60 protein-coding genes (2 of these 60 only partly in view) are annotated in these 57,450 nt (G+C 33.6%); 28 read left to right on the forward strand and 32 right to left on the reverse strand.

What is annotated here, in order from left to right; all coding sequences use genetic code 11:
• The 4 genes from HQN85_RS08805 to HQN85_RS08820 form a co-directional block, all read left to right on the forward strand.
• Positions 1–685: the final stretch of a trypsin-like peptidase domain-containing protein gene (locus HQN85_RS08805; RefSeq protein ID WP_173271321.1), read on the forward strand. Its footprint begins 860 nt before the window's first position; only the last 685 of its 1,545 coding nucleotides appear in the window; its start codon lies off the left edge, out of view; the stop codon is at positions 683–685.
• Positions 686–909: 224 nt separating this feature from the next.
• On the forward strand, positions 910–1,584 hold the full coding sequence (locus tag HQN85_RS08810) for a succinate dehydrogenase cytochrome b subunit (RefSeq protein ID WP_173271323.1): 675 nt from the start codon (positions 910–912) through the stop codon (positions 1,582–1,584).
• Between the two features lie 30 nt (positions 1,585–1,614).
• Positions 1,615–3,594: a fumarate reductase/succinate dehydrogenase flavoprotein subunit gene (locus tag HQN85_RS08815; RefSeq protein WP_173271325.1), complete on the forward strand. Its 1,980-nt coding sequence runs from the start codon at positions 1,615–1,617 to the stop codon at positions 3,592–3,594.
• Between the two features lie 38 nt (positions 3,595–3,632).
• The gene (locus HQN85_RS08820; RefSeq protein WP_173271327.1) at positions 3,633–4,403 is read left to right on the forward strand and encodes a succinate dehydrogenase/fumarate reductase iron-sulfur subunit; all 771 of its coding nucleotides are present in this window, start codon (positions 3,633–3,635) and stop codon (positions 4,401–4,403) included.
• Between the two features lie 182 nt (positions 4,404–4,585).
• On the opposite strand, the gene HQN85_RS08825 is transcribed toward HQN85_RS08820, so the two are convergent.
• The 5 genes from HQN85_RS08825 to HQN85_RS08845 are packed head-to-tail and all read right to left on the reverse strand — an operon-like array spanning position 4,586 to position 8,352.
• Complete coding sequence (locus tag HQN85_RS08825; protein ID WP_173271329.1) at positions 4,586–5,380, reverse strand: energy transducer TonB; 795 nt, start codon at positions 5,378–5,380, stop codon at positions 4,586–4,588.
• A gap of 24 nt (positions 5,381–5,404) precedes the next feature.
• Entirely contained in the window at positions 5,405–5,551 is a 147-nt protein-coding gene (locus HQN85_RS08830; protein ID WP_173271331.1) for a hypothetical protein, read from the reverse strand.
• 22 nt (positions 5,552–5,573) lie between these two features.
• On the reverse strand, positions 5,574–6,002 hold the full coding sequence (locus tag HQN85_RS08835; RefSeq protein ID WP_173271333.1) for a TonB-dependent receptor plug domain-containing protein: 429 nt from the start codon (positions 6,000–6,002) through the stop codon (positions 5,574–5,576).
• Between the two features lie 23 nt (positions 6,003–6,025).
• Positions 6,026–7,978 (reverse strand): M56 family metallopeptidase, encoded by a 1,953-nt coding sequence (locus HQN85_RS08840; RefSeq protein ID WP_173271335.1) that lies wholly within the window; start codon positions 7,976–7,978, stop codon positions 6,026–6,028.
• Positions 7,975–8,352, reverse strand: a complete 378-nt coding sequence (locus HQN85_RS08845) for a BlaI/MecI/CopY family transcriptional regulator (RefSeq protein ID WP_173271337.1) — start codon at positions 8,350–8,352, stop codon at positions 7,975–7,977. The genes HQN85_RS08840 and HQN85_RS08845 overlap by 4 nt, the downstream gene beginning before the upstream one ends.
• 159 nt (positions 8,353–8,511) lie before the next feature.
• On the opposite strand from HQN85_RS08845, the gene HQN85_RS08850 reads away from it, so the two are divergent.
• Positions 8,512–9,915 (forward strand): MBL fold metallo-hydrolase RNA specificity domain-containing protein, encoded by a 1,404-nt coding sequence (locus tag HQN85_RS08850; RefSeq protein WP_173271339.1) that lies wholly within the window; start codon positions 8,512–8,514, stop codon positions 9,913–9,915.
• A 7-nt stretch (positions 9,916–9,922) separates the two neighbouring features.
• Here HQN85_RS08850 and HQN85_RS08855 read toward each other — a convergent pair whose 3' ends face one another.
• From HQN85_RS08855 to HQN85_RS08870, 4 genes are read right to left on the reverse strand one after another with little or no spacing between them, the layout of a single operon-like run.
• Positions 9,923–10,561 carry a response regulator transcription factor gene (locus tag HQN85_RS08855; RefSeq protein ID WP_216847255.1) on the reverse strand — a complete coding sequence of 213 codons (639 nt, stop codon included), beginning with the start codon at positions 10,559–10,561 and terminating at the stop codon, positions 9,923–9,925.
• Between the two features lie 5 nt (positions 10,562–10,566).
• Positions 10,567–11,256, reverse strand: coding sequence for a sensor histidine kinase (locus HQN85_RS08860; protein ID WP_173271341.1), 690 nt, complete (start codon positions 11,254–11,256; stop codon positions 10,567–10,569).
• A gap of 59 nt (positions 11,257–11,315) precedes the next feature.
• Entirely contained in the window at positions 11,316–11,975 is a 660-nt protein-coding gene (locus tag HQN85_RS08865; RefSeq protein ID WP_173271343.1) for a hypothetical protein, read from the reverse strand.
• Entirely contained in the window at positions 11,972–12,424 is a 453-nt protein-coding gene (locus HQN85_RS08870) for a hypothetical protein (protein WP_173271345.1), read from the reverse strand. Before HQN85_RS08870 ends, HQN85_RS08865 begins: the two co-directional genes overlap by 4 nt.
• 212 nt (positions 12,425–12,636) lie before the next feature.
• Between HQN85_RS08870 and HQN85_RS08875 the strand changes: the two genes are divergently transcribed.
• From HQN85_RS08875 to HQN85_RS08885, 3 genes are all read left to right on the forward strand, one after another.
• Positions 12,637–12,933 carry a hypothetical protein gene (locus HQN85_RS08875; protein ID WP_173271347.1) on the forward strand — a complete coding sequence of 99 codons (297 nt, stop codon included), beginning with the start codon at positions 12,637–12,639 and terminating at the stop codon, positions 12,931–12,933.
• Positions 12,934–12,955: 22 nt separating this feature from the next.
• The gene (locus HQN85_RS08880; protein WP_173271349.1) at positions 12,956–13,180 is read left to right on the forward strand and encodes a response regulator transcription factor; all 225 of its coding nucleotides are present in this window, start codon (positions 12,956–12,958) and stop codon (positions 13,178–13,180) included.
• A 93-nt stretch (positions 13,181–13,273) separates the two neighbouring features.
• Complete coding sequence (locus HQN85_RS08885) at positions 13,274–13,717, forward strand: hypothetical protein (RefSeq protein ID WP_173271351.1); 444 nt, start codon at positions 13,274–13,276, stop codon at positions 13,715–13,717.
• 50 nt (positions 13,718–13,767) lie between these two features.
• Here HQN85_RS08885 and HQN85_RS08890 read toward each other — a convergent pair whose 3' ends face one another.
• Entirely contained in the window at positions 13,768–15,363 is a 1,596-nt protein-coding gene (locus HQN85_RS08890) for a M28 family metallopeptidase (RefSeq protein WP_246249707.1), read from the reverse strand.
• 94 nt (positions 15,364–15,457) lie between these two features.
• Between HQN85_RS08890 and HQN85_RS08895 the strand changes: the two genes are divergently transcribed.
• Positions 15,458–16,816 carry a M20/M25/M40 family metallo-hydrolase gene (locus HQN85_RS08895; protein WP_173271353.1) on the forward strand — a complete coding sequence of 453 codons (1,359 nt, stop codon included), beginning with the start codon at positions 15,458–15,460 and terminating at the stop codon, positions 16,814–16,816.
• Positions 16,817–16,821: 5 nt separating this feature from the next.
• On the opposite strand, the gene HQN85_RS08900 is transcribed toward HQN85_RS08895, so the two are convergent.
• Positions 16,822–19,200, reverse strand: a complete 2,379-nt coding sequence (locus tag HQN85_RS08900; RefSeq protein ID WP_173271355.1) for a TonB-dependent receptor domain-containing protein — start codon at positions 19,198–19,200, stop codon at positions 16,822–16,824.
• A gap of 109 nt (positions 19,201–19,309) precedes the next feature.
• Here HQN85_RS08900 and HQN85_RS08905 point away from each other — a divergent pair, with 109 nt between their 5' ends.
• Complete coding sequence (locus HQN85_RS08905) at positions 19,310–20,974, forward strand: histidine kinase (protein ID WP_173271357.1); 1,665 nt, start codon at positions 19,310–19,312, stop codon at positions 20,972–20,974.
• Positions 20,971–21,666 (forward strand): LytR/AlgR family response regulator transcription factor, encoded by a 696-nt coding sequence (locus tag HQN85_RS08910; protein ID WP_173271359.1) that lies wholly within the window; start codon positions 20,971–20,973, stop codon positions 21,664–21,666. The genes HQN85_RS08905 and HQN85_RS08910 overlap by 4 nt, the downstream gene beginning before the upstream one ends.
• A 59-nt stretch (positions 21,667–21,725) precedes the next feature.
• Here HQN85_RS08910 and HQN85_RS08915 read toward each other — a convergent pair whose 3' ends face one another.
• From HQN85_RS08915 to HQN85_RS08925, 3 genes are read right to left on the reverse strand one after another with little or no spacing between them, the layout of a single operon-like run.
• Positions 21,726–22,520, reverse strand: coding sequence for an ABC transporter permease (locus HQN85_RS08915; RefSeq protein WP_173271361.1), 795 nt, complete (start codon positions 22,518–22,520; stop codon positions 21,726–21,728).
• 50 nt (positions 22,521–22,570) lie between these two features.
• Complete coding sequence (locus HQN85_RS08920) at positions 22,571–23,479, reverse strand: ABC transporter ATP-binding protein (protein WP_173271363.1); 909 nt, start codon at positions 23,477–23,479, stop codon at positions 22,571–22,573.
• Between the two features lie 3 nt (positions 23,480–23,482).
• Complete coding sequence (locus HQN85_RS08925; protein ID WP_173271365.1) at positions 23,483–23,656, reverse strand: hypothetical protein; 174 nt, start codon at positions 23,654–23,656, stop codon at positions 23,483–23,485.
• A 251-nt stretch (positions 23,657–23,907) separates the two neighbouring features.
• Between HQN85_RS08925 and HQN85_RS08930 the strand changes: the two genes are divergently transcribed.
• Both HQN85_RS08930 and HQN85_RS08935 read left to right on the forward strand, forming a co-directional pair.
• Entirely contained in the window at positions 23,908–24,939 is a 1,032-nt protein-coding gene (locus HQN85_RS08930) for a sensor histidine kinase (RefSeq protein ID WP_173271367.1), read from the forward strand.
• Positions 24,936–25,688: a LytR/AlgR family response regulator transcription factor gene (locus HQN85_RS08935; protein WP_173271369.1), complete on the forward strand. Its 753-nt coding sequence runs from the start codon at positions 24,936–24,938 to the stop codon at positions 25,686–25,688. The genes HQN85_RS08930 and HQN85_RS08935 overlap by 4 nt, the downstream gene beginning before the upstream one ends.
• A 65-nt stretch (positions 25,689–25,753) precedes the next feature.
• Here HQN85_RS08935 and HQN85_RS08940 read toward each other — a convergent pair whose 3' ends face one another.
• The 5 genes from HQN85_RS08940 to HQN85_RS08960 all read right to left on the reverse strand — a co-directional run bounded on the left by HQN85_RS08940 (position 25,754) and on the right by HQN85_RS08960 (position 31,305).
• Entirely contained in the window at positions 25,754–26,632 is an 879-nt protein-coding gene (locus tag HQN85_RS08940) for a TraB/GumN family protein (RefSeq protein ID WP_173271371.1), read from the reverse strand.
• Positions 26,629–27,375, reverse strand: coding sequence for a lysophospholipid acyltransferase family protein (locus HQN85_RS08945; protein WP_173271373.1), 747 nt, complete (start codon positions 27,373–27,375; stop codon positions 26,629–26,631). Before HQN85_RS08945 ends, HQN85_RS08940 begins: the two co-directional genes overlap by 4 nt.
• 2 nt (positions 27,376–27,377) lie before the next feature.
• On the reverse strand, positions 27,378–28,013 hold the full coding sequence (locus HQN85_RS08950; RefSeq protein ID WP_173271375.1) for a glycoside hydrolase family 16 protein: 636 nt from the start codon (positions 28,011–28,013) through the stop codon (positions 27,378–27,380).
• A gap of 68 nt (positions 28,014–28,081) precedes the next feature.
• Positions 28,082–28,636, reverse strand: a complete 555-nt coding sequence (locus HQN85_RS08955) for an NUDIX domain-containing protein (protein WP_173271377.1) — start codon at positions 28,634–28,636, stop codon at positions 28,082–28,084.
• A gap of 254 nt (positions 28,637–28,890) precedes the next feature.
• Complete coding sequence (locus HQN85_RS08960) at positions 28,891–31,305, reverse strand: outer membrane beta-barrel protein (protein WP_173271379.1); 2,415 nt, start codon at positions 31,303–31,305, stop codon at positions 28,891–28,893.
• A gap of 207 nt (positions 31,306–31,512) precedes the next feature.
• Between HQN85_RS08960 and HQN85_RS08965 the strand changes: the two genes are divergently transcribed.
• Positions 31,513–32,112 carry a thioredoxin family protein gene (locus tag HQN85_RS08965; protein WP_173271381.1) on the forward strand — a complete coding sequence of 200 codons (600 nt, stop codon included), beginning with the start codon at positions 31,513–31,515 and terminating at the stop codon, positions 32,110–32,112.
• Between the two features lie 17 nt (positions 32,113–32,129).
• Here HQN85_RS08965 and HQN85_RS08970 read toward each other — a convergent pair whose 3' ends face one another.
• Positions 32,130–32,411, reverse strand: coding sequence for an ATP-dependent Clp protease adaptor ClpS (locus HQN85_RS08970; RefSeq protein ID WP_173271383.1), 282 nt, complete (start codon positions 32,409–32,411; stop codon positions 32,130–32,132).
• Positions 32,412–32,537: 126 nt separating this feature from the next.
• Here HQN85_RS08970 and HQN85_RS08975 point away from each other — a divergent pair, with 126 nt between their 5' ends.
• Together HQN85_RS08975 and HQN85_RS08980 are read left to right on the forward strand one after the other, a co-directional pair.
• Positions 32,538–33,584, forward strand: coding sequence for a 3-oxoacyl-ACP synthase III family protein (locus HQN85_RS08975; protein WP_173271385.1), 1,047 nt, complete (start codon positions 32,538–32,540; stop codon positions 33,582–33,584).
• 62 nt (positions 33,585–33,646) lie between these two features.
• Positions 33,647–34,591 (forward strand): Smr/MutS family protein, encoded by a 945-nt coding sequence (locus tag HQN85_RS08980; protein WP_173271387.1) that lies wholly within the window; start codon positions 33,647–33,649, stop codon positions 34,589–34,591.
• Here HQN85_RS08980 and HQN85_RS08985 read toward each other — a convergent pair.
• The 5 genes from HQN85_RS08985 to dcd all read right to left on the reverse strand — a co-directional run bounded on the left by HQN85_RS08985 (position 34,588) and on the right by dcd (position 40,078).
• The gene (locus HQN85_RS08985) at positions 34,588–35,031 is read right to left on the reverse strand and encodes a DUF1569 domain-containing protein (RefSeq protein ID WP_173271389.1); all 444 of its coding nucleotides are present in this window, start codon (positions 35,029–35,031) and stop codon (positions 34,588–34,590) included. The genes HQN85_RS08980 and HQN85_RS08985 overlap by 4 nt on opposite strands.
• 24 nt (positions 35,032–35,055) lie before the next feature.
• Positions 35,056–35,931: an SDR family oxidoreductase gene (locus HQN85_RS08990; RefSeq protein WP_173271391.1), complete on the reverse strand. Its 876-nt coding sequence runs from the start codon at positions 35,929–35,931 to the stop codon at positions 35,056–35,058.
• Between the two features lie 64 nt (positions 35,932–35,995).
• Positions 35,996–36,760, reverse strand: a complete 765-nt coding sequence (locus HQN85_RS08995; RefSeq protein WP_173271393.1) for an enoyl-CoA hydratase/isomerase family protein — start codon at positions 36,758–36,760, stop codon at positions 35,996–35,998.
• 9 nt (positions 36,761–36,769) lie between these two features.
• The gene (locus HQN85_RS09000; protein ID WP_173271395.1) at positions 36,770–39,463 is read right to left on the reverse strand and encodes a TonB-dependent receptor plug domain-containing protein; all 2,694 of its coding nucleotides are present in this window, start codon (positions 39,461–39,463) and stop codon (positions 36,770–36,772) included.
• Between the two features lie 78 nt (positions 39,464–39,541).
• Positions 39,542–40,078, reverse strand: a complete 537-nt coding sequence (gene dcd, locus HQN85_RS09005) for a dCTP deaminase (protein WP_173271397.1) — start codon at positions 40,076–40,078, stop codon at positions 39,542–39,544.
• Positions 40,079–40,147: 69 nt separating this feature from the next.
• Between dcd and HQN85_RS09010 the strand changes: the two genes are divergently transcribed.
• From HQN85_RS09010 to HQN85_RS09020, 3 genes are read left to right on the forward strand one after another with little or no spacing between them, the layout of a single operon-like run.
• The gene (locus HQN85_RS09010) at positions 40,148–40,789 is read left to right on the forward strand and encodes a 4'-phosphopantetheinyl transferase family protein (protein ID WP_173271399.1); all 642 of its coding nucleotides are present in this window, start codon (positions 40,148–40,150) and stop codon (positions 40,787–40,789) included.
• Between the two features lie 9 nt (positions 40,790–40,798).
• Positions 40,799–41,494, forward strand: coding sequence for a lipoyl(octanoyl) transferase LipB (gene lipB, locus HQN85_RS09015; RefSeq protein ID WP_173271401.1), 696 nt, complete (start codon positions 40,799–40,801; stop codon positions 41,492–41,494).
• 42 nt (positions 41,495–41,536) lie between these two features.
• Complete coding sequence (locus tag HQN85_RS09020) at positions 41,537–42,244, forward strand: SGNH/GDSL hydrolase family protein (protein ID WP_173271403.1); 708 nt, start codon at positions 41,537–41,539, stop codon at positions 42,242–42,244.
• Here HQN85_RS09020 and HQN85_RS09025 read toward each other — a convergent pair whose 3' ends face one another.
• Positions 42,245–42,976 carry an RDD family protein gene (locus tag HQN85_RS09025; protein ID WP_173271405.1) on the reverse strand — a complete coding sequence of 244 codons (732 nt, stop codon included), beginning with the start codon at positions 42,974–42,976 and terminating at the stop codon, positions 42,245–42,247.
• A gap of 91 nt (positions 42,977–43,067) precedes the next feature.
• On the opposite strand from HQN85_RS09025, the gene HQN85_RS09030 reads away from it, so the two are divergent.
• Genes HQN85_RS09030 through HQN85_RS09055 form a run of 6 tightly spaced genes read left to right on the forward strand, consistent with a single transcriptional unit; the run spans position 43,068 to position 49,167 of the window.
• Positions 43,068–44,030, forward strand: coding sequence for a stage II sporulation protein M (locus tag HQN85_RS09030; RefSeq protein WP_173271407.1), 963 nt, complete (start codon positions 43,068–43,070; stop codon positions 44,028–44,030).
• The gene (locus HQN85_RS09035) at positions 44,020–44,895 is read left to right on the forward strand and encodes a hypothetical protein (RefSeq protein ID WP_173271409.1); all 876 of its coding nucleotides are present in this window, start codon (positions 44,020–44,022) and stop codon (positions 44,893–44,895) included. Before HQN85_RS09030 ends, HQN85_RS09035 begins: the two co-directional genes overlap by 11 nt.
• Complete coding sequence (locus HQN85_RS09040) at positions 44,896–45,633, forward strand: hypothetical protein (RefSeq protein WP_173271411.1); 738 nt, start codon at positions 44,896–44,898, stop codon at positions 45,631–45,633.
• Positions 45,630–46,814, forward strand: a complete 1,185-nt coding sequence (locus tag HQN85_RS09045) for a DUF4350 domain-containing protein (protein WP_173271413.1) — start codon at positions 45,630–45,632, stop codon at positions 46,812–46,814. Before HQN85_RS09040 ends, HQN85_RS09045 begins: the two co-directional genes overlap by 4 nt.
• A gap of 2 nt (positions 46,815–46,816) precedes the next feature.
• Positions 46,817–47,794 (forward strand): AAA family ATPase, encoded by a 978-nt coding sequence (locus HQN85_RS09050; protein WP_173271415.1) that lies wholly within the window; start codon positions 46,817–46,819, stop codon positions 47,792–47,794.
• 26 nt (positions 47,795–47,820) lie between these two features.
• Positions 47,821–49,167, forward strand: coding sequence for a DUF58 domain-containing protein (locus HQN85_RS09055; protein ID WP_173271417.1), 1,347 nt, complete (start codon positions 47,821–47,823; stop codon positions 49,165–49,167).
• A 60-nt stretch (positions 49,168–49,227) separates the two neighbouring features.
• On the opposite strand, the gene HQN85_RS09060 is transcribed toward HQN85_RS09055, so the two are convergent.
• Together HQN85_RS09060 and HQN85_RS09065 are read right to left on the reverse strand one after the other, a co-directional pair.
• Positions 49,228–50,391: an exo-beta-N-acetylmuramidase NamZ family protein gene (locus tag HQN85_RS09060; protein WP_173271419.1), complete on the reverse strand. Its 1,164-nt coding sequence runs from the start codon at positions 50,389–50,391 to the stop codon at positions 49,228–49,230.
• Positions 50,392–50,400: 9 nt separating this feature from the next.
• On the reverse strand, positions 50,401–51,828 hold the full coding sequence (locus HQN85_RS09065) for an L-serine ammonia-lyase (protein WP_173271421.1): 1,428 nt from the start codon (positions 51,826–51,828) through the stop codon (positions 50,401–50,403).
• Positions 51,829–51,895: 67 nt separating this feature from the next.
• Here HQN85_RS09065 and HQN85_RS09070 point away from each other — a divergent pair, with 67 nt between their 5' ends.
• On the forward strand, positions 51,896–53,296 hold the full coding sequence (locus HQN85_RS09070) for an alpha-L-fucosidase (protein WP_173271423.1): 1,401 nt from the start codon (positions 51,896–51,898) through the stop codon (positions 53,294–53,296).
• Positions 53,297–53,348: 52 nt separating this feature from the next.
• On the forward strand, positions 53,349–53,840 hold the full coding sequence (locus HQN85_RS09075) for an RDD family protein (RefSeq protein ID WP_173271425.1): 492 nt from the start codon (positions 53,349–53,351) through the stop codon (positions 53,838–53,840).
• A gap of 29 nt (positions 53,841–53,869) precedes the next feature.
• Here the strand turns inward: HQN85_RS09075 and HQN85_RS09080 are convergent, their stop codons facing one another.
• Entirely contained in the window at positions 53,870–54,277 is a 408-nt protein-coding gene (locus tag HQN85_RS09080) for a helix-turn-helix domain-containing protein (protein WP_173271427.1), read from the reverse strand.
• Between the two features lie 121 nt (positions 54,278–54,398).
• Here HQN85_RS09080 and HQN85_RS09085 point away from each other — a divergent pair, with 121 nt between their 5' ends.
• The gene (locus HQN85_RS09085; protein WP_173271429.1) at positions 54,399–54,650 is read left to right on the forward strand and encodes a hypothetical protein; all 252 of its coding nucleotides are present in this window, start codon (positions 54,399–54,401) and stop codon (positions 54,648–54,650) included.
• Here the strand turns inward: HQN85_RS09085 and HQN85_RS09090 are convergent.
• The 3 genes in view from HQN85_RS09090 to HQN85_RS09100 are tightly spaced (at most 57 nt apart) and all read right to left on the reverse strand, a layout consistent with a single transcriptional unit that may run on beyond the window.
• Positions 54,647–55,303, reverse strand: coding sequence for an MgtC/SapB family protein (locus tag HQN85_RS09090; protein ID WP_173271431.1), 657 nt, complete (start codon positions 55,301–55,303; stop codon positions 54,647–54,649). The genes HQN85_RS09085 and HQN85_RS09090 overlap by 4 nt on opposite strands.
• 57 nt (positions 55,304–55,360) lie before the next feature.
• Positions 55,361–56,386 (reverse strand): PorP/SprF family type IX secretion system membrane protein, encoded by a 1,026-nt coding sequence (locus HQN85_RS09095; RefSeq protein ID WP_173271433.1) that lies wholly within the window; start codon positions 56,384–56,386, stop codon positions 55,361–55,363.
• Positions 56,383–57,450, reverse strand: the final stretch of a protein-coding gene (locus tag HQN85_RS09100) for a PKD domain-containing protein (RefSeq protein ID WP_173271435.1). 4,914 nt of this gene lie beyond the right edge of the window; the window shows 1,068 of its 5,982 coding nt (coding positions 4,915–5,982); its start codon lies off the right edge, out of view; the stop codon is at positions 56,383–56,385. Before HQN85_RS09100 ends, HQN85_RS09095 begins: the two co-directional genes overlap by 4 nt.

Here is a 57,450-nt window from a genome sequence, read left to right on the forward strand (position 1 = left end):
ATTTGCAATTCCTGTGAATTTGGCAAAAAAAATATTAGAAGATTTTAAAGAATATGGCACCGTAAAACGTGGTTATATTGGTGTTACTTTCCAAGCTTTAGATGCTGATGCTGCTGAAAAACTAAACGTTAAAGATATCAATGGTTTATATGTAAGTAGCGTATTGCCAGGTGGTGGTGCAGCCTCTGCAGGAATAAAAGAGGGCGATATCATTAAAAAAGTAGAAGGTGTAGAAATTTATGACTCACCAGATTTACAAGAAAAAGTAGGTCGTATGCGCCCTGGTGATAAAATTGCTTTAACTGTTTTAAAAGCAGATGGTTCTACAAAAAATGTAAGCGTAACGTTAAAGCCCGAAAGCAGTGTGTCATTAGCATCAAAAAATGTAGAAAACAAAGCAACTGGAGCCACAATTAACAAATTAGGAGCAAGTTTTGCACCAGCTTCAGCAGCATTAAAAGCTAAATTTGGTGTGAAAGATGGCGTAGTAGTTACTAATGTAGAGCAAGGGAAGTTGTTCGATTATTGGGATGTAAATAAAGGATTATTAATTACAAAAGTAAATGGCAAACCAGTAAATAGCGCAGCTGATATTGAAAAGGCATTGCCAACATCTCCAAATGGAAAAACAACTATTTCTGGTTTTAACGAAAATGGTGGTTCATATACCATTTCATTTAATTAAAATTAATATACATGTTATGAAAAAAGGAGTGGCATTCGTCACTCCTTTTTTATGCGCTTATTTTAAGATAAGCCCTTCATTGAGTGAGAATTTCAACTATTTTTCACTTAGTTTTTTTAGAACGTTTCTAAATAGCTTCTTTATTGCTTTTTTATGTCGAGCATTCCTATTTTAAATCATATTTTAAATACTTTTGCACTAACTGAATAAAAAAATAAAAGCTAATGGGTAGTATCGCAAATGCTTTTTCCTCATCAATAGGAAAAAAACTAATAATGGGGCTTACGGGCCTTTTTCTAATTTCTTTTTTAGTCGTACACTGTTTTTTAAACTCTTTCGTTTTTTTTGATAATACAGGAGTGTTGTTTAACGAAGGTGCACACTTTATGGCAACTAACTGGATTATTCGTGCTATGGAAGTTGTATTAATGGCAGGGTTGTTATTGCACATTGTACAAGGAGCAAGATTAACCTTTCAAAATCAAGCAGCAAGACCAGTAAAATATGCTTATAACGACGGCAATGCTAATAGTAAGTGGTATTCTCGTTCTATGGGTTTATTGGGTACGTTGTTATTAATTTTCTTAATTGTTCACTTAGCTCAATTCTGGACAGTTTCTCGTTTTACTGGTATTCCTACTGTTGATGCGAATGGACATGAAGATTTGTACGCAGTAATGAAAGGGACTTTCTCAAATATTTGGTTTGTAGTTTTATATGTATTAGCTATGATTTCTTTAGCTTATCATTTATTGCATGGTTTTGCTTCTACTTTCCAAACATTAGGTTGGAATCACAAAAAGTATACTCCAATTATCAAATCATTGGGTGTTTGGTTTTCTATTTTGATCCCATTAATTTTTGCAGCAATGCCAATTTGGATCTATTTAGGTCTATAAAATAATTTTGAACGAATAAAGCTATATATAATGTCAGCAATAAATTCAAATATACCAGAGGGAGAATTAACCGCAAAGTGGACGAAATTTAAATCGTCTGTACCTTTAGTTAATCCTTCTAATAAAAGAAGTTTAGAAATAATTGTAGTTGGTTCTGGTTTAGCTGGAGCTTCTGCAGCTGCAACTTTAGCCGAAATGGGCTATAAAGTAAAATGTTTTTGTTTTCAAGATTCACCTCGTAGAGCGCACTCTATTGCAGCTCAAGGTGGTATTAATGCAGCAAAAAATTATCAGAATGATGGCGATAGTACATATCGTTTATTTTATGATACCATTAAAGGTGGAGATTATAGAGCACGTGAAGCTAATGTACATCGTTTAGCAGAAGTAAGCGCAAATATTATCGATCAATGTGTGGCTCAAGGTGTTCCTTTGGCTCGTGAATATGGTGGCTTGTTAGATAATCGTTCATTCGGTGGTACACAAGTTCAACGTACTTTTTATGCGGCAGGTCAAACTGGTCAACAATTATTATTAGGTGCATATTCTGCTTTGGAGCGCCAAATAGGAATGGGTAAAGTAGAAATGTTTACTCGCCATGAAATGCTAGAAGTAGTTAAGATTGAAGGTAAAGCTCGTGGTATCATTGCTCGTAACTTAATTACTGGAGAATTAGAACGTCACTTTGGTCATGCTGTAGTTTTAGGAACAGGTGGTTATGGAAACGTATTTTATTTGTCTACCAATGCAATGGGTAGTAACGTAACTGCAGCTTGGAAAGCGAATAAACAAGGCGCTTTTTTTGCAAATCCTTGCTATACTCAAATTCACCCAACGTGTATTCCAGTTTCTGGAGATCATCAATCTAAATTAACCCTAATGTCAGAGTCTTTACGTAATGACGGACGTATTTGGGTGCCAAAAATGAAAGATGATACACGTAAGCCTCAAGATATTCCTGAAGAAGAAAGAGACTATTATTTAGAGCGTCGTTACCCTGCTTTCGGTAACTTGGTGCCACGTGATGTGGCTTCTCGTGCAGCAAAAGAAAGATGTGATGCAGGTTATGGAGTTGGCGCATCTAAATTAGCTGTCTATTTAGATTTTAAAGCAAATACAGAACGTTACGGTAGAATAGAAGCTTCAAAAGCTGGTAATCATAATCCTGATAAGGAAATATGCATGCGTTTAGGTTTAGAAGTGATTAAAGAAAAATACGGTAACCTGTTCGATATGTATGCACAAATTACAGGTGAAAATCCTTACGAAACACCAATGCGTATTTATCCTGCAGTTCACTATACAATGGGTGGTTTATGGGTTGATTATAACTTAATGACAACCGTTCCAGGTTTGTATTGTACTGGTGAGGCAAATTTCTCTGATCATGGTGCAAATCGTTTAGGTGCATCGGCGTTAATGCAAGGTTTGGCAGACGGTTATTTTGTTTTACCTTACACTATCGGCGCTTATTTATCGAAAGAAATTTCTGTTAAAGCAATTCCAACAGATCATCCAGCATTTGCTGAAGCCGAGGCTAAGGCAAAAGGAATTTTAGATACTTTAATTGGTATTAAAGGAACCAAGTCTGTTGATTATTTCCACAAAAAATTAGGTTTAATAATGTGGGAAAAATGTGGAATGGCTCGTAATGCAGAAGGTTTAAGATCAGCTATTGCTGAAATACAACAATTGAAAAAAGACTTTTGGAGTGATGTACGTGTGCCAGGATCGGCAGACGAATATAATCCAGAATTAGAAAAAGCTGGTCGCGTTGCCGATTTCATCGAATTAGGAGAATTGATGTGCATGGATGCATTAAATCGTAATGAAAGCTGCGGTGGCCACTTCCGTGAAGAATATCAAACTGAAGAAGGAGAGGCATTACGTGATGATGAAAATTATGCTTACGTAGCAGCTTGGGAAAATAAAGGTGATGGAACTTTTGAGCTTCATAAAGAAGAATTGAAGTTCGAAAATATTAAAATAGCACAAAGAAGTTATAAATAGTAAAAGTACACCCTACTTTTTACTTAAATCTCTATACAATGAGTACAGGAAATATGAACTTAACGCTAAAAGTTTGGCGTCAGAAAAACACAAAAGACAAAGGAAAAATGGTAGACTATAAAGTGTCTAATATTTCTCCAGATATGTCTTTTTTAGAGATGTTTGATGTTTTAAATGAAGATTTAATTACCAAAGGTGATGAGCCAATTGTTTTTGATCATGATTGTCGCGAAGGTATTTGCGGAATGTGCTCAATGTTTATCAATGGCCGCCCACATGGACCGAAAGATGCCGTAACAACTTGTCAGTTGCATATGCGTTCTTTTAAAGATGGAGATACAATTGTAGTTGAACCATGGAGAGCAAAAGCATTCCCGGTAATTAAAGATTTAACTGTAGATAGATCTGCATTTGACCGTGTAATTGCAGCAGGTGGGTTTATCTCTGTAAATACAGGAAATGCACAAGATGCTAACAATTTGCCAATTCCGAAAGCTCAAGCAGATGCGGCATTTGAGGCTGCGGCTTGTATTGGTTGTGGTGCTTGTGTAGCTACGTGTAAAAATGCATCAGCTATGTTATTTGTTTCAGCTAAAATTTCTCAATTGGCATTATTGCCACAAGGACAGCCAGAAAGATATAAACGTGTACAGAATATGGTTGCACAAATGGATGCTGAAGGTTTTGGTAATTGCACAAACACTGGGGCTTGCGAAGCAGAATGTCCTAAAGGAATTTCTTTAGAGAATATTGCTCGTATGAATAGAGATTATTATTCTGCTAAGTTTGTGAGCGAAGAAGAAGGATAATCAGTTAGCAATTCGAAGTTAGCAGTTTGTAATTCATAACTGAAAACTGCCAATCGAAAACTAATTTGTTTTTATTCTATAAAATTACTAGATTTAAATATCCGAGACACAGGAGATTTAATAAAACGAAAAACCCCGACCAATTAGGCTGGGGTTTTTTGTGGAGTATTATATCTGTTGGTTTATTTAGGTAATTTAAATTTAATTGGAACATTGTACTTAACGCGAACTGGTTTTCCATTATGCATACCTGGCATCCATCTTTTTGATAATTTTATTACTCTTATAGCTTCTTCATCAAGTCCAGCACCAAGTTTACTATTCACTTTAATATCAGTCAAGTACCCATCTTCTGCAATAGTAAAAGAAACATAAACATTTCCTTCTACTTTAGCATCAATCGCAGATTTGGGATATTTGATATTTTCTGTTATAAATTCATAGAATTTTGCAATTCCTCCTGGGTATAAAGGAGGATTTTCGATACTTAAAAGGTCGTATACTTTACCTTCTTTAACAGGCCCAACTCTATCAGCAACTGGTGAATCTGCTTTAGGATTAGGCTTTTTACTAGGAATACTGAATTTAACTGGAATATTATACTTTACCCTAACTACTTTACCATTTTGCATTCCAGGATTCCATCTTTTGGATAATCTAAGCACTCTAATCGCTTCCTCATCTGTTCCACCACCTAGTTTACGATCAACTTTTAGATCATTTAAGGAGCCATCTTTTTCAACCATAAAAGAAATATAAACAGTTCCTTGTATATTGTCATCTTTAGCTTGTTGGGGATATTTTATATTTTCTCCCAAAAACTTGTAAAAACTTGCCATTCCACCTGGGTATGAAGGAGGGTTTTCCATAGAAACGAAGTTATAAACTGTGTTGTCTTCTACTTGAGCTGCAGCTTTATTTTGGCAAAAGCTGAGCAGTAACACCGCTATTAGCGATGAGAAAATTAGTTTTTTCATATAATTTTAGTTTTTTATGTGGATTTATTTATTTGACTTTTTCTTAGGTATGTAGTCTTTAGTAGAAATAATAATTACTCCATTTTTTGCCTGGTTACCATATACTGCCGTAGCTGATACATCTTTCAAAATATTTATGGTTGCAATTTTATTAGGATCAATTCCTTTCATTCCATCATATCCAATAATTTCATCATTTAATATAAACTAAAGGTTTTTTAGCCTCATTAGTCAAATCATTTTTAATGCTGAATTTAGCGTTAGAGCCATAATCTATCACTTTGACATCGTTGTTCGTCAAATAATCTTTAGTAGAAATAATAATTGCTCCATTTTTTGCCGATTCTCCATATTGAGCTATAGCAGAAGCATTTTTCAAAATATTTACGGTTGCAATTTTATTTGGATCTATTGTATTGATCGAACCGTATTCAATAACTTTGCCGTTCAATACAAATAATGGTTTTGCTTCATCTGTTCTAGAGCCGCCAGTAATATTTACAGAACTGTAACCTACAACTTTGATTGAATCGATTTTTCCTTTTATAGTACTAGTTTCTTGCGCACTTGCGTATTGAAATGAGCAGAATAAGCCCAGTACTACATAAATTAACTTTTTCATATGTTTAATTTAATTTTGGTTGATTAATGTTGTTGAGTAGATTTTGCTTTTTTAGATGTAATAAGAATAACGCCATTTTCGCCACTTTTTCCATATAAAGCACTACCACTTGCTCCCTTTAGTATACTTATTTCTGCTATTGTTTTAGGATCTAAATCTTTTATGGTACTTGTTTCTCTTATTTCTCCATCTAAAATTATTAGTGGAGGAGTTTTATCATTAGGTATACTTTTTAATACGATAGTTGAACTTGTTTCTCGCTTTTTTGCATTTAAAGAGAATCTAATAGGAATATTATATTTAACTCTAACTGGTCTGCCGTTTTGCATTCCAGGGTTCCATCTTTTAGATAGTTTCAAAACTCTGACGGCTTCCTCATCTATACCGTAACCTAGTTTTCGATCTACTTTAATATCGTTTAATGAACCATCTTTTTCCACTGTGAAAGAAACATATACGTTGCCTTCGATCTCATTATCACTAGCTAATAACGGATATTTGATGTTTTTGCCTAAGAAATTGTAAAACTCACTAACTCCACCTGGATAACTCGGTGGATTTTCCATTGCAACAAAACTGTATACATTGTTATCTTGTATTTCGTCTTTAGAAGCAAGGCCTGTTATCAGCATACCTTGCAAAACTTGATAGTCTTCTGGAAGTTTTACATCTGCATTTTTAAACTGCGAATCTGCTCCCTCAAGCTTAAAAGTAACTCTTAAACAATAATTCCCATCTTTCTGGAAAAAGTCATCATAATTTGATATTTGTTGAATAACTTCTTCATCACAACCACCACCCAATTCGTTTTGCACTACCAAATCAGTTACTCTGCCACGGTTAACGGCAAAATTAACTATTAAATTTCCTTGTATTTTTTTCTTAACAGCTTCAGCAGGGTACTTTATACCGTCAGCTAAGAATTTATAAAAACCATTCCAAGAGTTTGATTTTTCTTTTTCTAAATTATCTTTACTAATAGGCGAAGGGACTACAGTGTTTTTGGTTACTAAATCTTGAACCTCAACCTGATCTAATTTAAGTGCAGAATTTAAATTTACTACACTTAATGGCTCTTTTATTACTTGGTTGACTACCGAACTTGCATCATTTAACGGAATTTGATCAGCCACTGCTATAATTTGATTGTTTTTACGAATGGTAGCAGAAGATAAAACGAGTGTTAAGGCAAACAAGGGCACAAATAAACCATATTTTAAAATTGCGGTTTTTTTTGAACGCTGTTTATGCAACATGAAAATCCTCTTTTTTATTAATGATTTAGTCAAAAAGCCATTCATTAATGTACTAGGTTGTACTCCAAATGCCTGGCTCAATAATAAAAGTGCGTAAGTTTCTTTGTCGCCTTGAAATTTAGCAGCAGCCTCGTCAGCTAAATATTCATGTATGTTTTTAATTGATTTTTTGTAGAAATAAATAACAGGATTAAACCAAGTAATTATGGCCAAAATTTCAAAGAAAAGTACATCGATGGTATGTAGTTGTTTTATATGAATATCTTCATGTAAATCAACAGTAGCCCTTTCTGGTAAATTTTCGGCAACAGATTTTCGATTGAAAAAAGAAAAAGCATCGTTTGCATTAGCTCTACTAAATAACGTGTTAATCGCAAATAATTGATACACGAAATATAACAAGTAACTAAATACCCCTATAATATAAATAATTACAATTAGTCGCCCCCAATCGTATTGGTCTTGTGTTTGAGGTAAAATTGCGTAATTACTTACAACGGTATTTATCTCGCTTACACTGATATATAATTTATCGCTAACTACTTTTTGGCTAAATAGCTCGAACCTTAAAAAAGGTATAGCTAACGAGAAGATTCCAGATGAAACAAGGTATATTCTATTTAATACAAAATAGGTCTCCTTATCTAAAAGCAACTTATAGAAGCAATAAAATATAATCAAGTAAATATTTACTTGTAAGAGATAATGCGCCCAACTCATTTTGGTTTGTTTTTGAATTTGTTGATCATTTTTAGAATTTCATCTACATCACTTAAATCCAATTTTTCTTCTTTTACGAAAAAAGAGAACATGCTTTCTACTGAGTTTTCGAAGTAATTACCAAGCAGTTTTTCTGTAGCATGGCGTTTATATTCTTCACGGGTAATTAAGGGATGATATTTATGAGCTTTCCCAAAAGCTTCATGCCCAATAAACCCTTTTACTTCTAAAATTCTAATAATAGTTGAAACAGTATTGTATGCTGGTTTTGGTTCTGGTAAATAATCCATTACTTCTTTCACAAAAGAATTTTCTAGTTGCCATACAATTTGCATAATCTGTTCTTCTGCCTTTGTTAAGTCCTTTATTTCCATGATAATTGTTATTTTAGGGTGTTTGAGCTTTTATTTAAATATTCTAACCGTTATTAAGCCCTAACATATAAATAATATAATATAAACTTAAAACTAATATTTTAGTTTTCAAAATATTTCATTAATTATTTTCTATATTATTGAAAAAAATTTATCTATATGAAAATAGCCTTTCATGGTGCAGCCCGTAACGTTACAGGGAGCAAACACTTAATTACGTTAAATAACGAGAAAAAAATTTTACTAGATTGTGGCATGTTTCAGGGTATGGGGCGAGAAACAGATGAACTCAATAAAAATTTTGGGTTTAATGCTGCTGAAATTGATATTTTGGTTCTTTCTCATGCGCATATAGATCATAGCGGGTTAATACCGCGTTTAATTGCACAAGGTTTTAAAGGTGTAATTTATGGTACATCAGCTACTAAAGAATTAACTAAGATATTGTTGTTAGATTCTGCTAAAATTCAAGCTGGCGATTTAAAATATAAAAATAAAAAGCTTCAACAACGCGGTTTACCATTGGAAGAGGCTTTGTACGAAGAAGAAGATGTGTTAAAAGCCATGGATTATTTTGTAGCTGTTGATTATCATACAGAAACAAGATTGATGGAAGGTGTTACGGTACAATTTATAGATGCTGGACATATTATTGGTAGTGCATCAGTACATTTAACTATTGTAGAAGAAGGAAAAACTACAAAATTAAGCTTTAGTGGAGATGTCGGTCAATACGGTGATTTGTTACTAAAATCTCCACAAGAGTTTCCACAAGCTGATTACATTTTATTAGAATCTACCTATGGTGATAAACTGCATAAAGATGCACAACCAACGAAGGAGGCTTTATTAGCGGTAATTTTAAAAACCTGTGTACAGAAAAAAGGCAAGGTTATTATCCCAGCATTTAGCGTTGGAAGAACTCAAGAGATTTTATACATTTTAAACAATTTGGGTTTAGAGGGGAAATTGCCTGATGTTAAAGTTTATGTAGATAGCCCATTATCAGCGAAAGCTACACAAATAGTGGAGAATCATGCCGAAGGATATAATAAAGATGTTTTAGCTGTTTTAAAAGTTGATGATGAGCCATTTGATTTTAAAAATTTACATTATGTAGAAGATGCAGAAGAATCTAAAGCTTTAAATACTAATCAAGATCCTTGCATAATTATTTCTGCATCTGGGATGGCCGAAGCAGGAAGGGTGAAACATCACATTAAAAATAATATAAGCGATAGTAAGAATACAATATTAATGGTTGGATATTGTGAACCAAGATCTTTAGGAGGTCAATTAAAAAATGGTGCGAAAGAAGTAAGTATTTACGGCGAACAATTTCAGGTTGTTGCTGAAATTCAAAGCATACAATCTATGAGTGCGCATGGCGATTATGAAGATTTACTTCGATTTATGTCTTGCCAAGATGCCGCAAAAGTAAAAAAAGTTTTTTTAGTGCATGGCGATTATGATGTGCAACAAATATTTGCACAAAAACTAATTGCAAAAGGTTTTTTGAATGTAGAAATTCCAGATCGGCACCAAGAGTTTGACTTGAGTTAAATCAATATCAAATTGTAATTAACTTATTTTTTATGCCATAAACCACTAAACCGGTTCTTGATTTTATATTCAGCTTTGCAAAAAGTGATTCTCTATAATTGTCTACTGTTCGTGGGCTGATATTCATCTCTGATGCGATTTCCTTATAGGTTAATTCAGTACTACAATATTGAAGAAAAATTAATTCTTTTTCAGAAAATACGGGCTTGGCATCTTCATTTTTTAATGAAATCAATAATCTGCCAGATACCAAATCGTTGATGTAAAATCCTTTTTCAGCAATGGTTTTAATTGCAGTTAGCAATTCAGAAGGTTTTGATTCTTTTAATAGATAACCACCTGCTCCAGCTTTTAACATTCCAATAATAGCTTTTTCATCCTCAAACATGCTTAAAGCTATCACATGTGTATTTGGATAATTTTCTTTTATCCATTTGGTGGTCGCATATCCATCCATCATGGGCATATTAATATCCATGAGAACAGCTTGAACTTCCTTAAAAGTTTTAATTTTCTCTTGTAAATCTAAACCGTTTTGAGCTTCGATTACTACATTGATTTCCTCAAATTCAGATAGTAAGTTTGCAAGTCCAGAACGAAATAAAGTATGATCATCTACAACAGCTATGTCAATAGTTTCTAGCATAATTTTTATGGATAAGGAATTTCAATCTTAGTTATAGTTCCATTATTTTGCTTTGATTGTATGTTTATTTTGCCATCAATCATTTTTATTCTATTATGAATTGAAGATAAACCAATGCCTTTATTTTTAGTTTTTGCTGCTTCATAATCAAAACCGATGCCGTTGTCTTTCACGATTAAATTAAGCAAATCATTAATTATAAACACCTCTATTTCTATATGTGAGGCCTGTGCATGTTTAATGATATTATTAATAATTTCTTGAAGTAATCGTAAAACAATAAGGTCTTTATTTGGCGATGAAATTTCAAAGTCTAATAATTCGTTTTTAACTTTTATTTTATAAGTGCCTATCTTTTTTAATCGATCAATTTCTTGTTTAATAGCTTTACCCAAACCAGTTTGCACTATAAATTCACCATTCATCAGCTTTGCTAAACCTCTTAATTCTTTAATGGAGCTATTTACTAAGTCAATGGATTCAGAGATTTTTTTATCCAATTTTTGTGGTTCTTCTAAATTAATTGAACTTAAAGTAAGCGCAGTTAAGCTTAATAATTGGCCAATATTATCATGCAAATCCGATGCAATGGTCTGCATGGTTTGTTCTTGTACTTCTATTTGTGTTTTGAGTAGTTCCGATTCAAATTCCAATTGCATATTGCGCTTCTCTTCTAAATCCTTTTTTTTACGCACATTATAAACCCCTATATAAATTAGTAGGAATAATGGAGCCAACAAAAAAATAAAAGTTGCTAATATGATGATAACAATAACTTCCGTTGACGTGAATTGCATATATAAGAATAAATCCAAATGCTATATAATAGTAAATTTAAAATAAGCATTACGTAAATTAAAATAGTATAAGATTTAGGAAAATCTTGGTATAAAAAGTAAATAAACAAGTTATAGATTGTACTACCAAAATAATAGAATAATACACCAGAAACCCACCAAAATTGTGCATTAGTATTGAGGTCTATTGGATCTTTTTGTTTAATAAGTAAATAGAAATAAACTAAACATACAACTACAAAAACAACGGATTCTAAATTTATAGTTAAGCTATTAAATTTCAGAAAACCATGATTATAAATCTCAATTATATAGGTAATTGTAAATGTAATTATAGGGATAGAGCAGATCATTAATGCTTTATTGGTGAGTTTATTTAAAGCCGCATACAGCCCGTAAGAGATGTATGCAGCTTCAAAAATTATAAAAATATTATACAACCATGCATTATTAAGATGAAAGCCTTTAGACATTGAAAAGCCTATTGTTTCTATAATTACTACAATTGCTAAATAACCTCTTGTAAGTATAGAGAATAATGAACCGTCCTTTTTTAAAAAGATTATTGCAGTAATTAGGCAAGATAGCTCAATAATAATGTTGACTACTGAAATCATGGGCAATTGTTATCAGGATCATTAGGGTCTATGATGTCACTAGTGCAATCACAACCAGTATCAGGAGGGCAAAGCGCACCTCTATTTTTAGGTTCTGAAAAAAGTGCGTTTTCCATGTAATCTTGCATTGGTCTTCCATTCTCATTTTTTGTTGACACAAAAATCACAGTATTGCGATCTACATAGGTGCCAGGAATTTTTGGTTCCCCTTGAGGTAAATTAGAATTAACATTATCAATTACAGCTTTAGTATACCTCCCAAAATAAACTCTTACACCATCTGCATGGGGCTCGTTTGCAATTGTGTCCATTAAGTTTTTCATTTGTTGAATAGGAAACCAAACTGAACGTGTATAACCAGATTTGCCTCTTTCTGCTTTTTTAAAAGCACTAACCATTTGTTGTGCCCATTCAATGTCGGACATGTCGTTTTGTTTTTGAATACTCATGTTGTAAATAGTTTTGATTAAAGTTGGATTTATTATTTCTAAAATTCATTAATTATCAGCGTATTAGCAACCGTAAAATCGCTTTATCCCAATACCGTAAAAACACCTTATTAAAAAGGGCAATTAAGCGTTGAAATAGGCAATATTACTAGGGTAAATTTGGCTGTATTAAAAATTAAATCATCCTAAAACGCAATCATTAACTAAAAATCATGAAAAATTACTCTTTCAAAATCGCAATTCTAGTCTTTACAGTAATCTTGTTTTCAAAGTGCAAACCTGAAGAAGAGATTAAATCTTCTGCTTGTACATTTACTGATGCAGAATCAAAAGCTTATTATAACAAAGCTGTCACGTTTGGTAACAGCCCAACACGCAGTAACTGCAACATTCTAAAAACAGCTTCGCTTGATTTAATTAAAAAGTTTGAAAAATGTGATGCAGCAACAAAATCCCAAATCACCCAGTTAACACAGCAATGGAAAAGTATTGATTGTAATACTTTCTAGCATAGCTATAGAAAATTGACTTATGACTTTAGATATATCCTATAAAGCGGAACATATTACTCAAAGAGAACTAGAAGTATTGTATATGGTTTGCATGGGTTATAACAGTAAGCAAATTGCCGAACAGCTTTTTATTAGCGAACTTACAGTGCAAACTCATCGTCGTAATATGGTTAAAAGATTAGGTTTAAGGAACTCTCATCAACTTATAGTGTGGGCTTTTAAAGAGAGAATGCTTTCAGTATAAGAATACCCATTTTTAGGTATTGTATCATTAAGTTATACTTTCTATTTTGGTAATAATTAACTCATTTAAAGTTAACTCTTTAATAGTAATCGTATGAAAAAAGTTACTTTCACTTTATTGTGTTTAATCTTTTCTTTAGGCTTCGCTTTTGCTCAGAATGATGTAATATCAATTGATTTAAAAGGAACAAAGTATACAGTTAGTAAGAAAATCCCAAAGGAAATTATTGGAGAATATTTATATGAAAAGAAAGGTGAGCCGAAAGTTGTATTAAATGCAGATGGAACTGGATCTTTTCAACCGCATATGGTTCCGCCAATTTCAATTAAATATTGGATTGACTGCGATGCAAAAGGTGTAATCAGGAAAACAGAAGGAATTAATGGAAGATACCAATACACCTTACTGATACAGTATTTAGATGGAAAAAATGGTAATTATCCAGTAAATGGTTACGATTTAATGGCAGTAACTGTAATAACTGATGAGGGTTGGGCTGTAATTTATGGAGAACGATATAAGCCGTTAAACAAATAGGTAGTAGTAAAAAAGCCTCCAATCTGGAGGCTTTTTTTATTTCTGAATTACTATTTCTTACGTGGTAATTTTTCTGCTCTTTCTGACGTATGATAAACAAAAGAAGCTACAATAGTTGCTGCTTGTTTCAAATCATCTTCCACTAAACGATCATACGTATCCATATTTGAGTGGTGCGTACGTGTGTTATAATCCATAGGCTCTTGAATAAATTGAAAGCCAGGTAAACCAACACCATCATACGATTGGTGATCTGTACCACCAGTATTGCTGATTGTAATAGTTTTTGCACCTAAGTCATCAAACGGCGTTAACCAAGATTGGAAAATATCTTTTACAGCAGCATTACCTTGTAAATATACACCACGAATTTTTCCAGTTCCATTATCTAAATTATAATAAGCGCTTAATTTTTCATGTTCTGGTTTTATAACTGCTTCTTTTGCTTCAGTTGCTGGTCTGCCATTAAATGCCGGCGCAGCGTTAGTAGCAGCAGTACCAAAGTGTTCAGCAACATATCCTCTAGAACCAAATAAACCTTGTTCTTCAGAGCTCCACAATGCAATACGAATCGTACGTTTTGGTTTAAAATCAATTGCTTTTAAAATACGCATAGCTTCAATCATTACAGCAGAACCTGCAGCATTATCAGTAGCGCCAGTGCCCGCATGCCATGAATCATAATGACCACCAAGCATTACCACTTCGTCTTTTAATTTAGGATCAGTTCCAGGAATTTCGCCAATTACATTATATCCTTTTGGATCTTTATCATAAAATGAAGTTTTGATATCGGCTTCCATTTCTACTTTTTCTCCTCCACGTAATAAACGTAAAATATGTAAATAATCTTCACCAGCTACTTCTAATTCAGCAGAAACAGGTTTTGCATCTAATTTGTAAGAAGCACCATTACTGGTAAAGAAAGTTCCATAACTACCTCTAGCTTGTGTTAGTTTTAATCCGATTTTTTCTGCTAACAACATGCTATCAATTGCTGCACGCATAGCGAATTGTCTCATCATTGCAGCTCTTTGATTATTAGCAGGACCAGCTGCAGCAGCACGTTGAGGTCTTGCGCCAGCAGCTTGTGGTTGAGCAGAAGCCATTTCTGTCAATTGCTCATCTGTATATCTTAATAACTCAGGTTTGTCGTTGCTACGAATAACAGTACCTTGATCTAGAATTACAATTTTACCAGCTAATTTGCCTTTATATTTTGCTAAATCAGTAATTGTATCTGCTTTAACTAAAACAACATCCGATTTAATTAAGCCATTTGTACCTGGAGTCCATGCTTTTGGTGAAGCAATAATGGCGTGGTAATAAGGCAATGTTGTAGCTGCATAAAATTTATCTACTTGCCAACCTTTACCAAAATCTCCCCATGCCTCTAAATGAACATTTTTTAAGCCCATTTCTTTCATGTATTTAACCGCCCAGTCTTGTGCCCTTTTTAAACCAGGTGAATTAGATAAACGTGGTCCAGATACATCTGTGATATGGAAGGCTATATCCATTGCTTTAGATTTATCTAAGCCTTCGGTTCTAATTTTTTGGACAATAGCTGTGTTTACAGGTTCTTGCGCAAATGCAGAAAAGCATAAGCCTAGGGCTAATGCACTAAAAGTAAATTTTTTCATCATATTAAATAATTAGTTAGGTATCATTACTGTTTGTGAATTTACAGTTATTGATAAATAATTGTACCTTTCTATTCACATTTTTACATGTCCTATTATGATTACAAAGAAGTACTTAGTCCTTTTATTAGTTGTTATTCTTTCCTCAGGAAAGTCGATTGCGCAAAAAACAATAACTAGAGATGCGGATATTACCACAATGGTGAATGAAATATCGGCTAAAAATTTAGAGCAAACTATTAGAAAATTGGTTTCTTTTCAAACTAGGCATACTTTGAGCGATACCTTAAGTAAAACTACAGGGATTGGTGCTGCTAGAAATTGGATTAAAAGTGAATTCGAAAAATATAGTTTAGCTGGCGGTGGTAAGCTCCAAGTTTCTTTTGACACTTTTACTCAAGCTGCTGATGGTAGAAGGATTACAGCTCCTGTTGTACTTAAAAATGTAATTGCGGTTTTGCCTGGAACAGATCCGAACGATAAAAGAATGTTACTTGTCTCTGGCCATTATGATTCTAGAGTTACTGATGTGATGAATATTAAAGATTTCGCTCCAGGAGCAAATGATGATGCATCTGGAGTGGCTGCTATGTTAGAAATGTGCCGAGTTATGAGCAAGCAGAAATTTAGCTGTACATTAGTTTTTATAGCTATGGTAGGCGAAGAACAAGGCTTATATGGTGCAACTAATTTGGCTAAGAGGGCTAAAGAAGAGGGTTGGAATGTACATTTATTGATGAATAATGATATTGTTGGAAATTCTTATGGTATGGAAACTGATTTAAAGGACAATAAAAGTGTGCGTGTTTTCAGCGAAGGAGTTTCTGCATTAGAAACACCAGCTCAGGCTGCAGCTAGACAATCGGCCGGAACTGAAAATGATGGAAAAGCTCGTCAGGCGGCTAGATACATTAAAGAAGTTGCAGAGCGATATGTTGATCAATTAGAGGTAAAGCTAATTTATAGGAGAGATCGTTATTTGCGTGGTGGAGATCATACTCCGTTTTCTCAACAAGGTTTTGCCGCAGTGCGGATAACTGAAATGAATGAAGATTTTAATCGTCAACATCAGGATGTACGAACAGAAAATGGATTTAAATATGGTGATTTGCCCGAATATGTAGATTATAATTATCTGCAAAAAGTTACTCAAATGAACTTATCAGTGTTGGCAAATTTAGGTCTGTCTACTCAAGAACCAGAAAATGTTGTCGTATTTACTTCAGGATTAACCAATAAAACTTCATTAAAATGGGATGCGCCTAAAGGTAAAATCCCAACAGGTTATTATGTCGTAATGCGTGAAACTACAAGTCCATTTTGGGAGAAAAAATTCTTTGTAAAAGAAAATTCAGCTGTATTGCCTTACTCCAAAGACAATTATTATTTTGGTGTTCAATCCGTAGATGAAAATGGTCATGAAAGCTTGGTCATCATTCCGAAAGCTGGAAGATAAAACAATTAATTTCTGTTCCCAGTTTTGGCTTGTCGTACGCCTTGATTTTCTTTTAGGTTTAGTTTATATACAAAAGTTAAACGATAACGAGCTGCATTAGGACTATTAACTTGTGAAAGTGAATAATTACTACCTGTTGTTGTGGTTTCAAATTTTTTAAGATTAAATAGATTTGTTACATCAAATAATAAAGTTGCTTTATCTTTTAAGAATATTTTGCCAGCTCCAAAGTCCAAATTATGAATGCTAGCGGTTCTACTTTGTGCATTACTTTGAGCACTTGTAAAATTATATCGCCCTTGCAAACTTAATTTTTTTGGCAGTTTTAATTGTGCACTTATCCTACTGGTTAGAATTCTTCCCTTATAATTGAAATCTTGATTAACATAAAATCCTTTTTGATTAAAATAATAAGCATTCATTTCTATACTAAATTGTAAAAATTGATATGGATTGTAAAGCGTTGAAAGTTCAAATCCGCCACGTGTTTCTCCATCAATATTTATAGGTGTAGTAATAAATATTCCATTAGGATTTCTGTAAGTATAATCTTGAAGAATGTTTTTATTGTTTTGATAATACAAAGAAGGATTGAATGTTAGTTTACCCCAGTTTTTTAAAAATCCTAGCTCAAATACATCTGCATAAGAAGGAGCCAAATTCGGATTACCTACGTATTGCGCATTGAAATCAGTCAATTCATTAAAAGGATACAATGAAAAGAGAGAAGGTCTATTAATTCTTTTGCTATAGCTGGCTTGTAAAGAAGCACTTTCACTGAATGGATATGTTAAATTTAGTGTTGGGAAGAATCGCATGTAATTTTTACTGCTATTAAATGCCCCAGCTTTATCTTCTAATTCTATTTTTGTTAACTCTGTTCTCAATCCAAGTTGATATGTTATTTTATTCCATTTGTTACTAAATTGTGCATAAGCACTTCCAATTAGCTCATTATACACAAGCTGATTGTTAATGCCGTCAAGTATTTGCCACTCGTTATTGTTTTGTTGTTCGGCTATAAAAGCGCTAGTCACGCTTCTTTTTTCGGCCTTAATGCCAAACTCTAAATTTGAAACACTATCTAAAGGATGTACATAATCTGTTTGTAACATAAAATCTTTACTAGCACCGAGCGAACTCGTTCTAATACCTGAGAAATTAGTAACTATTGGAACTGTTTTTTGAGTAAATAAATTCCAGTCTTTATCGCTATTCCAAAAATCGTATTGTATATCAATTGTGTATTTCTTGTGAGGCACATTGAATGTTTTAGTATAATTAAACTCTAGCTGATTGTAATTCCTTTTCTCCCAAGATTCTCCAGTACGTATTAATGTACTATCTAGTATTTGCCCTTTCTTTGTGTAATCGTATTGCAAACTCGTTTTATCGTGGTCATTTGTGGTCTTGTTTAAAAATGCAGCTGTAATGGTATTGTGATTATTAAGTATAAAATCTCCACCAAAATATGCCATCTTCGCGTCGTCATGTCGATCTTCATCTTGCCTTTTATGAAGCAAATTGATAGTTCCTAAATCATTTGTAGATTGATTAGAAATATATAATCCATCATAATCAGAATAACGCAAACCGAAGGTAGAGAACAAGTTGATTTTGGATGATTTATAATTTAGACTTGGCGTAATTTTGGTTTCGTTAGGAATTCCGGCAACTAAACTTAACTGCCCATTTAGACCAGATTTTTTATTTTTCTTTAAAACAATATTAATTATTCCTGCAGAACCAGCTGCGTCATAACGTGATGAAGGATTAGTAATTACTTCTACTCTTTCTATTTGATCTGCGGGCAATTGATCTAAAGCGTTTCCTTGAGTAAATCCAGAACGTCTACCATCAATTAATATCAAAACGTTGCTATTTCCTCTTAAACTCACACTTCCAGTTGGGCTTACACTTACCGATGGTACACCATTAAGTACATCTAATGAAGAACCAGTTTGAGACAGGACGTCCTTTCCAACTAGAAAAATTTTCTTATCTAGCTTTAAACTGACTGAAGGTTGTTCGCCAATTATCGAAACTTCTTTTAATAAAGCTGCATCTGGTTTAAGAGTAATCGATCCTAAATTGATTGATAAATTAGATTTACTTATAGTTTTAACTAAAGTTTCATATCCTATTAACGAAAACTCTATTGTTGCATTATCCATTGGTGTAAACGCTAATTTGAACTCTCCTTTTTCATCTGTAATCGTTGCAATAATTAATTTGGCTGAAGCATCCTTTACTCGTACCGTGGCATACATAAGGGGCGCATTGGAGGTTTGATCGTTCACTGTTCCATATACGTTTACTGATTGTTGAGATTTACCAATAACCGAACTAAATAAGATGATGATAAAGAAGAAGAATTTTTTCATGGCACAAGTTTACACGGCAGTGATTACTTACGAATAGAAAACCATGTCAACTGCTCTATGTCCTTTTGAAATGCGTTTTTCTGAACTGGCTATATGTTATCTTTGATGTATGAAGAATTATCTTTTTCTTTTTTTAGCGGTATGTTTTCTTACCTCTTGTAAACCAGATATTAGCTATAAGGATTATCCTCCAGTTTTTAAACTAGGCGATGATCCATCTTGGGCTAAGAAAAATATTGATGATGCTAATTGGGCACCCGAACGTGGCAATATTGGAAAGAATATTTTTTGGGTAAGAACTAAGATCGAATTAACTAAAAAACCAATTGGGCAATTGGGATTAAAGATTGAAGCTTTTGGTGCTTTTAATGTGTATTGGGATGGAAAATTTATAGGCAAAAATGGAGAGATAATTAGTAGCAAAGCTGAAGTTCCAGGTAATGCTACAAGTTATTTTAGTATACCAGATTCATTAGCCCAAACAGGAAGTCATCTTTTAGCACTTAGAATTTCCCAATCTTATTTAACAGATGTTCAACGTAGTGTAGGTGTTGGTTTAAGTAGTTATGAAAATTTACTTAAACGGCCGTTAATTATTACATCATTTATGAATTTGATAGCTGGAGCTTTTTTAATTGCATCCCTTTATTATCTTTTTTTATATATCAATAGCCGAACCAGACAGTATACTGTTTTAATTTTTGCTGTGATTTGTTTTCTGTTTTTCGCATTGCTGATTTTAGAATACATCAAATACTATATAGAAATACCTTATACGCATTTCTTCTTACGATTGGAGTTTATAGGTTGGATAACTTTTGCACTCGCTATGTTAGTGCCCTTATATTTTGCAATCCAATTTATGTTTAAATGGAAAAAAACAGTAATGAGTTTACTCGTTATAACATTGTTATTAATCTATAGTTTAAACTTTGGACATTACGATATCACCGCTATTTACTATAGCTTAACTATGTGGATTTTCTCTTTGATCATCGTTTTTAATGCCATCTATCAAAAAGAAAAAGGGGCAATAATCGTGTTGATAGGCTTGCTTTTAAGAGTGCTAATTAATCAATATTTATATTATGATTTTAGCTTATTTATAAGTTTTTGTATTATCGTTTTGTGTATGCTTTATCTTAATACCATTCAAATGAAGATGATAGAAGAAGAATATCAATCCTCGCTTTTATTTTCTTCTAAGCTACAGTTAGAGTTAATCAAAAAGAATATTCAACCACATTTTATAAAGAATACACTTACTTCTTTAATGGATTGGGTAGAAGAATCGCCTAAACAAGGAACAGCTTTTATTCAGGCGTTGGCCGATGAATTTGATATTATTAATAGCATATCTGAACAGGTTCTAATTCCGATAAGACAAGAGATTGAACTTTGTAAAAAGCACTTATCTGTTATGCAATTTCGTAAAGAAATAAACTATAAATGGGAAGAAAGTGGTATAAATGAAGATGAATTAATACCCCCAGCATTATTTCATACACTTTTAGAAAATGGAATTACACACAGTAGTCCATTAGAAGATGGCAGCATGAAGTTTAAACTATCATATTTATCAACTGCAGATTACAAACAATATGTTTTTGAAACGTTTGCCAAAAATAGAGTTAAAGTTAAACCTAGAGCAGGTGGCAATGGATTTATTTACATCAAAGCCCGACTTACAGAAAGTTATGGTGATAGTTGGGAATTTACTTCGAATGAAAATAATCAAGGCTGGATTTCAGTTATTAAAATTTATACCAAATGATAATATTGATAATTGAGGATGAGGCAAGAATAGCTAAGAGATTACAAAGAATGACAGCCAGTTTTTTCGAGCAAAATTCTGTAATTTCTATTTGTGATTCTGTTCAGAAAGGAATGAACTATATCGAGAATAACGATATTGATCTTTTATTACTTGACTTAAATCTAAACGGAGAAAATGGATTTGATTTATTGGAATCTGTAGTTTCAAGATCCTTTCATACCATTATTGTTTCTGCTTATACTGATAAAGCTATTATGGCATTTGAATATGGAGTATTAGATTTTGTGCCTAAACCATTTGATGAACACAGATTAAATCAAGCATTTAAAAGGATTAAAAATAAGGTTAAGACAAATGATGAATCACTTAAATTTTTAGCTATCAAAAAAGCAGGAAATATCAAGCTAATAGACATTGAAGATTTGCTTTACATTAAAGGTGCTGGGATTTATAGTGAGTTACATTTACGGAATGGAAATCAAGAATTACACGATAAATCTTTAGAAACTTTAGCGCAGCTTCTACCAAGTACTTTTAATCGAATTCATAAATCATATTTGGTTTCTTTAACATTGGCCGAAAAAATAATCGTTCAGCCTGGAAGCAAATATGGATTGCTCATAAAAAATGGCGAACTGCTGCCAATTGGAAGATCTAAATATAAAGAGCTTAAAGGAAAGATAATCTAAGAGCTATAAAACAAGAAAGGGTAGCATCCACCACCCTTAATTAACTAAAAACTAAAATCTTATTTGATATTTCTTTTTGATAAGATGAAATATCCTATGATGAAAAGTGCGATAGCAAAAATTACACTTACCCAAATTTCTTGTGTAAATATTGGGAAATCCTCAATTTTTGCACCCTTTGCTCTTGTGACTCTCAATGCTAAAGTTGGATCGCTATATGGAATAAGATAAGCGTGTTTCCAACCTACGTTAGCGGTTATGATACCCGCAATAGTTCCTACAAAACCAATTCCCATTGGTTTAAGAAAATCAGACCAAATTAAGCTTAATATAAATTGGAGTGATAAAATACCAAGTGAAGCTAAAAATAACTTACTGTAAAACTTTACTAAGATTAATAATGGGTTATAATCGTTGAAGGTATATTTTGGTACCAATAATTGTAGTAAATGCCCTGACGCAAAGGTTAACGTCGCGAATAAAAAAAGACAAATAAACAATAAGGTTAATGCATACAAATATTTCGCAGCATAAATAGAGAACTTGTTTAATGGTTGAGAAAAAAGCGTTTTCCATGTATCGTTTTTATGCTCTATGTTGTTTACAGAAAAAGCCATAAACATCACATAAAACGGTAAAATAAGCATTCCCATTACATTTAGTGCTGCACCACTATACTGTGCCCATAATATTAAGCCTGGATAGTTGCTTTTTAAAACTCTATCAGAACTAGAATAAAAGCCAAATGCAATAAGACCACAAATAAGTATTGGTAAAATAATAGCTGCCCAGAAAGCAAGTGTTTTACGAGATTTATAAAACTCTGAAAAATATGAAATGTATAGTGAGCGCATGTTATTGATTTTTAGTTAATTGATTGGTGTCAATGAGCTCGCAGGCTCGGTTAATTTTTTGAAGTAATGTCTAAAAATAAATTTTCAAGGTCTTTTCTTTCCTTACCAATAGAAAAAACAGTAATGCCATTTTGAACCAATAATGTATTCATGTTTCCCATATCGGCTTTTGTTTTAAAAGTTACAGATATGGTTTGTTCATTTTGCTGAACAATTTCTGCACCTGCATTTACTAAAGTAGCGATGGCTTTTTCTTGGTTATTAGTTTCAATTTTTACCGAAGGCTTGCTTAAATCCTGCAATTCATTTATTGTGCCTTGAAATAATAATTGACCTTTATTAATAATACCAACATGAGTTGCAGTTCTTTCAATTTCAGCTAATAAATGGCTAGAGACTAAAATGGTTTTGCCATGTTTAGTAGTTAAATCAATCATCAAGTTTCTAATCTCAATAATTCCATTAGGATCTAAACCATTAGTAGGCTCATCTAACAATAGTAATTCGGGATCAGATATTAAAGCCAAAGCTATACCCAAACGTTGTTTCATACCTAAAGAATACTGAGCCGCTTTTTTGTTAGCTGCATCAGTTAGCCCAACAATATTTAACATGTCGGTGTATTTGCTTTTCTTAATTCCTAAAAGAATACAACGGTTAACTAAATTTTCTTTACCTGTTAAGTGACCATAAATTGCAGGTTGCTCTACCAAAGCGCCCATGCGTTTTAAGCTGGCAATGCGATTAGCATTAATCTCTTTTCCGAAAATAAAAACCTGATCAGAAGGAGATTGTAGTAAGTTTAATAAAATTTTTATGGTGGTTGTTTTTCCAGCGCCATTTGGGCCAAGAAAACCATAAATACTTCCTTTTGGTACTTGTAGCGATAAATCTTTAACAACGGTTTGTGAACCGAAGTTATACGTTAAGCCTACCGTTTCTATAGCGAAATTGCTCATGGCTTATTTTAAAATTGCAGTGGTTGCTTTAACAATTGTGTTTGTTGGAGTATTGTTTTTTAAAGCAACTTCCTCATCTTGATTAGTATTTGTGCTTGTTGCAAAAGCTAATACCATCATGATAAATACTGGGAATAATAAAAGTAAGAATGGCGATACGTTTGATAACTTTTTCATGGTTCTTCTATTTTAAGTTGTGTTGTTTCGTTTTGTTGAAACAAATAGAATAATTAAAAAAATACTGCTAAAATGTTTTAGACCAAGGGCATATTATTATAGATAAACGGTTAAAAAGAATAGTTTTGTAACTGGTTGTTTGATTTAGCCTTTTGGTAGAAAAAAAATGCCAGTTCGTCGAAAGTGATAGCTTAAAATAAATGAAATATTTACTTTGGATATAAATAGAGGCATATTAAAATAATACTCGCATGAGAAGTAAAGGCGCAATAATTGTAAATCTTATTTTTTGGATGCTAATCATTACGATGATTGCTTTTGGAATTATTAATAGTTCGTACAAGCCAACTTGGTTTGAGTTATTGGTAGAATTTGGTTATTACGGGATTATAAACGTTTCTTTATTTTATATCAACTCCCTGATATTGATTCCTGATATTATAAAGAAGCGACAAAAAACTTGGTTGTATCTGTTTTTGCTTTTAGGATTAATTGTAGTCGCTGTTGTTATTAAATTAGGAATTGCCGTGATGTATCCTGAAATTATTTTAGAACATATGGGGCCTGGCAAGAAAAAAGTCATGCAATCGTATGATCATTATCTGATCCAATCACTTTTTATTTCAGGTTTTTTTGTGGTGATAAGTTCTCTGTTAAAGTTCGCTACAGATTGGTTTTCTAATGAGCGTATTCAGCGTAATTTAGAAAGTGAAAAAAAAGACATGGAGTTGCAGTTTTTAAAATCTCAACTTAATCCACATTTTCTATTTAATTCATTAAATAATATTTATTCGCTGGCATACCAAAAATCAGAAAAAACTGCAGATGCTATCTTAAAGCTATCTGAAATTATGCGTTATATGATTTATGAAAGTAACGATAGTTGGGTAGACTTAAGTAAGGAAGTTGAATATGTAAAAAGCTTTGTAGAATTACAAAAATTAAGGTTTAAAGATGGAGCGGCGGTAGAAATTACTATTAATGGAGAGATAGATGGGCAACAAATTGTGCCTCTTATTTTAATTTCTTTTGTAGAAAATGCATTTAAACATGGTGTCGCAAACGACCATGAAGATCCTATCAAAATAAACATTATTGCAAACCAAAAAATACTTCATTTTAGTGTAAGCAATAAAAAAAGTAAAACCAATAAAGACGCCATGGGCGGTGTTGGATTAAATAATGTAGAAAGAAGATTGCAATTACTTTATCCCGATAGGTATAAATTAAATATTGTAAATTCGGCTACACATTACACCACTGAATTGATGCTTGACTTATGATATTAAAATGTATTGCTGTTGATGACGAGCCCTTAGCGCTCGATATTATTGAAGATTATGTATCTAAAGTACCTTTTTTAGAGCTCGTTAAACGCACTGAAAATGCTATTGAAGCATTACAGTTAGTGCAGGCAGGCGGTATTGATTTAGTGTTTTTAGATATTCAAATGCCAGATTTAACTGGAATACAATTTCTAAAGATAGCTAGTGGTAAAGCGAATTATATTTTAACAACTGCATATTCGCAATATGCTTTAGAAAGTTACGATTTAAATGTATCTGACTATTTATTAAAACCAATTGCTTTTGATCGTTTTTATAAAGCTGTAGAGAAAGTTCGCAATCAATTATTAAAATCTGAACCTGTGGCTGCCGTTGCTGCTCCAGAGCCCGTTGCTCCTCAAAATAACAACCATAATAATGCGCCAGTTCAAGATTTTATTTTCGTAAAGACAGAACATAAAATTCAAAAAATTCAATTAGATGATATTTTATATATTGAAGGATTGAAGGATTACATTTCTATTTTCACTAAGACTGAACGTGTAATTACGCTCCAGAATATGAAAAAGATGGAAGAAACTTTACCTAAGGGCGAGTTTATCAGAGTGCACAAATCATATATTATCGCATTAGATAAAATTGAAAGTATTGAGCGTAGTCGGATATTAATCGCTGGTAAAATTATCCCGATAGGAGATACCTATAGAGATGAATTTTTTAAATTGATTGACGGCAAGAATATTTAATTTGTCATTCTGAGCGAAGCGAAGAATCTCAGTAAAGAGATCTCTCTGAAGTGGGAAAACAATAGCTAATTTGTGGCTATAGGTTTAACATCGTAACCTAGGTTTTGCAAACCTTTAATTAACCCCTCGTCACCAAGTAAATGACCTGCGCCAACGGCAATAAATAACGAATTAGCTCGCATTAATTGTGGAAGCTTATCTAACCATCTATTATTCCTATTTTTCAATAAATCGGTCATAAACTCTTTCGAATCCTCATCCTCCTCTTTAAAAAACTCATTTAGTTTTTCCATGTCCTGAGCTATGTAATATTGATAAAGTTCCTTTACTTTTAGCTTATTTTTATCATTTTCCTTTATCGCTTTTAACAAGGCTTTTTTCTGTTTCTCTAAATCAGTATTAAATAAAAGTTCTCCTTGAAATTCTGCGGTTTCTAAACCAATTATTTTTTTGTTATTTTCTTTTGCAAAGATTTGAAAACTATCGTCTAATCCTTTTTCAGGTAAACCCTTTTCTGAAGCATTAAATAAAGTGATGAACATAGAAATCATTACGGGTTTGTAATTGTTCAAACCTTTCAAATTAAAATTGGGCATTTTCTCTTTAAAGAAATCTTCCACCTTTTTATACTCATCTTTGCTTAATAAATGATCTAACGTATTGCCTTTCATCGTAAAATAATTGGAAAGTTTAATCGCAACACTATCGTTCATTACTATTTCTCCAACTACAGCATCAACAGATTTTAATTTTTCATTCACTACTTTCATCGTATCTACAAAATCTTTCCCTATTAAATGATAGGTGCCAAATAAGTATGATGGTTTTTTTAAATCTTTACCAGAAATTTCCCACAGCAAAGTATTTTCTGCCTTTTTTGTTTGAGCATGTACATTCAGGGAGATACTTAAAAAGCAGATGAAAAAGTACTTGATTACGCTCATGAAATTATGGGTTGATTTAATTTTTCTCTAATAGAATTTTCCACAGCTAAGGTTATTTCTTCTGCATTTTTATCCGTTTGATCTATTGGTTTTAAAACCGTCCATTTAATCGGGTTTGCAATGCTTAATGGGAATTTACCATAACGTACAATTTTCCACGAATTTTCAATGGCAACAGGAACAACTAAAGAATTTGGCGCTGCTTTTAATAAGGTAGCAATTCCTCCTATCTGAAACGTTTTTAGTTTGCCGTCTTTTGCTCTGGTTCCTTCTGCAAATATTACTGCCGACCAGTTATTTTCTTTCATCCTACGGCCCAACTTTATAATTTCAGCAACAGCCTGTTTGCGGTCGTTACGATCAATGTTTGCACCACCGCCATATTTTAAATTAAATGAAATGGAAGGAATGCCTTTTGTTAATTCTATTTTAGAAATAAATTTAGGCTGATATCTTCTCAAATACCAAATTAAACCAGGAATATCATACATGCTTTGATGATTTGCCACGAAAATAATTGGTCGATCAGTTGGTAAATGCTGATGATTGGTAAACGTAACGGAGTTTAATAAAAACCAATTGCAGTAGGTTAAAAAAAAGTTCATTACATCTACAGAAACCTTATGTGCTTTATACCCAAAAAAGCGATAGAAAATCCATTGTACAGGATGGAAAATGCCAAGCAATAAAAAGAAAGAAAAATAAAATATTGGTGTAAATATGTAACCTAGTAATTTTTTCATTGTTAATTAATATAGGGATAAAAATGAACCTTATCAATATATGCTTTCGCTGGTAATGTAGCTTCTTCTATTTTTCCACCCCAATTTACAGATTTCGTGACCCACAAATTAAAAACCACCTGCATGGCTTTATTAGGAATTGCTGTTGTAGTAGAATGTACAATTTTACCATCTATTTCCCATTTAATTTCATTAGGGCTCCATATAATTGCATAATCATGAAATTCTTTGGTGGTGTTAAAATTAAGTCTTATCAGTTTATCATGAGATGTTTTATCAATCCAATTATTTAATGTGATTTCATTTGGAGATTTCCCACTAATTTCAAAATCTATTTCTTGATTCTCTTCATCTGCTTGATATAGGAAAAATGCAGTGATACATCCTAAAGCATCAGTAGCTTTAATCCTTGCCTCAAATCTACCATACAAATACTCTTTTTTTGATCTTATTTCTGCAGCAGAATATTCCTTTTTATGAATTTTCTCTTTCTTTAAGGATAAAACCAATTCGTCATTTTTTATAGCAACATTCTTTGCAGAAAAGTAAGCTAAGTTATTTTCGAACGTATGATTTTCAATCGTCCAATTGGTTTTTAAATCAGTAGTAAAATCATCTACAAAATTTTCTCTTGTCATTTTTGATAAAGGCCCACAACCACTTATTAAAAGTATGAATAACAAATAAAGTAGAAATCTTTTATGCATTAAACTTTACCTTCCTGTATTAGTATTTTGGTTTTTAAAATAGCGGCTACGCTAATGCTATCTGTAATTTTACCATTCATTACCATTTCATAAGCTTCCTGAAAAGGCATTTTGCGAATAATTAATTCTTCAGTTTCTTCTGGAGATGAATCTCCCAATTGTAAATCTTGGGCTAAGTAAATGATGGCTAACTCATCACTTACAGAATTCGATAAATGCATACGTTGAATTTCGGTATAGTGTTTTGCAATTAGCCCAGTTTCTTCGGCGAGCTCTCTCTTCGCACTTGCAATTGGATCCGAATTTAAAGCTCCGCCACCTTCTACAATTTCCCAACTATATTCTTTTATCGGAAAACGATATTGCCCAACAAGCCATGTGTTTAAATCAGCATCTAAAGGTAAAATGCCAATGGCGATATTTTTGAAATGCACTTCTCCATAAATTCCAGCCCCACCAGCTGGGTTTAGCACTTGATGTTCCGTTAAAGAAATCCAGTTATTATCGTAAATTTTTCGACTCTCCAAAACTCTCCAAGGGTTGCTAGTGCTCATAAGCGCAAGATACGGAGCTTTCAATACTAATGCAACGGTATTCACCTTATGCAGATTAAATGTCTTGAAATGTCCGAATATGTCTAAATATGTCAGTATAAAAAAGGTTTTGTTCTAGTGTTGTTCGAGGTTTGCCCTATGTTTGTTCTTCTCAAAGGGCATTTCTCAGGAGAAACGTAGGAGCATCCTAGGAGCAATGTGGGAGAAAACTAGGAGAATTCGATATATTAAGCCATTATAGGATTTTCTAAAAACTATGGTTTAGTAGACGGTGGTGGCGGAACTACAACCTTATTCACTTTTACTTTCGTAAAACGATAATTTAAGCTGAACGTAACGTTGCTCGAATTGTTAGTAGAGTAACTCTGAGAAGTAAAATTTGTACCCGAATTAAATGAGTTGTTATTCTTTCTGCCGAAAGGGTCGTTAGTACTAATGCGAGCACTTAGCGTGTTTTTAAAGAATGATTTTCGAGCGCCAAAACTACTATTGATAGAGCCTTTATTTCGCCCTTGAGCATTAATATTATTAGCATAATTTAAGTTAGATTCGAATGCAGTTTTGTAAGGCAATTGCATCGAAAATCCTAAAGATGACCTTAAACTTAATCCATCTCTATTTAAAGCCGAGTTTAATTTCGAATTGTAATTGCTTTGAATTACGCTAAAGTTTCCATTGGCAGAAATTTTGTTTGTTGGCCTGAAATTGCCAATTAACATTAATGCTAAAGCGTTATTTGTTCCAACATTATCGAAGGTACTTTCTGAAACACCATTCTTTTTAACTGTGCGATATCTTTCAATAACACCACGACTAGTAGAATAAGAAATGCGTGGAGTAAATGACCATTTCTTTCCAAAAGCACCGAAGCTAAAATCCATTTGATGCGTATAAGCTGGTGATAAATCTGGATTACCAAAAGAAATATTTAAAGTGTCGGCATTATTTACCTGCGGATTTAATGCGTATTCTCTTGGTCTGTTGATACGTACACTATACGTTGCCCCAAAATTATAACGCTTTTTAAAAAAGTGATTTAAAGATACATTTGGAAACAAACTTAAATAAGGACTAACATGGTAACTTGTTCCCGTAGAAAGATCGAAATTTACATCAGTATATTCTGCTCTTAAACCTGTTTTTAAACCCCAACCATTTTTACGGTAATTATAAGAAGCATAACCAGAAAGTATGTTTTCGTTATAAAAGAATTTGTTGGTTAAATTTTTATTTGTGACAAGTTCTTGTGTTTGGTAATTGAAATTTTGGACTAATAAATCGTTATCATTTTTGCGGTAATTATAAGCAATACCAAATTCTAACTGATCTCTTTTGTTAAATACAGGTTTATCATAATCTAAATTAAAATTCAACCCACTATTGCTAATTTCATTATCGTTTTGCTGCAAGCTTGGGTTCAAATTAACTGGAAATGCATAAGTCCGATTATATGAACGTAAATCGTTGTTGGCATTTGTGTTTAGCGTAACGCCCATTGTAAGTTTACCACCAGTTGTATCTGTCTGTAAATTATAGTCGGCATTAAACACAAAATTATTGCTGTTACCATCTCCAAGATTTACTTGATTACGCAAACGCGTTGGTACTAAGGCTTCATTTATGTAATAAAAATCATTTCCAGAATTACTATTACTGTTGTTAATGTTGTAATTGGTAGAAAGTCGTAAGTTTTGCTTTGGTGTAATATCCCAATCCAAACCTAACCTAAAATTGCCACCATTACTCTTATTGCGATTGTTATTATATTGATTATAATAAAAAGTAGTATCTGGAAAAAAGTTGGTTCGATAACTTTCGCCAGCTCCTTTGCCAATATTTTCTCGATAAGCAGCACTACCATTTAAGTTGTAGTTTTTGCCACGGTAAGATGCATTGGCATTGGTGTTTTTATTGCCTTGTATACCTGCGGTTATGCCAACATTTCCATTAAAGCCAACTTTAAAACCTTTCTTCATCACAATATTCAAAATACCTTCCCCATCACCAGAGTATTTAGAGGGAGGATTAGTCATCACCTCAATCTTTTCGATAGCATCAGAAGGTAATACATTTAATAAATCTGCGATGTTTGACGTCATGTAATCAGAAGGTTTGCCATCGATAAAAACACGTGTGCTGCGTTTACCAGAAATAGTAGCATTCCCATCAATATCAACTTGTACCATTGGCACATTTTTAAGTACATCGGTAGCCGTACTTCCTTCCGCTAAAACAGATGAACCAACGTTATACGTAATTACATCTGCACCAAATTCAACCAATGGTTTTTGAGCCGATATTACTACCTCATTTAAATTGCTTTGTTCGCTGCTTAATTTTAGATTACCTAAATTTTTATCAAAATCTTTATCGGTGATACTAATATCATTAACAAAAAGAGCAGCAAAACCAACATAGCTAACTTTTACTTTGTAGTTTCCAGTTTTAAGATTGTTAAATCTGAAATAACCATTTTCATCAGTTTGTATTGTTAATAGGGGCTGTTCAGCCGCCGATTCAAAAATAGAAACTACAGCATAGGGGATAGGCAATGCACCAACTTCTTCAATAACCTTACCTCTAATCACACCATTTTCAGCTGCTTTAGCGCTGAAGGAAAATAAACTCAGTAACGTAGCGGCAAAAAAATAGAGTAACAGTCTTTTCAAGATTGAGCTAAATGAAATAGTTAAATAAGTTAGTTTAGTAAGCGAATAATATTTACAGTTAAAATACAAATAACAACTTTTAATAATAGAACTTTGAGTTATTATTTTCCTCTTAATCTTTAGTAAATTCGTTTTCCTTATAGGAAGACAAAGTTCGGAGTTGAAGGTTTAAAAAACGAGGAGTAACTATTTTATTACAGCGCTATTATGCTCAATTACAGTACTATTTTTGATAAAGGAATGACTTACTCGGTTTATCGTGAATTTGTTCATTCACTTCTGATAGATGATAAAACAACAGGTACAGACCATTCTCCTGAAATGTTGCATTACACCAAAATGAACGATCATCGGATGAACCGCATTGAGAAATCTACAATTTTAACACAAGATTTATCTGCGACAATATCTAATATAAAAAGCAACTACAATTTCTTGGTAATAAGCGAAGGTTGGTGTGGCGATGCAGCTCAAATATTGCCAGTAATTAATAAAATTGTAGAAGAGTCAAAGGGAAAATTTCAAATGAAAATTGTTTTGAGAGATGAAAACCTAGAATTAATAGATAATTATCTCACTAATGGTGGAAGAGCGATTCCGGTTTTGTTAATATTAGATGAAAACAAAAATCCCATCTTACCAAAGTGGGGACCAAGACCCCAAGTCCTACAAAAACTACTAAAACAATGGAAAGAAGAAAGCGATGATATGGGTTTAATTGCCGAGCAATTACATGGGTGGTATGCAAAAGATAAAACTCAAGCCATACAAGCAGAATTAACAGAATTATTAAGGCAATTAGCTTAAAATATTTTAAACTAAAATTAATCTACAGAAACAGTTAACCCTTCCTGCTGTAAAATTTTACGGTAAACCTCCATTTCGATAAAAGAACCCTCAAGTACTGCACACTTGCCTTTATTGTGTACTTCCCAAGCAATCTTTTCACCTTGCGTTTCGCTGTAATCTAAGTATTTCATCATACACCAAATTACATGTTCAAAGGTATTTACATCATCGTTCCATAAAATTAAACGATGAACTGTTTTTAAAGAGGTAAGAATCTCTTCTAATGTAAATGTTTCTTCCTTTGTTTCTGTCGACATGGTACAAAAATAAGTAAAAGTAGCAAGTATTCCGTATAATGTACATAATCATCATGCAATAAGCCAAGTATCATTATACCAACCACTAGGTACTAATCACTATATTTGTTCCTCAAACCAAATTGTATGCAAAGTTCAAAAATCGCCGGCATCGGTTATTATGTGCCTAAAAACGTATATACAAATACCGATTTATCTCGCTTTATGGATACCAATGATGAGTGGATTCAAGAACGTACCGGTATAAAAGAGCGCCGCTTTGCAGATAGATTAGAAGAAACCACCACCACAATGGGTGTAGAAGCGGCAAAAATTGCAATAGAAAGAGCAGGTATTACTGCTCAAGATGTTGACTTCATTATTTTCGCTACACTTAGTCCAGATTATTATTTTCCAGGTTGCGGCGTATTATTACAACGCGAAATGAAAATGAAAGAAGTCGGCGCATTAGATATTCGCAATCAATGTTCAGGTTTTATATATGCCCTATCTGTTGCAGATCAGTTTATCAAAACAGGCATGTACAAAAACATCTTAGTAGTAGGTAGTGAAAAACATTCCTTTGCAATGGATTTCGAAACCCGTAGCCGAAACGTTTCTGTAATATTTGGCGATGGAGCAGGAGCTGTGGTATTACAACCTGCACAAAAAGAAGGACAAGGAATTTTAAGCACACATTTGCATAGCGATGGCGCAGATGCAGAAATCTTAGCTATGTTCTATCCAGGTGCACATGCCAATAAATGGATGAAAAATAAACCCGCTTATCCCGATCAAGAATTGGGCGGTTTATTTATGACAACAGAACAATTAGAAAGTGGAGCAGCATTACCTTACATGGATGGACCCGCAGTATTTAAAAAAGCAGTTGTTAAATTTCCAGAAGTGATTAAAGAGGCCCTCAAAGCAAACAATTTAAGCGAAAAAGATATCGATTTATTAGTGCCACACCAAGCCAACCTGCGCATTAGCCAATATGTGCAACAGCTTTTGGGCTTAACCGACGATAAAGTATTTAATAACATTCAAAAATACGGCAATACCACCGCTGCATCAGTGCCAATTGCACTATGCGAAGCATGGGAAGCAGGAAAAATTAAAGAAGGCGACTTAGTTTGCCTAGCCGCTTTCGGCTCTGGCTTTACATGGGCAAGCGCTTTAATTAGATGGTAAGGCCCCACCAACCTCCCCAAAGGGGAGGCTTTTAAAAGTTTCATATCTAAATACTAACTACTATGTTTAAACTAGGTGATTTTGTTCGTTTTGTAGACGAAAAGAGAGAAGGATACGTAACACGAGTTATCGATGCTCAAACATTAGGCGTAACAGATACCGATGGATTTGAAATTCCAGTTGCAATCTCAAACCTAACCCATGTGCATGGACACACTTCTGCCCCAACAGCGCAAAACACAAATAAACAAGCAATAATTGTTGATGATGAATTTAAAGAAAATGGAATTTTCCTTGCTGTGGCAGAAGATTCAAAAGCAAACTCAGTCGTACATTTCACCCTCATCAACAATACCTCTTACCAACTCTTATTAAGTTTAAAAACCGATAAAAAAGGAATATATAAAGGAGAATTTGCTAGCGTAATACAAGCAAAAACAAACACACAAATTTACAGCGCCAACCTTAGCGATTTAGAAATTTGGCCAGAGTTCATCTTCCAAGCACTGTATTTTACCACGGCAAACCTAAAACCCATCGCACCCCTAAACCTAACCAAAAAGTTTAAAGCAAAAGACTTTAGTGGAAGCAAAAAACAAGTTCCAGAAATAAATAAATACGCATGGCTGATACAATTAGACGAACCCGTACCCTTAATTGATGCGCAAAAACTAAAAGAAAGTTTGTTCAGAGGAGAAAACGAAAAACCAAAAGTTTTAAAGCCAGCAACCGAAATAGATTTACACATCGAAAAACTAAGAAACGATCATCTGTTCTTAAGCCAATCAGAAATTATTGATATTCAATTAGCCTATTTTCAGCAAATGCTCGATGCCGCAATTGTGCACCAAATGCCATCAATAATATTTATTCATGGTGTAGGCAACGGCACATTAAGACACCACATTCATAAAACAATTAGCAAACATCCACAAGTAAAAACCTTTATGGATGCACGTAAAGAAAAATTTGGATTTGGAGCTACAGAGGTAATATTTAAAGTTTAAACCCCAAACTGACGCAAGTGATGATCTGTATGTTTCCATAGCAAAACATCCCACTGCTGCGTACTCATTTTGCCAAAAATCGGATGTTTAATTGCAAGATTATCTTTTTGAGCATTGAACTTATGAATTAAATTAATGAGGTTTTCCTTTTCGGCATCCAAATTTGGGTCAAAACCAACAATAAAACTTTTATGAGTTGGTAAGTTATGCTCAAAAGGTTCTTCCTTCATTAATTTCTTTTTAATGATTGGTCCTAAAATCATAAAAATCAAATTGCTATTCAATTTCAATTCGCCAATTCCTACTTTAATAGGTGCTTGGGCATGCAACAACATTTGTGATGCAGACATTTTACCCCATTGCTTTTCGCTAGTTGCTGTAATAGATTGAATGCGATTGATAATTTCTTCACGATCGTCGGTATTGAATAAAGATTTCATTTGAATAGTATTTATGTCAATTCTTTAGCTCCCTTTAGCAGATCTAGTCATTTGCTCCAACATATCCCACATTTCAGATGGGATAGCTTCTAAACCATTCATCTGTCCAGCACCTTGCAACCATTCACCACCATCAATAGTAATCACTTCGCCATTAATATAACCAGCAAAATCACTAATTAAAAAAGCAGCTAAATTGGCTAACTCTTGGTTTTCGCCCACTCTTTTTAAAGGCACACGCTTTTTAAAATCGAATTTTTCAGCTAAATCTCCCGGCAACAATCTATCCCAAGCACCCTTAGTAGGAAAAGGCCCAGGGGCGATGGCATTTGTACGAATACCATATTTACCCCATTCTACAGCTAAAGATCTGGTTAGTGCAAGTACGCCACCCTTAGCACAAGCAGACGGAACAACATAAGCCGAACCCGTAAAAGCATAAGTAGTTACAATATTTAAAATGCTCGCAGGTTGTTTAGCTGCAATCCAATGTTTCCCAAAAGCTAAGGTGCAGTTTACCGTACCTTTTAAAACAATATCTATAATACTGGAAAAAGCATTAGCTGATAACCTTTCAGTTGGAGAAATAAAATTACCTGCAGCATTGTTCAGTAATCCATCAACCTTACCAAACTTTTGGATGGTTTGTGCCAATACAGCTTCAACCTGTTCATAATCTCTCACATCGCACTGCACCGCTAAAACCTGACCGCCTGTTTCTGCAGCCATTTCATCAGCAGTCTTTTGTAATACGTCTAACTTTCGACTAGTAATTACCAAATTGGCGCCCAACTTTAAGAAGTAAGTTCCCATAGCACGACCTAATCCAGTACCACCACCAGTTACCACTATGGTTTTGCCTTTAAGCGCATCGTCTTTTAACATCGGTTCGTTGTACATAATTTAAGGAGAGAATTTTGAATGATTGAATTTTGAGTGATTGAAATTTGCTAACAGCAAACCGTTAAGATTTCTTTTGTAAACTATCAAGTATGGTTTTTAAAATAGCTCTAGTATTTGGCGACCACCATTGCTTCAACATAACCTCTAAATCTGCACTTTGATCGGCGCTAGTGCTTGCTATCAATTCCCTTCTAATATTTAATTTACTTTGCGACCAAGTGTTCCTTTCAAAGCTCATATATTTTCTAACGCTACGCTCTGCTGCGGTCAATATACTTTCAGGTTTTACCAATTCATCTACCAAACCAATAGCCAATGCCTCTTCAGGGTTAAAGAGTTTACCTTCTAATAAACTTCGAGTGGCATCAGCTTTACCCAGCCAAAATGAATATAAATTAAAAATGCTATGCGGGACTATAATCCCTACAGGAACTTCATTTAAACCTATAATATATTTCCCTTCGGCCATTACACGAGCATCACAAGCTAAAGCAATTACACAACCACCAGCAGGACTATGACCATTTATAGCCGCCACTAAAGGCTTATTAAAAGAAGTAATTTTGGAAACGAAATTTAAAAATAGATGCCAGAAACTTTTAGCTTCCTCTTCGTTATAATTGTATAGTTCTATTAAATCTAAACCTGCCGAAAAGAAATGCTCTTTACCAGTAATTATGGCGCCACCAATATTAGCATCGCTTTCTATATTGGTAAGCATATCAGTTAATTCCACAACCATTTCCCTATTTAAGGAATTTGATTTAGGTCTGTTCAGAGTAATAATAGCTAAACGATCTTTTATGGTGACTTCAATTGTTTTCATAAGGGTTGGTTATTTTACTTCGTAAGTATAGACTTTTCTGGCCAGATTGCCATTAGAATCTATTCCTTCTATTACAATTCTATAAGTTCCAGATTGGTCTGTATTGTAATAATTTAGTTTTGCTTTTCCAGTAGGATCAGATACTAAATGTGGGTTCCAATATACAGTCGATCTAAAATCTGGTTTAGGATCTGGAGTTGCTTCGTACTTCGGTGAATAGAATTGCCTTACTTGATAATATCCTTTCGGAGCATAAGTAACTATTCCTGGCGAATACCTAGCGTAATTACCTTCGGTTCCAGCACCTCTTTTAGTAGTAACTACAATTACACCACTAGCACCACCACTACCATAAATTGCAGTATTGCCAATACTTTTTAAAACTTCAATACTTTCTACATCTTGTACAATAATGTCATCTAATGAGAAATCGCTCCCCATATTAATTCCATCTAAAACTATGCTCATGGCACCTCCATTTGCACGTGTAGAATAAGCTTTGCCATCACGGATCATAATACCTGCAACTCTTCCTTGTAAATACATAGAAAGAGAGAAAGCGGTTTCTAAATCTTTTGCTGTCGCTACAAAATCTGCACGACCAGCGCCATTTAAATTTGAGGAGTTTGGTGCAGGATTTTTCTTTTCAACAATGTTAACTGTTTTAAGCGTGATTGTTTTATTTAGAAAACCTCTTTTAGTTTGCTCATCAAAATATTTAGTGCTTTGTGCTAAATAAGGCATTAGAGTTTCATTCACATTCACCTCAACATCACCTGTGTTTTTATTTATAGTAACTACTTGATCAGGTACGATGTCTAGGTCTATTTGTGTGTTTTTGTTGTTTTTATCAGTTCGAGCTTGCACAACAAATTTAATATTCTCTGTAAAATCAATTTGATCAAAACTAAAGCGCCCATTTGTATCACTTAGGGTATCAATAACAAAGAAACCGTTCGTATTAGAAAATAGAACAACTTTCCCCTTAGCTACTGGTTTACCTCCTTTGGTAATTTTACCACTTATTTTAAGGTGTTTTTCTGGTTGATAAGTTATTGCTGGAAATTGATTATTAATAATATTTTTCCAATTTATTTTTCTCCAACCTTGTGTAAGTAACAGATTATCTAATTCATTGCGAGTTTTTAAATCATTTTTTAAGAAATAATGATTTGGTTTTTCTACATATCCAGTTAAATCTGATGTTAGTAAAAGGTTAGTTAAAATGTTACTCTCATTCTCTAAATCTGGAGCAACTGCCGCTGTATTTGTGATGGCTACCGAGAAACTTCCCTGTATTGGTTTTGCATTATTGGTTGTAGTTAAAGTTAAATCTACATTCCCTCTTTTACTATAGGTTGGTTTTAAATTCTCAACATTTATGTCAATTTTATCATGAGAATTATTGATAAAAGCTAAACGTTCTGCAATTGGCAAATTATCAGCAGAAAATAAGGTAAGTTGTACAAGACCAGATGGAAATTCTAATTTAGGTACACTTACTGAAATTAATTGTTTTTCTGTGGAAAGCTTCGTCACAAAATATACATCACCATTGTGTTGACCTACCAATCTAAGGTCGCCTTTATTCATTAAATCAGTAGTTAACATGACCTTGATACTCATTTTAACACTGTCTGTATTATTCACAGAAAGTACATAACCACTAGTTTGTGCTTTGGGTAAGGCAATCGTTTTTTCAGATCCGTTAGCAAGTTTTATTTTTGCCGTATAGGTTTTGCCTGCAAGAGGATTTAAGATAAAAGATCCCATGCCTAAATAAGCGGTTTCAAATTTTAGAATTTCATTGTTCTCGTTATCTAAAATTCTGCCACTGACATTTTCTCCTAATCCATTTGCATTAATCGATTTGATAGCAACTTTGCTTGGCAAGCCGTCCACTAAATTTCCTCCTTCTGGAAAAAACTGAATATCAACATCAGTTGAGGTGGATTTAATGGGGATAGTTTTCACAACAGTTTGTTTATCAGCCATTGTAATAGTTGCAGTAATTTTACCAGATTTATATAAATTAGGCTGATTATTTACAATAGGTATGTTAATTTCTCCATTTTCATTAGTCGTTGCCTTTCCTTTGGCAATATTTCTAGAATTTAATTGCACCTCATAGCTCACTAAACTATTTGCATACGGTTTGCCATCATGGTCTGTAAATTGAATTGTACTGTTTACTTTTTCGGTATTGTTTTCGGTACTATATTGATTGCTAGTTTTAGTGAAAACCTTATTAGCCCAACTATTACCAATTTTAATGGTTTTATCAAAGAAGAATTCTGGGCCTGCATTTCTCATCCATTGGGTGTACGCTCTAATTCTATAATTTCCCTCTCCTAAAGAATCTGTCAATTTAAAATCGCCCCATGAAATCCCGCTTTGCAAGGGTAATTTGATTTGTCTTTTTACAGAATCTTTCTCATTAATTAATTCCACATATAAAATACTGCTAAGGGTTGAGGGAAGAGCAGTTTTACTATCAACAACATATGCTTTAAACCATATATCATCACCTATGGCATAATAAGGTTTATCGAGATGTAGGTAAACTTTTTCTTGAGGAAACTTTTTAGTGAATTCTTCCAGCTTTTTAAGCAGGTCAGTAAATGGATCATCGTCTGTGATAAAGGCAGAAAAACTGAATAATGAAAGTAGCGTAATAGCTAAGATGATAAGTTTTTGTTTCATAGTGTAGATAAATAAAGCCTTAAGTTACAAAAACCTAAGGCTTTATTAAAATATGTAATTAAAAATTTAGTTGATAACCTAAAATGTGTTTTTCCACATCATGCTTTCTACAGGTTTAGTGGTTTTATTATTGTATTTAGCATCATTTTTAGTGTTGTACATATTCTCTATACTGCCATCAACCAAAAAATAAATAAGTTGACCAATTGGCATACCTGCATAAATACGAACAGGTTGGGCGCAAGAAATTTCTAAAGTCCAAGTGTTGCAAAAACCAACATCGCCTTTGCCAGCTGTAGCATGTATATCTATACCCAAACGACCCGTACTACTTTTACCTTCTAAAAATGGAACATGAGCATGAGTTTCAGTATATTCTAAAGTTACGCCTAAGTATAAAGTGCCAGGTTGTAATACAAAACCTTCTTTTGGTATTTCGAAATGGTCTATTTTATTGTGGGCTTTAGCGTCTAAAACGCGATCTTTATACGTAGCCAAATACTTGCCTAAATGCACATCGTAAGAATTGGTGCCGAGGCAATTTAAATTAAAAGGTTCTATGATGATGGTGCCTTTATCAATTTCTTCTAGTATGCGTTTATCTGAGAGGATCATTTTATGAAGTATTTTGGACTAAATTATGATTAATTTAAGATACTTTTGCATTGATTTTCTAAATAAGAGATGCCAGTAGTTTTTAATAAAAGAATTGATGATCAAACCGTACTTGCAGTATGGAAGATTGAGGAAACTGAAGAACAGTTGCTCTCTGGTTTGCAACTTAAACAACATGAACTAGATGTCATTGCTTCTTTAAGTAATGGAAAAAGAGCATTACATTGGTTAAGTACACGTTTATTGCTGCGGACCATGCTTAACACAGCAGATTACATAGATTGCCAAATGGATGATCATGGCAAACCTTACCTCGTTAATTCTGAAGCTTTTATTTCCTTAAGTCATTCGTATGATTATGCTGCGGTTATTATTAGTAAAGAAAAACAGGTTGGTGTTGATATTGAATTGATTAAAATGAAAATCAAGAGCATTAAGCATAAATTTTTATCTGATGTAGAGCTTGCACAAAAACAAATTGGAGATAACACTTGTGGTTTGTATGTAGCTTGGTGCGCCAAAGAAGCCATTTACAAATGGCATGGAAAGAAAGGCTTAGAGTTTAAACAACATATCCATATAAAGCCTTTTAAATTGAAAGATGAAGGTTCATTGCAAGTACTTGTAGAGTTGCCAAACGGAACTAGAGAATTAACTGTAAACTACTTTAAAACGAAAGATGGTTACATGTTAGGATATGTAGTTGCTTAATAAATTAAAATGAACAAAAAAGTTAAATATATAGATTGGGGTTTAACTGATTATCAAAATGCTTGGACAAAACAAGAAGAGATTTTTGAAAAAACAGTCGCTTTAAAAGGGAAAAACAGAACTGAAAATACTGAAATTGAAACACCAAATTACCTTGTTTTTTGCGAGCACCCACATGTATATACTTTAGGTAAAAGCGGACATCCAGAAAATTTATTATTGGATGAAGACGATTTAAAAAATAAACAAGCAACTTATTATAAAATTAATCGTGGAGGTGATATTACTTATCATGGTCCAGGTCAAATTGTAGGTTATCCGATTTTAGATTTGGATAATTTTTTTACAGATATCCATTTATATCTCAGAACACTAGAAGAAGCGGTAATTTTAACGCTTGCCGATTACGGAATTACAGCAGGTCGCTATCCTGGTTATACAGGAGTTTGGTTAGATGCTGATAATGAAAAGGCTCGAAAAATTTGTGCCTTAGGTGTGCGCTGCAGTAGATGGGTAACCATGCATGGTTTTGCGTTTAATGTAAATACAGATTTGGCTTATTTCAAAAATATTGTTCCTTGCGGGATAGATGATAAAGATGTTACTTCTTTGGAGAGAGAGCTAGGTAGAAAATTAGAGATGGAAGAAGTGAAAGAAAAGCTTAAAAACCATATTGCCAATTTATTTAAAATGGAATTAATTTAATCGATTAAAATCCCAATTCTAAAAATTTCCGTAAATTAAAAGATGAAATTTAGCTTTGGTTTCCTGTCTTTATGTTTATTATTGGCCTGTAATAAAACTGCAGAAACGGCAATGATACAAAATCCAACTCCTACGAATAATTCGTCCTTAAATTACCTAGCCTTAGGCGATTCTTATACCATTGGTGAAGCTGTTTCGCAAAAAGAAAGTTTCCCTTATCAAGTTACTGCACAACTAAATGAACAAGGGCTAAAATTCGGAGCACCAAAAATTATTGCAAAAACTGGGTGGACAACTGATGAACTTCAAGCTGCTATCAAAGCTGAAAAAATTACAGGAACTTATGATGTGGTTACTTTATTAATTGGTGTTAACAATCAGTACCGGGGAAATTCACAAACTACTTATCGAAAAGAATTTGCAGCGTTATTGCAAACGGCTATCAGTTTTGCGGGCGGAAATAAAAAACACGTTTTTGTAGTATCTATTCCCGATTGGGGTGTAACTCCTTTTGGAAAGGGGAGCGGAAGAAATACAACAACCATTGCGCAAGAAATTGATGCATTTAATGCGATCTGTAAAGAAGAAACTTTAGGAATGAGTGTTAAATATATCGATATCACACCTGGTTCTAGAAATGCTGCAACAGATGCTTCTTTAGTAGCTACTGATGGTTTACATCCCTCTAGGAAAATGTATAGCGAATGGGCAGTTAAAATCTCGAATGCTATTGCTTCGAATTTTAAATAATTAAACAGCTCTTGAAGTAAGCTGATTATAATCCATTAGTACGGTACTTAAAAATTCCAATTCATTCATCCCGCTAGGTACAGTTATGCCTAAATGAGCAGAAACTTTGGCCGCCATGTGATAAATTAAATCGTGGTTTCGAGTTTTGTAATATGTATTTAAAACTTCGTGAACAAGTTCTATGTCTCGATCTGTCATCTGATTTACACCGTCAAAAACTGGATTGTATTCTTCGGCAACTGGATGAAAAGCAATATGCTGAAATTGTGTTCTTGGAACTGTTTTAATTAATGTTGTACCCGCAACAATATCTCCAATACGCTGCTTATTTTCCGTAACGGCTACACAAATTAATCCTCCTACCCATGATGTTAAAGGGAAATCGACAATTCTAAAAACCCATCGTATAAAATACTGACCAAGGCTTGCTTGTGCGCCATTTAAACTGATTACTTTTATTTTTACTAACCTTTTTCCAATGCTTTGGCCATTCATAAAAACCTCACACAGCAAATCATAAAATACATAGCCAACTCCATAAATAATAAGCATTATGGTATCAAATAAACCAGAACCTGATAGCCCTGTCATGGAAAATAAGATGAGGAAAATTAAAAAGATGGCAATAAATAAACCCATGTCAATTAACCAGCCTGCAAAACGTTCACCTAAACCGGCAACGGGATAATCAATATCAATATGTTGACTAGTATTTACTTTTACGGTTTCCATGGTCTCAAATATAATAGGGATTTTTATTTTTTATTGACTAATTAAAATTTTGTTTTATTTTAACAGAAATTTAACCGGGGAAATTAATTTTATGAGAGAAGCGCTGTTTGTGAAGCAGAATTCCGATAAATGGAAGAGCTACGAAGTTTTGCAAACGAATAACCCCGATGAATTAGCCCATCGTTTTATTGATATTACAAACGATTTGGCATATGCAAAAACCTTCTATCCCAAATCTCAAACAACAAACTATTTGAACGGTATTGCATCCGTTTTACATCAAGCTATTTATAAAAACAAAAAAGAGGAAAAAGGTCGTTTTGCTCGCTATTGGAAATATGAATTGCCTTTGTTGTTTTATCAATACCGCAAGCAAATAGTTTACTCTTTTATTTTTTTTATTATCGCAGCTAGTATTGGTGCGCTATCTGCTAAGTACGATGATCGTTTTGTTCGCTTAATTATGGGAGATAGTTATGTGAACATGACAAATGAAAATATTGCAAAGGGAGATCCTTTTGGGGTTTATAAGAAAACTGGAGAGTTTCAAATGTTTTTTCAAATTGCCGCAAACAACGTTTGGGTTTCGTTATTAATGTTTGTGAGCGGTATACTTTTAGCTATTGGGCCAGTATTTTTTCTACTCAGAAACGGCATAATGCTTGGTGCATTTGAATATTATTTTTTTAGCAAAGGCTTAGGTACGCAATCTATTTTAGTAATCTGGATTCACGGAACTTTAGAAATATTAGCCATCATTATTGCAGGCGGTGCCGGATTAGTTTTAGGGCACGGATTGCTTTTTCCAAAAACACACACCCGTTTATTTGCTTTTAAAAATAGCGCAAAAGATGCCACAAAAATAGCTTTAGGCATTATTCCTATCATTTTATTAGCGGCATTTTTCGAAAGCTTTATTACCCGTCATACCGAAATGCCAATTTGGTTAAGCATAAGCATTTTAGCTGGCTCCTTAATTTTTATGGTATGGTATGTAATCATTTATCCAATACAACTATATAAACGCAATCAAACTAGTTACGATGAAAGATAAAATAGAATTTAAAAAAATAAGAGAATTTGGGGATATTATAGGAGATACTTTTGTCTTCATTAAGCAGAATTTTAAGCCTTTGATGGCAGCTTTTTTCTCGTTAACAGGGATTTTTATTTTGGGTGGAATGATAAGTGCAATAATTGCTCAGTTGCAACTAGTAGATTTAGCACAAGGTGAGGGCTATACGGGCGGGCCTTTTGCCAAAATGTATAACATGGGTTTTAGTTATATTTTAATGATCATTTTTTTGATTTTAAGCTACACCTCTATGTATGTTTCAGTTTTAAGCTTTGTTGCACTTTATATAGAAAAAGGAAATGTACCACCTACTGTTGCTGAAGTATGGGTTTACTTTAAATATTACTTTTTTAGAATGTTAGGTAGTGGGGTTTTAATGTCGATTTTCTTAGGATTATGTTTTATATGTTGCATAATTCCTGGTATATATGTTTTCCCAGCAGTAACATTATTTTATGCAGTAATGATTTTAGAGAATGGGAATTTTTCTCACGCATTTGAACGATCTTTTAAACTGTTAAAAAATGAATGGTGGATAACCGCTGCTACTATCCTTGTGGTGTATGTTATATTTTATGCTTGCAGTTTGATTGTACAAATTCCTTCATTTATCATTGCAATAGTAGGGGCATTTACACATGCTGAGCAGCCCATTACAAGAACATACGCCTTTGTTTCTTCAATATTTCAACAAATTGCTTATATATTTATGATTATTCCAATCATCAGTTCAACGTTTATTTATTATAATTTGGTAGAACGAAAAGAAAGTCTTGGCTTATTAAATAGAATTGATGGTTTGGGTCAGAACTCAAACCAGGCCGAAACTCCTGAAGAATATTAAATGCGCTCAATACTGGTTTTTCTTATCTTTTTTATTTGGGCAAATACTGTTCAAGCTACTGCTGTAGAAAAGCCAGTTGTTAAACCAGTAATTAAAAAAGGTTTTGTTTTAAAAACAGATAGCAGTACTATAGATTTAAGGAAATTTGATGAAACTGCTGTTAAAAAGTATAGTAAGCAAAAGGAATTTATTTACGATGATGTTGCACCGCAAAGTTTAAGCTTATGGGATCGTTTTTGGAGATGGTTTTGGCGTCTAATTAATAAGATTTTCAGTGGAGGAATTACCGGCAGCATTATTAAATACATTTTAATAGCTGTTGTAATTGCTATTGTTGTGTTTGTGGTTATCAAATTAATTGGCATAGATTATAAATTTCTAATAGGGAAATCTAAAACTGTTACTGTGCCATTTGAAGAAAGTTTAGAAAATATCCATGAAATTGATTTCGACGAACAAATTGATTTCGCTTTACAAAATAAAAATTATCGTCTTGCGGTACGACTTCTTTATTTAAAAACATTAAAAAAATTGAGCGATAAAGAACTCATTAACTGGCAGCCAGAGAAAACTAATCAGGCTTATGTTTTAGAGTTGGAAAACGAAAATTATAAACAAGAGTTTAATGTATTAACTAATCAATTCGAATACATTTGGTATGGTGAATTTTTCATAGATAAACTAGATTTCGATTCAATTAATCAATCCTTTTTACAGTTTAATCAAAAAATGATATGAACAGTGGGTTGAGAAGGTACTTAATGATTGGTGGCATTTTAATAGTGGGATATTTGGTTATCCAATATTTTAAACCAAAACCAACTAACTGGGCTCCAACTTATCTTTCCGAAGATAAAATCCCGTTTGGAACTTACATTTTACGTCAAAGAATTAATGACATTTTGCCGAATACCACTATAAAAACAGTGCAATCTGCAGTTTATAATAACCTAAAAGAAAAGCCAAATGGCCAATCGAATTATTTTATTATTGCCTCAAATTTAAAAGTAGATAAACTGGATTACCTAGAAATGGTAAAGTATATGCAAAGTGGAAATAACATTTTTATTGCCGCTTTCCAAATACAAGGAGTTTTATTGGACAAGTTAAAATTGCAAATTACCTCCGATTTTAACTTTCAAAATAAACGTAAATATCCAATCAACTTTGTGAATCCATCCTTAAAAAGAGAATTAGATTATTATTTTGATAAAGGAATAAGCGGACAATATTTTTCAAAAGTAGACTCGACAAGAGCCATTGTTTTAGGCAAAAAGCAAGATGAATTTGCGAATTTCATACAATATAAGTTTGGAAAAGGTTCTTTGTTTATACTCCCAAATCCACAATTATTAACTAATTATAGCTTATTAAGGGAAGATGGTTTAGATTATGCAGCCAAAGCGCTTTCTTATTTGCCAAAGGCCGAGACTTTAATTTGGGATGAACATTTTACTAGGCCAAACACAAAGGACAGCTCAGTTTTAAGAGTGCTTTTTAAATACGATGAATTGAGATGGGCGTATTACATTGCGTTATTTAGTTTAGTTGCCTTTATAGTATTTGAGATCAAAAGAAGACAGCGGATTATTCCTGTAGTAGAACGTTTGAAAAATACTTCTGTAGAATTTGTAGAAGTAGTAGGAAGAGTTTACTACCAGCAACGCAACAATAGAGACATTGCAGAGAAAAAGGTTAACTATTTATTAGAGTACATCCGAACAAAGTATCGTTTAAAAACTAGTGATTTAGACCAAGAATTTAAAGCATCGCTGATTAACATTTCTAGTGTATCAGCAGATATAATCGATGAACTATTTGAAGAAATAACATATCTTAAAGCGGGGCAAATGGTAAAAGACCAGCAGCTAATCCGCTTAAATAAATTAATTGAACAATTTTATAAACAAGACCAATAAATATGGAACAGGAAATGTTTAATCAACGAACCGATTTAAGCCAATTGAGTGCTGCAGTAGATCAAATTAGGCAATCTTTAAGCCATGTAATTATTGGTCAGAAAGATACAATAGATCTTTTAATTGCAGGTTTATTGGCAGACGGACATCTTTTGTTAGAAGGTGTACCAGGGGTAGCGAAAACCTTAAGTGCTAAACTCGTAGCGAAATGTATTTCGGCAACATTTTCGAGGATACAATTTACGCCAGATTTAATGCCGTCGGATGTATTAGGTACAGCAGTATTTAGTCCTAAAACAGCAGAATTTCAATTTAGGCAAGGGCCTATTTTTGGTAATATTATTTTGGTAGATGAGATTAATCGTGCACCTGCCAAAACCCAATCTGCTTTGTTCGAAGCAATGGAAGAACGTCAAATTACGGTGGATGGAAACACCTATAAGTTGGAAGAACCTTTTATGGTTTTGGCAACTCAAAATCCAATAGAACAAGAAGGTACATATCGTTTGCCAGAAGCTCAGTTGGACCGTTTTCTGTTTAAAATCGAAGTTAAATATCCTTCCTTAGCAGAAGAAATAGAAATTTTAACTAGCCAACATCAACAAAAAACAGAAGATCAATTAAAAGAAATTAAAGCTGTTTTATCGGTTGAGCAAATTAAAACGTTAAGAGCAACAATTAAATCATTATTTGTTGAACCTAAATTGCTGGCTTACGTTGCGCAAATTACGCATGAAACTCGACACAATAAATCATTGTATTTGGGAGCATCTCCAAGAGCATCTTTGGCTATAGTAAATGGAGCAAAAGCTATTGCTGCAATGGCTGGGCGTGATTTTGTAACGCCAGATGATATTATAAAAGTAGCTGCGCCAGTGTTAGCTCATCGCATTATGCTAAGCCCAGAAAAGGAAATGGAAGGATTAACTACGGCAGATGTAGTTGCTCAGATCATTAAAAAGATAGAAGTGCCGAGATAGTATGTCGATGCGACGAAAATCAAAAAATGAAAAGTTTTTTTAGAAAATATTATACAGATCTGTTTTTAGGTAAACGATTATTCATCGCCCTTGGTGTATGTGTAGTGTTGTTTCTATTTTCTTTTTTTATGCCATTTTTAGGCGATTTACCTTATATCCTTTTTGGTATAGTATTAATCTTAGTTGGGCTAGATCTCTTTTTATTGTATGCAAATGATAAAGGAGTCTTTCTTCGCAGAGATGTGCCAGAAAGATTAAGCAATGGCGATGATAATGAACTCAAAATCTATATCGAAAACTTTTATCCTTTTCAAGTAAGTGTAGGAATTATCGATGAAATTCCGTTCCAGTTCCAAAAACGTGATCTGTGGTTTACAGCGGATTTATCTTCGCGAGAGCAAAAAATAATTACCTACACGTTAAGGCCAACTAAACGTGGTGAATATAATTTTGGCTTAACACGATTATATGTTCAATCTCCCTTAGCGTTAATTAGTCGCCGGTTTAACGTTGGTGAAGATAAATTGGTGCCAGTTTATCCTTCTTTTTTAAAGTTGAGGCAATATGAATTAATGGCTGTTTCAAATCGTTTAACCGATATTGGGATAAAGAAAATGAGGAGAATTGGTCATAGTATGGAGTTTGATCAAGTTAAAAATTATGTTGCTGGTGATGATTACAGAACCGTAAACTGGAAAGCTACAGCTCGCAAAGGAGATTTAATGGTAAACTCTTTTACAGATGAAAAAGCACAACATATTTATTGCGTAATTGATAAGTCGAGAGCAATGAAAATGCCTTTTGAAGGGTTAAGCTTACTCGACTACGCCATTAACGCCAGCTTAATTTTAAGTAATGTAGCTTTAGTAAAACAAGATAAAGCTGGGCTAATTACCATTGCGGAAAAAACAGGTAGTTTAGTGCCCGCAGATCGCCGACCAACACAGCTAAACAAAATTATGGAGGTGTTGTATAAAGAGAAAACTCGCTATCTGGAAACCGATATGGAGGCTTTGTATATTAGTGTTAGGGCAGTTTTGAAACAACGTAGTCTAGTCGTTTTTTTTACCAATTTCGAAAGCATGTCGGCACTAGAAAGACAATTGCCCTTTTTAAAACGCATTGCTAAATTTCATTTGTTGTTAGTGGTATTTTTTGAGAATACAACATTGAAATCATTAAGTGAAGAACCTGCACAAGATATAGAGGGTATTTACATTAAAACCATTGCAGAAAAATTTGCTTTCGAAAAGAAATTAATGGTTAAAGAATTAACCAAGCATGGTATTTTAAGTTTGCTAACTCCACCTCAAAAATTAACAGTTAATGTGGTGAACAGATATTTAGCAATTAAAGCAAAACAACAAATTTAGTTTAATTAGTTGTATCCATTCGAAGGAAAAGATTTGCGACTGGAATATAGATAAGAGTATTTATTCGTAAAGTAAGTAAGGTTTAACTTTTTCTTGAAATGCGGATACAGTACACAAATTATTTATAGTACTTTCAAAATCCGATAAGGGTAGCTCAAATAAATCTTCACTATTTGCAATACCTAAAAGTTTATCCAGGTGTTTAGTGCCATCGGGATTAGCATTAGTTAAGTAGGGTTGCCATTTAAAATGCAAGGGATGGCTATCTTTAATGAGCTTAATCAGCAATAGACCAGTCTTTACGGCATCAAATTCATTATAGTTTTTCGGAGAAATATAAAGCCCATTGCAAATTTCGCCAGCAAATTTCGCTTCTTTAGGAATGGTAGTAATAGCTTCTATGTGTAAAACATCTTCTAGCTGTTTTTGTATTTCTGAAGCATGCATTAGCCAAGGTGCAGCAACCATTTGAAAGGATAGATTTGTCCCTCGTCCTTCGGTTAAATTTGTAGCTTCGAGCATTCCTAGTCCGGGGTATAAAATTGCGGCATTAAAGCTATTAATGGCTGGAGATGTAGGTGTGAAATTTATCCCCCAGTTGGGGAAAAAGTCACTTCTGCTTAATTGCTCACACTTAATAACTGTAACTGAAGCATTAATGTTTTTTATATCGTTAAAGTACAATGCTAATTCGCCCAAAGTACAGCTGTGGCGTAAAGGAATGTCCCACCGACCAATAAACGATGAACAATTTAGCTCATCTAACATTGGACCTTCAATTTGAGCTAGATCTAAACCAATGGGATTGGGTCTGTCTAAAATTATAAGTGGTTTATTATATTCTTTACAGGCTTCAATTAGGTAAGTTAAAGTCCACAAATAGGTGTAAAATCTGGCGCCAATGTCTGGAATATCAAATAGAACAAGGTCTACATCTGCTAAATCAGTAGCATTTGGTTTTAATTTTTCACTGTATAAACTGATGATGGGTAATTTTGTTGCCACATCAAAACCATCGGGCATTTTCTCGCCATCGGCACCTTTAGTGTTAAAACCATGTTCTGGAGAGAATAGTTTAACAATATTAAAACCAGCTTTGATCAATGCTAAATGCGATGGAATATCGTTTTCAGTTGTAGCAGCATTATTGGTAACAAGGGCAATTTTTTGTTTTCGCCAATCGGGACGTTCAGCAAGTAAAATGCTTATTCCGAATTTAATCATTGCTTTTGGTTAACATTCTGGCAAACTTAATGGAATATTGGTCGCCAATCCGCCATCAGAAGTTTCTTTATATTTAGAGTTCATATCTAAAGCAGTTTCCCACATGGTATTTACTACGGCATCTAAACTTACTTTAGCCTTATCAGGATTACTTTGTAATGCCAACTGACTTGCTGTTATCGCTTTGATGGCACCCATCGTATTTCGTTCTATACATGGAATTTGTACTAGCCCACCAATTGGATCGCAGGTTAATCCTAAATGATGCTCCATTGCTATTTCTGCAGCCATTAAAACCTGTCGTTGAGAACCACCTAAACATTCTGTTAACGCAGCAGCGGCCATAGCAGATGATACGCCAATTTCTGCCTGACAACCTCCCATAGCTGCTGAGATTGTGGCGCCTTTTTTAAAAATACTTCCAACTTCAGATGCGCAAGCTATAAATTGAATTATCTTTTCTTCCTCATAACCATCGCAAAAAGCAATATAATATTGTAAAACTGCTGGTATAACTCCCGCTGCTCCATTTGTTGGCGCTGTAACTACTCTTCCAAAAGCAGCATTTTCTTCGTTAACAGCTAAAGCGAAGCAGCTTACCCAGTCTAGAATATAATTAAAACCATTACCACCGTTTCTAATAGCGGCTACCCAACTATCGTAATCCGTATAAGTTTGTCCGTTAATTAATCGTTTATTTAAAGCTGATGCTCTGCGGGCAACATTTAATCCGCCAGGTAAAAAACCACCAGTATGACAACCGCGATAAATACATTCTTTAATTACTTGAAAATGCTTTAAAATACCTTTTTTAGTTTCAGCTTCTGGTCGCCAGGCTGCCTCGTTTTCTAACACTACTCCGCTTACTTTTAAGCCTGTAGATAAGCACCAGTGTAAAAGTTCACTTGCTTTTTCTACTGGAAATGGAAGATCTACCTGGTCTTTTTCACTACCATTTTCACCTTCTTTAACAACAAAACCACCGCCAATTGAATAATAGGTTTCCGTAAAGGCTTTGCCTGTACTTAAAAATGCTTGGAAGGTGACTGCATTCGGGTGAAAAGGTAAACTTTCTGTAAAGAGGAACATCAAATCATCTGTGTAAGAGAATTCGATGGTTTTTTCGCCCCCTAAAAGTAATTTCTGACTAATTTTAATTTCTTCAACGGTGCTATCAATTGCGTTTACATCAAAAGTTACGGGATCGCCACCAGCTAAACCCAATAAAATGGCGATATCAGTTCCATGTCCTTTACCTGTTTTGGCCAAAGAACCATATAAAAGTATTTTTACTTGCTCAACTTCATTTAATAAATCTTGCTTTTTTAAGGAAGTTGTAAATTGTTGTGCAGCTCGCCACGGCCCTAAAGTGTGGGAACTCGAGGGACCAATACCTATTTTGAATATGTCGAAAACTGAAATCTGTTCGTTTTGCATCGTTAACAAAGCTATATACTTTTAATGATATTTGTGTATTTTGTGATACGAAGTTTAAAATCGTTTTATGAAAAAAATACCAGCTTTAATTTATTTCCTTTTCATCAGTTTTTTAACTTTTGCACAAATCTATCAACCACCTACAGATGCCAAAGTTGCGGCTAAATTATCTCAATGGGGAGGTAAAAAATTTGGGCTCTTTATGCATTGGGGTATTTATAGTATTCCTGGGATTGTAGAATCGTGGAGTATTAATTCTGAGGATGCATCTTGGATACCTCGTGACAGCACCCTTAATTATGAAAAATATAAAAAGTGGTATTTCGATCTCAATAAACAATTTAATCCTGTAAATTTTGACCCCACTATTTGGGCGGGTTATGCTAAAAAAGCAGGAATGCAGTATGTGGTGTTTACGACTAAACATCACGATGGTTTTGCAATGTTCAATACTAAACAATCTAATTACAAAATTACAGGGGCTGATGTTCCTTTTTCTTCAAATCCAAAAGCGAATATTGTTAAAGAAGTTTTCTCGGCTTTTAGAAATGAAGGATTTATGATTGGTGCTTATTTTTCTAAACCAGATTGGCATAGCGAATATTATTGGTGGCCACGTTATGCGACTCCAGATCGTAATAACAATTACGATATTCGTTTGCATCCACAACGTTGGCAACAGTTTAAACAATTTACTTATAATCAAATAGAAGAATTGATGAGCGATTATGGTAAAGTTGATATTTTATGGCTTGATGGCGGTTGGGTAAGACCGAAGGCAACGGTTAATGAAGAGGTTTTGTCTTGGGGTGCGCCTATCCCGGCTTGGGATCAAGATATTGACATGCCAAAAATCGCCAAGATGGCTAGGGCAAAACAACCAGGATTAATCATGGTAGATAGAACAGTACATGGCGAATATGAAAACTACCAAACCCCTGAGCAAAAAATTCCTGAAAAGCCATTAAATTATCCTTGGGAGACCTGTATGACAATGGGTGATGCTTGGGGGTATGTGCCAAACGACAACTATAAAAGTGCCAATACGCTAGTTCATTTATTAGTAGATATTGTTGCTAAAGGCGGCAATTTTTTATTAGATGTTGGTCCAAAGCCTGATGGAACTTTTCCTGAAATTGTTTTGCAGCGCTTAACCGAGATTGGGCAATGGATGGATATCAATAAGGAATCCATTTATGAAACTGAGCCAATTGCTCCTTATAAATCTGAGAATGTCTGTTTTACAAAAGGTAAAAGGGGGAATATTTATGCGCTGTATTTGATTAATGAAAAAAGTGTAGTTCCTGCTAAAATTATGCTTAAATCATTGCCTAAAATACCTAAAAGGGTTTCCTTATTAGGGGTTAAAAGTGTTGTAAAATGGAAACAGATTGGTAATGATTTTGAAATTGTTTTGCCAAAAGATACAAAGGGTTTGAAACATGCTTTGGTTTTTAAATTTGATTAGTATGATATATTCAGTAGCTTAAAGGCAATATTAATTTAGTAATGAACCTAAAATGGAAATTCAAAGTAGTAATATAAATTTAGAATATTGTAGAGCGAATTCAGGGAAGCGATTGGCAAACTATCTTATCGATGGTACTGTTTATTACATCATTATTGTTTTTATAAGTTTTATTATAGAGATGTTAATTCCATATAGTGTTTCTGAGATGAACATCAATAGGATAGAAGAGAGATTGGTTGGACTGGTTCTGTATGGTTTAGTTATGTTTCTGATTGAAGCTGCTTTTCAAGGGAAATCGTTAGGTAAGTTAATTACAGGAACCAAAGCAGTTAAGAATGACGGTGGTACGTTAAATATGAAAGATGCATTTATTAGAAACTTTATTAGAGCAATACCTTTTAATGCACTGAGTGCTTTAGGAACACCTTGTAGACCATGGCATGATAGTCTATCAAATACAATAGTTGTAGACGAAAAAGTGCTAAATCTTCAACTAAGGAAGGAAAAGTTTTTTGAGAACCTCAAAAATCAAAGACAATAATTTCCGTTATTTCATTTGAAGCTGAATTACTATTTATCCTTGGCATTAATTAGTTTATTCATTACTTCTATCGTTTTAGCTTGCGCCGCAATTGTTCCTTCTTGTAAAGTAATAATTTGATGTAAACGTTCTATTTCGGTAAGTTGATTATATTCAGTTTGGTTTTTTACTTCTTGTTCTGTGACAGTTGAAGCACCATTTTCTTCTGTATTTGTATATGCTTTTGTTGGCCGACCTTCGCCTGTAATAATCCAATTGGGATTTAGTTCATCGCATTTTGTGAATATCAAATCATAATTAATTGTATTCCTTGTGTACCAATTAGCGAGTGTGTTTGTTCCTAGACCTAGAAATCTTGCTAACTGTGCATCTGATTTAAATTTATAGTGAAATTTTATTCTGCTTAAAATCAGTGATTTGTCGATTTTATCCTTCATTTTGTGAATTTAAAACTCTTTTGGTATTGTATTGCTCATTTATTGTGAGTAAACTTGTATTATTATTATAAATGTAATAGAAAAAATTAAATTGATGAATAGAATTTAAACAAAGTAAGATATGGAAGAGACAAATACAACACAAACAAATACATTAGTAAATGCTGAAATCTCTGAAAATATCTTACATGAGTTTAAGGTTTTTATAAAAACAGTTCCTGCAAAGAGATTAAATAGGAATTTAAGAAAAATGTTAGCTGATTATCTTTTTTATAATATGGACGCTTTGCCAATAGATTTTAAAGATTTATTAACTGATTTATATTGGTTGCATGAATTGTTAGATGAAATTGAGGGAAAAGAATTCATTTAAAAATCAAATGCAATAATCTTATGATCTTGCAACATTCTATCTACAAATTTTTTATGGTTTTTGGGACTGCCTACTGCTACCCACGTACCACTAATTATACCGTTTGCTAATTCTTGTTTGCCTCTGTGAAGTTTCAGTTTTGAAGTTCTGATATATTCCTCATAAGCATCTAAGCTTTCATTTTCATATTTTTTAACTATTCGGTATGTTCTTTTAGTAAAGCGTCTTTCTACGAAATTCTCTACATACGGAAAAATAAGTAGAGCAAGTAGTACCACTATCGTTACACCTATTGCTTGTTCGTGATAGCCAGATCCAACGGCCATGCCTATTGCTGCTACAATCCAAATTACACAGGCAGTTGTTAAACCTTTTACTTGATTATCCTCCTTAAATATTACTCCAGCACCTAAAAAACCAATTCCAGTCACAATATTAGAGGCTATACGATCTTGACTATTCAACCCTATTTTAACTGATAAAATAGTGAATAGCGTTGAACCCAAACCAATCATAATCATGGTTTTTAGACCAGCTTGTTTGCTTCTAAATTCTCGTTCTACGCCAATTAATCCACAAAGTAGTGTGGCTATTAAAAACTTATTGACTTCACTTTGTGTGATAAAATGACTGCTATCAAAAAAACTTTGCATATGTATTGGGTTATAACGTAATAGTTAAATAACGCTGATTAGGAGTGTTAAGTTTGCCTAGTAAAAGTTAGAGCAGCGTAATCCATTGTATTTTTTAGTGCGTGTACTATTTGGCCAGTATTTTTCGTAACCTATGCTTGCTTCTGTTGTACCACTGGTATTTGTATAATTTAATTTAGAAGTGGTTGCATCATGACTTAAGCCTACTCTTATTTTTTCAGTATCGCTACGTTTTAGAAAGATATCTATAATTAAAGAAAATACCAGGGCATCTGATCCACCTTCTTGATTGGTACGGTACCAAATGCCGGTATTGAAGCCTTTGTATTTGAATTGAGCGCCTGCACTTATGGAACTTACGTTGCCTTGTTTGTAATAAACAACGGATGGGATTAGAAAGGCACCTTCATCTTCGGTATAATCGTAATTGTAACTTAAAGGCATTTTAAAGCTGGCATTTATGGACATACGCATGGGTAGCTTAGCTTGTGTACCACTAAAAGATTCATCTGGTTTATTGATATGATATACTGATGCACCTAACATTGCATTGCGATATACAAAATTTACTCCAACCGCAGGATCAAAGAAAAAGCGGTTTGAAACATCTGGTAATTGTGCCGATGATATGCTGCCAGGTATGTAACCCAATCTTCTGTCAATTTGATCTCCAAAAACCAATTTACTCCAATCAATTGAACGATTGGTAAAACCAGCTTGTATACCAAAAGATGCTAGAAAATCATCACCCCCTACACTATAGGAATATGTTGCTGCAATATTGTTTTTGGTTAAATATGCTGTGCCTTCGCTGCTTCTGTTGAATGATAAGCCAACACCGCCGGCTAATTTTGGAACGGCCACATCTACTGAGGCATTGATATAAGATAAATCTCCACCCAATGAGCTCCATTGATTTCTATAAATCATGTTTAATCTAATATCTCCATCAAATTGACCAGTTAGTGATGGATTTAAATAGATAGGAGCATTAAAAAACTGAGAGAATAGATGATCTTGAGCTTTTAGTATATTACAGCTTAAGGTTATTAATAAAATCCCTATGGCAATTCTTTTCATCATCTTATTAAATATATAGAGCCAGTTCGTTTAGGAGGCGAGCTATCGTACGTCATTCCCTTCCACTCTGAGCCGTTTATAAATTCTATGTCTATTTTCCAGAAATAAATTCCTTGCGGCTGCGGTGTGTTTTTATATGTTCCATCCCAACCTTCTACTGGTTTGCCATCATTTAACTGAGTGGTTTCCCAAAGTACTTGACCCCATTTATTAAATACAGACATGTGCCAAGATTTAATACCAGAACCTATTGCCATGAATTTTTGTAATTGTGTACTTGTGCTACCAGGTATGAATGAATTTGGTACAAACATATAACCAGGTACACCTATTATTTGCACTTGCTTTTGGATGCTATCTACACAACCATATTCATTGTATGTTCTCATGGTTACCATATATTTTCCGGTATCAGCATAAGTATGCGTTGGATCTCTTTGTAAAGAAGCATCACCGTCACCAAAAGTCCATTTATATGTTTTAGGAGAGTTTGTACTCTCATCAGTAAACTTAAATGTGTAGGTTGGAATGCTAATTACTGGTGCTGGTGAGACAGAAAAATCTGCTTTTGGTGGTCCAACAATTCTAATGTAATCGGTAAGGGTTGCTGTATTTGGACAGCCTAAATTATTATAGGTAGTTAGCTTTACTGTGTAGTAGGCGGCTGGTCCATTGTAAATATGGCTTGGTGCTACATCTCGAGAAGTGCTTCCATCACCAAATTCCCACAAGTAACTTATACCATCTGTACTATTGTTGGTGAATTTAACATTTAATCCGGCACAACCCACTAATATATCGCCATGAAATTCTGCCTTTGGTTGTGGAAGAACTGTAATGGTTTCGGTAGTGCTAGCATTAGAACAACCATTGGTGGCATCTAGCCTAACAGTATAGGTTCCAGGTTGTGTAAAAATATGGGTAACGGTTTCCGGGGCAGATAGTGTAGTTGCAGTTGCTCCATCACCAAAAGTGTAGGTGAATGAATTTGCCCCTGAAGTATTGTTGAAGAAATGTACTGTTAAGGGAGCGCAGCCACGTAACTCATTACTATTTACCACTAACTC

The sequence above is a fragment of the Pedobacter boryungensis genome, assembly GCF_013204825.1.
GTDB lineage: Bacteria > Bacteroidota > Bacteroidia > Sphingobacteriales > Sphingobacteriaceae > Pedobacter > Pedobacter boryungensis.

Bases quoted from the DNA above. Each gene is read 5' to 3' on its own strand.
- HQN85_RS08810 (WP_173271323.1), top strand. From the start codon at position 910: ATGGGTAGTATCGCAAATGCTTTTTCCTCATCAATAGGAAAAAAACTA.
- HQN85_RS08815 (WP_173271325.1), top strand. From the start codon at position 1,615: ATGTCAGCAATAAATTCAAATATACCAGAGGGAGAATTAACCGCAAAG.
- HQN85_RS08820 (WP_173271327.1), top strand. From the start codon at position 3,633: ATGAGTACAGGAAATATGAACTTAACGCTAAAAGTTTGGCGTCAGAAA.
- HQN85_RS08825 (WP_173271329.1), bottom strand. From the start codon at position 5,380: ATGAAAAAACTAATTTTCTCATCGCTAATAGCGGTGTTACTGCTCAGC.
- HQN85_RS08830 (WP_173271331.1), bottom strand. From the start codon at position 5,551: ATGAAAGGAATTGATCCTAATAAAATTGCAACCATAAATATTTTGAAA.
- HQN85_RS08835 (WP_173271333.1), bottom strand. From the start codon at position 6,002: ATGAAAAAGTTAATTTATGTAGTACTGGGCTTATTCTGCTCATTTCAA.
- HQN85_RS08840 (WP_173271335.1), bottom strand. From the start codon at position 7,978: ATGAGTTGGGCGCATTATCTCTTACAAGTAAATATTTACTTGATTATA.
- HQN85_RS08845 (WP_173271337.1), bottom strand. From the start codon at position 8,352: ATGGAAATAAAGGACTTAACAAAGGCAGAAGAACAGATTATGCAAATT.
- HQN85_RS08850 (WP_173271339.1), top strand. From the start codon at position 8,512: ATGAAAATAGCCTTTCATGGTGCAGCCCGTAACGTTACAGGGAGCAAA.
- HQN85_RS08855 (WP_216847255.1), bottom strand. From the start codon at position 10,561: ATGCTAGAAACTATTGACATAGCTGTTGTAGATGATCATACTTTATTT.
- HQN85_RS08865 (WP_173271343.1), bottom strand. From the start codon at position 11,975: ATGATTTCAGTAGTCAACATTATTATTGAGCTATCTTGCCTAATTACT.
- HQN85_RS08870 (WP_173271345.1), bottom strand. From the start codon at position 12,424: ATGAGTATTCAAAAACAAAACGACATGTCCGACATTGAATGGGCACAA.
- HQN85_RS08875 (WP_173271347.1), top strand. From the start codon at position 12,637: ATGAAAAATTACTCTTTCAAAATCGCAATTCTAGTCTTTACAGTAATC.
- HQN85_RS08880 (WP_173271349.1), top strand. From the start codon at position 12,956: ATGACTTTAGATATATCCTATAAAGCGGAACATATTACTCAAAGAGAA.
- HQN85_RS08885 (WP_173271351.1), top strand. From the start codon at position 13,274: ATGAAAAAAGTTACTTTCACTTTATTGTGTTTAATCTTTTCTTTAGGC.
- HQN85_RS08890 (WP_246249707.1), bottom strand. From the start codon at position 15,363: ATGATGAAAAAATTTACTTTTAGTGCATTAGCCCTAGGCTTATGCTTT.
- HQN85_RS08895 (WP_173271353.1), top strand. From the start codon at position 15,458: ATGATTACAAAGAAGTACTTAGTCCTTTTATTAGTTGTTATTCTTTCC.
- HQN85_RS08900 (WP_173271355.1), bottom strand. From the start codon at position 19,200: ATGAAAAAATTCTTCTTCTTTATCATCATCTTATTTAGTTCGGTTATT.
- HQN85_RS08905 (WP_173271357.1), top strand. From the start codon at position 19,310: ATGAAGAATTATCTTTTTCTTTTTTTAGCGGTATGTTTTCTTACCTCT.
- HQN85_RS08910 (WP_173271359.1), top strand. From the start codon at position 20,971: ATGATAATATTGATAATTGAGGATGAGGCAAGAATAGCTAAGAGATTA.
- HQN85_RS08915 (WP_173271361.1), bottom strand. From the start codon at position 22,520: ATGCGCTCACTATACATTTCATATTTTTCAGAGTTTTATAAATCTCGT.
- HQN85_RS08920 (WP_173271363.1), bottom strand. From the start codon at position 23,479: ATGAGCAATTTCGCTATAGAAACGGTAGGCTTAACGTATAACTTCGGT.
- HQN85_RS08925 (WP_173271365.1), bottom strand. From the start codon at position 23,656: ATGAAAAAGTTATCAAACGTATCGCCATTCTTACTTTTATTATTCCCA.
- HQN85_RS08930 (WP_173271367.1), top strand. From the start codon at position 23,908: ATGAGAAGTAAAGGCGCAATAATTGTAAATCTTATTTTTTGGATGCTA.
- HQN85_RS08935 (WP_173271369.1), top strand. From the start codon at position 24,936: ATGATATTAAAATGTATTGCTGTTGATGACGAGCCCTTAGCGCTCGAT.
- HQN85_RS08940 (WP_173271371.1), bottom strand. From the start codon at position 26,632: ATGAGCGTAATCAAGTACTTTTTCATCTGCTTTTTAAGTATCTCCCTG.
- HQN85_RS08945 (WP_173271373.1), bottom strand. From the start codon at position 27,375: ATGAAAAAATTACTAGGTTACATATTTACACCAATATTTTATTTTTCT.
- HQN85_RS08950 (WP_173271375.1), bottom strand. From the start codon at position 28,013: ATGACAAGAGAAAATTTTGTAGATGATTTTACTACTGATTTAAAAACC.
- HQN85_RS08955 (WP_173271377.1), bottom strand. From the start codon at position 28,636: ATGAGCACTAGCAACCCTTGGAGAGTTTTGGAGAGTCGAAAAATTTAC.
- HQN85_RS08965 (WP_173271381.1), top strand. From the start codon at position 31,513: ATGCTCAATTACAGTACTATTTTTGATAAAGGAATGACTTACTCGGTT.
- HQN85_RS08970 (WP_173271383.1), bottom strand. From the start codon at position 32,411: ATGTCGACAGAAACAAAGGAAGAAACATTTACATTAGAAGAGATTCTT.
- HQN85_RS08975 (WP_173271385.1), top strand. From the start codon at position 32,538: ATGCAAAGTTCAAAAATCGCCGGCATCGGTTATTATGTGCCTAAAAAC.
- HQN85_RS08980 (WP_173271387.1), top strand. From the start codon at position 33,647: ATGTTTAAACTAGGTGATTTTGTTCGTTTTGTAGACGAAAAGAGAGAA.
- HQN85_RS08985 (WP_173271389.1), bottom strand. From the start codon at position 35,031: ATGAAATCTTTATTCAATACCGACGATCGTGAAGAAATTATCAATCGC.
- HQN85_RS08990 (WP_173271391.1), bottom strand. From the start codon at position 35,931: ATGTACAACGAACCGATGTTAAAAGACGATGCGCTTAAAGGCAAAACC.
- HQN85_RS08995 (WP_173271393.1), bottom strand. From the start codon at position 36,760: ATGAAAACAATTGAAGTCACCATAAAAGATCGTTTAGCTATTATTACT.
- HQN85_RS09000 (WP_173271395.1), bottom strand. From the start codon at position 39,463: ATGAAACAAAAACTTATCATCTTAGCTATTACGCTACTTTCATTATTC.
- dcd (WP_173271397.1), bottom strand. From the start codon at position 40,078: ATGATCCTCTCAGATAAACGCATACTAGAAGAAATTGATAAAGGCACC.
- HQN85_RS09010 (WP_173271399.1), top strand. From the start codon at position 40,148: ATGCCAGTAGTTTTTAATAAAAGAATTGATGATCAAACCGTACTTGCA.
- lipB (WP_173271401.1), top strand. From the start codon at position 40,799: ATGAACAAAAAAGTTAAATATATAGATTGGGGTTTAACTGATTATCAA.
- HQN85_RS09020 (WP_173271403.1), top strand. From the start codon at position 41,537: ATGAAATTTAGCTTTGGTTTCCTGTCTTTATGTTTATTATTGGCCTGT.
- HQN85_RS09025 (WP_173271405.1), bottom strand. From the start codon at position 42,976: ATGGAAACCGTAAAAGTAAATACTAGTCAACATATTGATATTGATTAT.
- HQN85_RS09030 (WP_173271407.1), top strand. From the start codon at position 43,068: ATGAGAGAAGCGCTGTTTGTGAAGCAGAATTCCGATAAATGGAAGAGC.
- HQN85_RS09035 (WP_173271409.1), top strand. From the start codon at position 44,020: ATGAAAGATAAAATAGAATTTAAAAAAATAAGAGAATTTGGGGATATT.
- HQN85_RS09040 (WP_173271411.1), top strand. From the start codon at position 44,896: ATGCGCTCAATACTGGTTTTTCTTATCTTTTTTATTTGGGCAAATACT.
- HQN85_RS09045 (WP_173271413.1), top strand. From the start codon at position 45,630: ATGAACAGTGGGTTGAGAAGGTACTTAATGATTGGTGGCATTTTAATA.
- HQN85_RS09050 (WP_173271415.1), top strand. From the start codon at position 46,817: ATGGAACAGGAAATGTTTAATCAACGAACCGATTTAAGCCAATTGAGT.
- HQN85_RS09055 (WP_173271417.1), top strand. From the start codon at position 47,821: ATGAAAAGTTTTTTTAGAAAATATTATACAGATCTGTTTTTAGGTAAA.
- HQN85_RS09060 (WP_173271419.1), bottom strand. From the start codon at position 50,391: ATGATTAAATTCGGAATAAGCATTTTACTTGCTGAACGTCCCGATTGG.
- HQN85_RS09065 (WP_173271421.1), bottom strand. From the start codon at position 51,828: ATGCAAAACGAACAGATTTCAGTTTTCGACATATTCAAAATAGGTATT.
- HQN85_RS09070 (WP_173271423.1), top strand. From the start codon at position 51,896: ATGAAAAAAATACCAGCTTTAATTTATTTCCTTTTCATCAGTTTTTTA.
- HQN85_RS09075 (WP_173271425.1), top strand. From the start codon at position 53,349: ATGGAAATTCAAAGTAGTAATATAAATTTAGAATATTGTAGAGCGAAT.
- HQN85_RS09080 (WP_173271427.1), bottom strand. From the start codon at position 54,277: ATGAAGGATAAAATCGACAAATCACTGATTTTAAGCAGAATAAAATTT.
- HQN85_RS09085 (WP_173271429.1), top strand. From the start codon at position 54,399: ATGGAAGAGACAAATACAACACAAACAAATACATTAGTAAATGCTGAA.
- HQN85_RS09090 (WP_173271431.1), bottom strand. From the start codon at position 55,303: ATGCAAAGTTTTTTTGATAGCAGTCATTTTATCACACAAAGTGAAGTC.
- HQN85_RS09095 (WP_173271433.1), bottom strand. From the start codon at position 56,386: ATGATGAAAAGAATTGCCATAGGGATTTTATTAATAACCTTAAGCTGT.